Annotated in this window: 48 protein-coding genes and 1 pseudogene (1 of these 49 only partly in view); 26 read left to right on the top strand and 23 right to left on the bottom strand. The window is 75.2% G+C overall.

Annotated features, from left to right (window positions below):
• From ACI79C_RS18515 to ACI79C_RS18500, 4 genes are all read left to right on the top strand, one after another.
• Window positions 1-67 carry the 3' portion of an Nramp family divalent metal transporter gene (locus tag ACI79C_RS18515; protein WP_456947150.1) on the top strand. It extends 1,157 nt beyond the left edge of the window, so 67 of the gene's 1,224 nt are visible here — the last part of the coding sequence; its start codon lies beyond the left edge, outside the window; it ends in the stop codon at window positions 65-67.
• A gap of 94 nt (window positions 68-161) precedes the next feature.
• Window positions 162-1,217, top strand: a complete 1,056-nt coding sequence (locus ACI79C_RS18510; RefSeq protein ID WP_456947149.1) for an LLM class flavin-dependent oxidoreductase — start codon at window positions 162-164, stop codon at window positions 1,215-1,217.
• Between the two features lie 137 nt (window positions 1,218-1,354).
• On the top strand, window positions 1,355-1,816 hold the full coding sequence (locus tag ACI79C_RS18505) for a hypothetical protein (protein ID WP_456947148.1): 462 nt from the start codon (window positions 1,355-1,357) through the stop codon (window positions 1,814-1,816).
• A 431-nt stretch (window positions 1,817-2,247) separates the two neighbouring features.
• Complete coding sequence (locus tag ACI79C_RS18500) at window positions 2,248-4,371, top strand: DEAD/DEAH box helicase (RefSeq protein WP_456947147.1); 2,124 nt, start codon at window positions 2,248-2,250, stop codon at window positions 4,369-4,371.
• A gap of 47 nt (window positions 4,372-4,418) precedes the next feature.
• Here the strand turns inward: ACI79C_RS18500 and ACI79C_RS18495 are convergent, their stop codons facing one another.
• The 4 genes and pseudogenes from ACI79C_RS18495 to ACI79C_RS18480 all read right to left on the bottom strand — a co-directional run bounded on the left by ACI79C_RS18495 (window position 4,419) and on the right by ACI79C_RS18480 (window position 7,185).
• On the bottom strand, window positions 4,419-5,066 hold the full coding sequence (locus ACI79C_RS18495; RefSeq protein ID WP_456947146.1) for a helix-turn-helix domain-containing protein: 648 nt from the start codon (window positions 5,064-5,066) through the stop codon (window positions 4,419-4,421).
• Window positions 5,018-6,430: an amidase gene (locus tag ACI79C_RS18490; RefSeq protein ID WP_456947145.1), complete on the bottom strand. Its 1,413-nt coding sequence runs from the start codon at window positions 6,428-6,430 to the stop codon at window positions 5,018-5,020. The genes ACI79C_RS18495 and ACI79C_RS18490 overlap by 49 nt, the downstream gene beginning before the upstream one ends.
• A gap of 65 nt (window positions 6,431-6,495) precedes the next feature.
• A pseudogene (locus ACI79C_RS18485) lies at window positions 6,496-6,936 on the bottom strand (LLM class flavin-dependent oxidoreductase); the annotation flags it as partial.
• A 78-nt stretch (window positions 6,937-7,014) separates the two neighbouring features.
• The gene (locus ACI79C_RS18480; RefSeq protein WP_456947144.1) at window positions 7,015-7,185 is read right to left on the bottom strand and encodes a hypothetical protein; all 171 of its coding nucleotides are present in this window, start codon (window positions 7,183-7,185) and stop codon (window positions 7,015-7,017) included.
• A 168-nt stretch (window positions 7,186-7,353) separates the two neighbouring features.
• On the opposite strand from ACI79C_RS18480, the gene ACI79C_RS18475 reads away from it, so the two are divergent.
• The 5 genes from ACI79C_RS18475 (at window position 7,354) to ACI79C_RS18455 (ending at window position 17,042) form a co-directional block, all read left to right on the top strand.
• Complete coding sequence (locus ACI79C_RS18475) at window positions 7,354-10,167, top strand: methyl-accepting chemotaxis protein (RefSeq protein ID WP_456947143.1); 2,814 nt, start codon at window positions 7,354-7,356, stop codon at window positions 10,165-10,167.
• A complete protein-coding gene (locus tag ACI79C_RS18470; protein ID WP_456947142.1) occupies window positions 10,164-11,711 on the top strand; it encodes a chemotaxis protein CheW in 1,548 nt (515 codons plus the stop codon). Before ACI79C_RS18475 ends, ACI79C_RS18470 begins: the two co-directional genes overlap by 4 nt.
• A 513-nt stretch (window positions 11,712-12,224) precedes the next feature.
• Entirely contained in the window at window positions 12,225-13,421 is a 1,197-nt protein-coding gene (locus tag ACI79C_RS18465; RefSeq protein WP_456947141.1) for a glycosyltransferase, read from the top strand.
• A 537-nt stretch (window positions 13,422-13,958) separates the two neighbouring features.
• On the top strand, window positions 13,959-14,513 hold the full coding sequence (locus tag ACI79C_RS18460; protein ID WP_456947140.1) for a CPBP family intramembrane glutamic endopeptidase: 555 nt from the start codon (window positions 13,959-13,961) through the stop codon (window positions 14,511-14,513).
• Window positions 14,514-14,708: 195 nt separating this feature from the next.
• Window positions 14,709-17,042, top strand: coding sequence for a glycoside hydrolase family 65 protein (locus tag ACI79C_RS18455; protein WP_456947139.1), 2,334 nt, complete (start codon window positions 14,709-14,711; stop codon window positions 17,040-17,042).
• Between the two features lie 24 nt (window positions 17,043-17,066).
• Here ACI79C_RS18455 and ACI79C_RS18450 read toward each other — a convergent pair whose 3' ends face one another.
• Window positions 17,067-18,287 carry a hypothetical protein gene (locus ACI79C_RS18450; protein ID WP_456947138.1) on the bottom strand — a complete coding sequence of 407 codons (1,221 nt, stop codon included), beginning with the start codon at window positions 18,285-18,287 and terminating at the stop codon, window positions 17,067-17,069.
• 107 nt (window positions 18,288-18,394) lie between these two features.
• Between ACI79C_RS18450 and ACI79C_RS18445 the strand changes: the two genes are divergently transcribed.
• From ACI79C_RS18445 to ACI79C_RS18410, 8 genes are all read left to right on the top strand, one after another.
• Window positions 18,395-19,432 (top strand): site-specific integrase, encoded by a 1,038-nt coding sequence (locus tag ACI79C_RS18445; RefSeq protein ID WP_456947137.1) that lies wholly within the window; start codon window positions 18,395-18,397, stop codon window positions 19,430-19,432.
• 95 nt (window positions 19,433-19,527) lie between these two features.
• Window positions 19,528-20,397: a patatin-like phospholipase family protein gene (locus ACI79C_RS18440; RefSeq protein ID WP_456947136.1), complete on the top strand. Its 870-nt coding sequence runs from the start codon at window positions 19,528-19,530 to the stop codon at window positions 20,395-20,397.
• A gap of 1 nt (window position 20,398) precedes the next feature.
• Window positions 20,399-21,475, top strand: a complete 1,077-nt coding sequence (locus ACI79C_RS18435) for a lysophospholipid acyltransferase family protein (protein ID WP_456947135.1) — start codon at window positions 20,399-20,401, stop codon at window positions 21,473-21,475.
• 287 nt (window positions 21,476-21,762) lie between these two features.
• Window positions 21,763-22,272, top strand: a complete 510-nt coding sequence (locus tag ACI79C_RS18430) for a hypothetical protein (RefSeq protein WP_456947134.1) — start codon at window positions 21,763-21,765, stop codon at window positions 22,270-22,272.
• Window positions 22,273-22,378: 106 nt separating this feature from the next.
• The gene (locus ACI79C_RS18425; protein ID WP_456947133.1) at window positions 22,379-22,912 is read left to right on the top strand and encodes a cupin domain-containing protein; all 534 of its coding nucleotides are present in this window, start codon (window positions 22,379-22,381) and stop codon (window positions 22,910-22,912) included.
• Between the two features lie 74 nt (window positions 22,913-22,986).
• Window positions 22,987-24,171 (top strand): sensor histidine kinase, encoded by a 1,185-nt coding sequence (locus tag ACI79C_RS18420; RefSeq protein ID WP_456947132.1) that lies wholly within the window; start codon window positions 22,987-22,989, stop codon window positions 24,169-24,171.
• Complete coding sequence (locus ACI79C_RS18415) at window positions 24,168-24,827, top strand: response regulator (protein ID WP_456947131.1); 660 nt, start codon at window positions 24,168-24,170, stop codon at window positions 24,825-24,827. Before ACI79C_RS18420 ends, ACI79C_RS18415 begins: the two co-directional genes overlap by 4 nt.
• Window positions 24,828-24,980: 153 nt before the next feature.
• The gene (locus ACI79C_RS18410; RefSeq protein WP_456947130.1) at window positions 24,981-25,433 is read left to right on the top strand and encodes a hypothetical protein; all 453 of its coding nucleotides are present in this window, start codon (window positions 24,981-24,983) and stop codon (window positions 25,431-25,433) included.
• A gap of 438 nt (window positions 25,434-25,871) precedes the next feature.
• On the opposite strand, the gene ACI79C_RS18405 is transcribed toward ACI79C_RS18410, so the two are convergent.
• Genes ACI79C_RS18405 through ACI79C_RS18385 form a run of 5 tightly spaced genes read right to left on the bottom strand, consistent with a single transcriptional unit; the run spans window position 25,872 to window position 30,016 of the window.
• Window positions 25,872-27,272, bottom strand: a complete 1,401-nt coding sequence (locus ACI79C_RS18405; RefSeq protein WP_456947129.1) for a Dyp-type peroxidase — start codon at window positions 27,270-27,272, stop codon at window positions 25,872-25,874.
• A 3-nt stretch (window positions 27,273-27,275) separates the two neighbouring features.
• On the bottom strand, window positions 27,276-27,824 hold the full coding sequence (locus ACI79C_RS18400; RefSeq protein ID WP_456947128.1) for a hypothetical protein: 549 nt from the start codon (window positions 27,822-27,824) through the stop codon (window positions 27,276-27,278).
• The gene (locus ACI79C_RS18395) at window positions 27,821-28,486 is read right to left on the bottom strand and encodes a hypothetical protein (RefSeq protein WP_456947127.1); all 666 of its coding nucleotides are present in this window, start codon (window positions 28,484-28,486) and stop codon (window positions 27,821-27,823) included. Before ACI79C_RS18395 ends, ACI79C_RS18400 begins: the two co-directional genes overlap by 4 nt.
• Complete coding sequence (locus ACI79C_RS18390; protein WP_456947126.1) at window positions 28,483-29,757, bottom strand: cytochrome P450; 1,275 nt, start codon at window positions 29,755-29,757, stop codon at window positions 28,483-28,485. Before ACI79C_RS18390 ends, ACI79C_RS18395 begins: the two co-directional genes overlap by 4 nt.
• A 40-nt stretch (window positions 29,758-29,797) precedes the next feature.
• Window positions 29,798-30,016, bottom strand: coding sequence for a hypothetical protein (locus tag ACI79C_RS18385; protein WP_456947125.1), 219 nt, complete (start codon window positions 30,014-30,016; stop codon window positions 29,798-29,800).
• 244 nt (window positions 30,017-30,260) lie between these two features.
• Here ACI79C_RS18385 and ACI79C_RS18380 point away from each other — a divergent pair, with 244 nt between their 5' ends.
• Complete coding sequence (locus ACI79C_RS18380; protein WP_456947124.1) at window positions 30,261-33,305, top strand: BTAD domain-containing putative transcriptional regulator; 3,045 nt, start codon at window positions 30,261-30,263, stop codon at window positions 33,303-33,305.
• Between the two features lie 150 nt (window positions 33,306-33,455).
• On the top strand, window positions 33,456-34,046 hold the full coding sequence (locus ACI79C_RS18375; protein ID WP_456947123.1) for an RNA polymerase sigma factor: 591 nt from the start codon (window positions 33,456-33,458) through the stop codon (window positions 34,044-34,046).
• A 108-nt stretch (window positions 34,047-34,154) separates the two neighbouring features.
• Here the strand turns inward: ACI79C_RS18375 and katG are convergent, their stop codons facing one another.
• Together katG and ACI79C_RS18365 are read right to left on the bottom strand one after the other, a co-directional pair.
• Window positions 34,155-36,374 carry a catalase/peroxidase HPI gene (gene katG / locus ACI79C_RS18370; protein ID WP_456947122.1) on the bottom strand — a complete coding sequence of 740 codons (2,220 nt, stop codon included), beginning with the start codon at window positions 36,372-36,374 and terminating at the stop codon, window positions 34,155-34,157.
• Window positions 36,371-36,832, bottom strand: coding sequence for a Fur family transcriptional regulator (locus tag ACI79C_RS18365; protein ID WP_456947121.1), 462 nt, complete (start codon window positions 36,830-36,832; stop codon window positions 36,371-36,373). Before ACI79C_RS18365 ends, katG begins: the two co-directional genes overlap by 4 nt.
• Before the next feature lie 232 nt (window positions 36,833-37,064).
• Here ACI79C_RS18365 and ACI79C_RS18360 point away from each other — a divergent pair, with 232 nt between their 5' ends.
• Window positions 37,065-37,271 (top strand): hypothetical protein, encoded by a 207-nt coding sequence (locus ACI79C_RS18360; protein WP_456947120.1) that lies wholly within the window; start codon window positions 37,065-37,067, stop codon window positions 37,269-37,271.
• Window positions 37,272-37,361: 90 nt separating this feature from the next.
• Window positions 37,362-38,120 (top strand): AfsR/SARP family transcriptional regulator, encoded by a 759-nt coding sequence (locus ACI79C_RS18355; RefSeq protein WP_456947119.1) that lies wholly within the window; start codon window positions 37,362-37,364, stop codon window positions 38,118-38,120.
• Between the two features lie 241 nt (window positions 38,121-38,361).
• On the opposite strand, the gene ACI79C_RS18350 is transcribed toward ACI79C_RS18355, so the two are convergent.
• From ACI79C_RS18350 to ACI79C_RS18305, 10 genes are all read right to left on the bottom strand, one after another.
• On the bottom strand, window positions 38,362-38,565 hold the full coding sequence (locus ACI79C_RS18350; RefSeq protein ID WP_456947118.1) for a hypothetical protein: 204 nt from the start codon (window positions 38,563-38,565) through the stop codon (window positions 38,362-38,364).
• 709 nt (window positions 38,566-39,274) lie between these two features.
• Window positions 39,275-40,201, bottom strand: a complete 927-nt coding sequence (locus ACI79C_RS18345) for a hypothetical protein (protein WP_456947117.1) — start codon at window positions 40,199-40,201, stop codon at window positions 39,275-39,277.
• 1 nt (window position 40,202) lies between these two features.
• Window positions 40,203-41,162: a trypsin-like serine peptidase gene (locus tag ACI79C_RS18340; protein ID WP_456947116.1), complete on the bottom strand. Its 960-nt coding sequence runs from the start codon at window positions 41,160-41,162 to the stop codon at window positions 40,203-40,205.
• Between the two features lie 13 nt (window positions 41,163-41,175).
• Window positions 41,176-43,104, bottom strand: a complete 1,929-nt coding sequence (locus ACI79C_RS18335) for a peroxidase family protein (RefSeq protein ID WP_456947115.1) — start codon at window positions 43,102-43,104, stop codon at window positions 41,176-41,178.
• Window positions 43,105-43,152: 48 nt separating this feature from the next.
• On the bottom strand, window positions 43,153-43,485 hold the full coding sequence (locus tag ACI79C_RS18330; protein ID WP_456947114.1) for a hypothetical protein: 333 nt from the start codon (window positions 43,483-43,485) through the stop codon (window positions 43,153-43,155).
• Window positions 43,486-43,533: 48 nt separating this feature from the next.
• Entirely contained in the window at window positions 43,534-43,941 is a 408-nt protein-coding gene (locus ACI79C_RS18325) for a hypothetical protein (protein ID WP_456947113.1), read from the bottom strand.
• A complete protein-coding gene (locus tag ACI79C_RS18320; RefSeq protein ID WP_456947112.1) occupies window positions 43,938-45,452 on the bottom strand; it encodes a Dyp-type peroxidase in 1,515 nt (504 codons plus the stop codon). The genes ACI79C_RS18325 and ACI79C_RS18320 overlap by 4 nt, the downstream gene beginning before the upstream one ends.
• Before the next feature lie 34 nt (window positions 45,453-45,486).
• Window positions 45,487-46,752, bottom strand: a complete 1,266-nt coding sequence (locus ACI79C_RS18315) for a hypothetical protein (RefSeq protein WP_456947111.1) — start codon at window positions 46,750-46,752, stop codon at window positions 45,487-45,489.
• Window positions 46,753-46,765: 13 nt separating this feature from the next.
• Window positions 46,766-48,031 carry a catalase family protein gene (locus tag ACI79C_RS18310; RefSeq protein ID WP_456947110.1) on the bottom strand — a complete coding sequence of 422 codons (1,266 nt, stop codon included), beginning with the start codon at window positions 48,029-48,031 and terminating at the stop codon, window positions 46,766-46,768.
• A 55-nt stretch (window positions 48,032-48,086) separates the two neighbouring features.
• A complete protein-coding gene (locus ACI79C_RS18305) occupies window positions 48,087-48,560 on the bottom strand; it encodes a hypothetical protein (protein WP_456947109.1) in 474 nt (157 codons plus the stop codon).
• Between the two features lie 777 nt (window positions 48,561-49,337).
• Here ACI79C_RS18305 and ACI79C_RS18300 point away from each other — a divergent pair.
• The 5 genes from ACI79C_RS18300 to ACI79C_RS18280 all read left to right on the top strand — a co-directional run bounded on the left by ACI79C_RS18300 (window position 49,338) and on the right by ACI79C_RS18280 (window position 55,987).
• Window positions 49,338-50,078 carry an AfsR/SARP family transcriptional regulator gene (locus ACI79C_RS18300; protein WP_456947108.1) on the top strand — a complete coding sequence of 247 codons (741 nt, stop codon included), beginning with the start codon at window positions 49,338-49,340 and terminating at the stop codon, window positions 50,076-50,078.
• A 198-nt stretch (window positions 50,079-50,276) separates the two neighbouring features.
• Complete coding sequence (locus ACI79C_RS18295; RefSeq protein ID WP_456947107.1) at window positions 50,277-50,930, top strand: VTT domain-containing protein; 654 nt, start codon at window positions 50,277-50,279, stop codon at window positions 50,928-50,930.
• 43 nt (window positions 50,931-50,973) lie between these two features.
• Window positions 50,974-52,182, top strand: a complete 1,209-nt coding sequence (locus ACI79C_RS18290) for a ferritin-like domain-containing protein (protein ID WP_456947106.1) — start codon at window positions 50,974-50,976, stop codon at window positions 52,180-52,182.
• On the top strand, window positions 52,179-53,033 hold the full coding sequence (locus ACI79C_RS18285; protein ID WP_456947105.1) for a hypothetical protein: 855 nt from the start codon (window positions 52,179-52,181) through the stop codon (window positions 53,031-53,033). Before ACI79C_RS18290 ends, ACI79C_RS18285 begins: the two co-directional genes overlap by 4 nt.
• Before the next feature lie 104 nt (window positions 53,034-53,137).
• Window positions 53,138-55,987 carry a discoidin domain-containing protein gene (locus ACI79C_RS18280; protein ID WP_456947104.1) on the top strand — a complete coding sequence of 950 codons (2,850 nt, stop codon included), beginning with the start codon at window positions 53,138-53,140 and terminating at the stop codon, window positions 55,985-55,987.
• A 58-nt stretch (window positions 55,988-56,045) separates the two neighbouring features.
• On the opposite strand, the gene ACI79C_RS18275 is transcribed toward ACI79C_RS18280, so the two are convergent.
• Complete coding sequence (locus ACI79C_RS18275) at window positions 56,046-57,020, bottom strand: zinc-binding dehydrogenase (RefSeq protein ID WP_456947103.1); 975 nt, start codon at window positions 57,018-57,020, stop codon at window positions 56,046-56,048.
• Window positions 57,021-57,444 lie beyond the last annotated feature (424 nt).

The following is a 57,444-nucleotide window of genomic DNA, read 5'->3' as shown; positions in this document are numbered from 1 at the left end:
CGCCGTCGTCGTGACCGGCGTGATCCTCACCCTGAACGCGGTGCTGCTGTCCCTGCTGCTCCGCTGAGGCGCGCCACCGCCGTCGGACACGGGTCGGTGCAGGTCGGAGCCCGGGTCGGGTGGCACACTCGCCGCACCCGACGACGAGTGAGGCAGGCCACATGACGACCCCGGGCTTCGGACTGTTCGACCACATCGAGGGCATCCCGGGCACCCCCACGCACCGCCTGCTCCGCGACCGGCTCGACCTCGTCCGGACGGCCGACCAGGCCGGGTTCGCCAGCGTGCACTTCGCCGAGCACCACGGCACGGACCTGTCGCTGGCCCCGAACCAGGACCTCGTGGTGGCGGCGGCCTCACAGATCACCACGGGCATCCGGATGGGGCCGATGGTGAAGCTGCTGCCGATGCACCACCCGGTCTCGCTGATCGAGGACATGTGCGTCGTCGACCAGCTCACCGAGGGGCGGCTGGAGTACGGGGTCGGGCGGGGCGCGGTGCCGGCGGAGCACGCCTGGCACGGCAGCAGCCACCGCGACGCGAAGGAGCGGTTCGCCGACACCCTCGGGATCATCGCCGACGCGCTGCGCACCGGTGAGATCTCGAGTGAGAACAGCCGCTACCACGACTTCCCGACCATGCCGATGTCGACGACGCCGTTCCAGGAGCACATCCCGTTCTGGTACCCCGGCAACCCTGAGACCGCCGGCCGGTACGGCATGAGCCTCATGTGGCCCGGCCCCATCGACCCGGAGTCCTACGAGCGGTACGTGACCAGCTGGGACGCCCACCGCGGGGAGCGGGTCCGGCTGGACGGGCCCGGCTCGAAGCCCCAGGTCGCCTGCTCGATGCTGCTGGCGCTGGCGGACTCGGAGGAGGAGGCCGTCGCGGTGGCCCGCCGGGGAGCCGACGGGCTGGGACGGCGCACGGTGTCGGCCCACCGCTTCGACTCCGTGGTGATCACCGACGACGAGCGGGACGCGGTGATGGCGCCGCTGAAGGCGATCCTGGCCGGCCTGGAGATGTCCATCGGACTGGGCGCCGGTACCCCGCAGCAGATCACGGAGCGGTTCGCCGGCTTCCTGGCGTCGGGGATGGTGGACCGGGTCGTGCTGATGCTGCCGACCGGGGACATGACCCTCGACGAGGCGCGGCGCTCGCTGGACCTGTTCGTCAGCGAGGTCAAGCCGCAGCTCGAGCAGGTGTCCGTGGGCTGACCCGGGAGTCGCGCCGGCCCCGGCCGGTCGAGGCCGGCGCGCCCGCCGCGCGCGCCGCGATGAGGTCTGGCCCGCGGGTCGGTCCTCCTGGCGTGGCCTCGCGACCGCGCCGGGCCCCGTCAGCGCAGGAGGCCGCCATGAGCACCGACACGAGCACCGCCCAGGTCACCGGCACCGGCCCCGCGGACGTCGCCGATCCCCGGACCGCCGCGCTGCGCAGCCTCGACCGCCTGGTCGGCACCTGGACGGTGTCGGGCACCGACGACCTGACCGGCGAGGTCCGGTACGCGTGGATGGAGGGCGGGGCCTTCCTCGTCCAGCACGTCGACCTGCACGCGGCCGACGGGCCCACCCGCGGTGTGGAGTACATCGGCTACGAGGAGGCCAGTGGCAAGCTGCGCAGCCACTTCTCCGGCGCCGGCGGGGAGGTCCTCGAGTACACCTACCAGCTCGAGGGCGACCTCCTCACCATCTGGTTCGGCGGACCGGACTCCCCGGCGCGCTTCGAGGGCCGCTTCAGCGCCGACGGCAGGGTCAACGACGGGGCGTGGCAGTGGCCGGGTGGTGGCTACGCGTCCACGATGACCCGCGCCGACTGACCTCCGGGCGGCGGGGCCGCCCGGCGCGCGGGCGGGCGTCCACCCCGCGCGGGGTGGGACCGGCGGCCGGGGTGGGGCGGGGGAGGGGTCCGGCCGGCCCGGACGACGACCGACCCCGGCCCGCTGCGTCACCCGCGCGACGGGCCGGGAATGGTGCGCGCGCGGACGCGTTGACACGGGGGAGGTACCGTCCCGGGGACGAGCCCGGCCTCCGACCGTGGTCTCCCCCGTACCGTGGACCAGCCCGTCGACCGGCGGCTCGGGTCCCCGGACGGGAGGCCTGCCGAGACCGGCGGCGTCGATCCGTGCAGATCCGCGCGCCGGCTCCGGGTGCGGAGCACCAGGCTCCGCTCGGGACGTCCGCGCCCGGTCCGCGGGACCGTGCGGCATGCGCCGCGGCACCCGTGCCCGGCATCGAGGAGGAGGAGTCCGTGGCTCGACCAGGCCAGCGCCAGACCGGCGCTCGCCGTGGCGCCCCGCGGGAGCAGCGACGCGTCCGCTCCCGCGGTGACGTCGTCTCGCTGCTCGCCCGCACGGTCCGCGAGGTCGAGGCGGCCGCCCAGCGCGGCCGCGTGACGCCTGCGGTGCGCGCGAAGTTCCAGGCGGTCGCCCTGCTGCTGCGGGAGGAGCGCGCCCGTGTCCGGGCGGCGGCCGGCAGCGACGGTCACCGGGCCGAGTCGCTCAAGCGCCTGGACGGCATCGCGACCATCCTCGCGACGACCGCCGTCCGGGACGCCGGGCTGCTGGCACTGCTCGCCGACGACGCCGTCGTCTCGGACGCGGCCCGGGCGCGCAGGCGGGAGATGCTGCGCGAGGCCGGCATCGAGCCGGCGCCGGACGAGGCCGCGCCGGCGGAGTCCGCGACCGCTCCGGCCGGCACGGAGCGGCGGGTGGTCCCGCAGTCGGTGGTCTCCCGGCAGCTGGCCAACCCGTTCCTCGCCCCCGACTTCTCCGCCGTCCCGCAGCGCACTGCACGGCCGCGGCGCCTGGCCGGCTGGGAGCTGCTCGGGCCGCTGCTGAGCTCCTTCGAGCGTGCCGGTGGGGGAGCCCCGGCGTGCATGGCGCTCCCCGCGCCGACGGCACGGTTCACCCCGGCGGGCCTGGAACTGATGGCGCACCAGGGGCAGCTGGTCGCCGCGGCCGCGGCCGGGCACCGGACGTTCCTGCTCGCCGACGAGCCGGGACTGGGCAAGACCGCCCAGGCACTGCTCGCGGCGGAGGCGGCGAACGCCTATCCGCTGCTGGTCGTCGTGCCCAACGTGGTGAAGACCAACTGGGCCCGTGAGGCAGCGCGCTGGACCCCCCACCGCCAGGCCACCGTGGTGCAGGGCGACGGCGAGACGGTCGACGGCTTCGCCGACGTCGTCGTGGTGAACTACGAGGTGCTCGACCGCCACGTGGGCTGGCTCGGTGACTTCGGCTTCCGCGGCATGGTCGTGGACGAGGCCCACTTCATCAAGAACAAGACCTCGCAGCGCTCCCAGCACGTCCTCGCGCTCTCCGACCGCGTCCGGTCCCGCACCGCGAGGCCGCTCCTGATGGCGCTGACCGGCACCCCGCTGATCAACGACATCGACGACTTCCGGGCGATCTGGCAGTTCCTCGGCTGGATCGACGACAGCACGCCCCTCGGCGAGCTGATGCAGGCGCTGGAGGACACCGGGCTGACGCCCGCCGACCGGGGCTTCTACCCCGCGGCGCGCCAGTGCGTGATCGACCTCGGCATCGTGCGCCGCCGCAAGGTCGACGTGGCCGCTGACATCCCCGCCCGCCGCATCGCCGACCTGCCCGTCGAGCTCGACGGAGCGGTGGGCCGGTCGATCCGGGCGGCCGAGCGGGACCTCGCCCGCCGGATGGTGGCGCGGTACGAGACCGCGCTGGCCAACCGGTCCTCCGACGCCGTGATCGAGGGCATCGACGCCGACCTCGTGCGGCGGGTGGCCCGGTCGGAGCTGAAGGAGGCGATGGCGGCGCAGTCCGGCGACAACGTGTTCGCCATGATGCGGCGCATCGGCCGGGCGAAGGCCGAACTGGCCGCGGACTACGCCGCGCAGCTGGCCCGCAGCGCCGGCAAGGTCGTCTTCTTCGCCAAGCACGTCGACGTGATGGACGCCGCGGAGGAGACCTTCGCGCGCCAGGGGGTGCGCTTCTCGTCGATCCGTGGCGACCAGACGCCCACGGCGCGGCAGGGGAACGTCGACGCGTTCGTGAACGACCCCGACGTCGCCGTCGCGGTGTGCTCGCTGACCGCGGCCGGCGTGGGCCTGAACCTGCAGGTCGCCTCGAACGTCGTGTTGGCCGAGCTGTCCTGGACCGACGCGGAGCAGACCCAGGCCATCGACCGCAGCCACCGCATCGGGCAGACCGAGCCGGTCACCGCGTGGCGGATCATCGCCGCGCAGACCATCGACGCCCGGATCGCCGAGCTGATCGACAGCAAGGCCGGTCTCGCTGCCCGGGCGCTGGACGGGTCCGACGAGGAGCTCGGGTCCTCGACCGACGTGCAGCTGGAGGCGCTGGTCGCGCTGCTGACCGACGCGCTGCGGACGCCGTGAACCCCGGTCCGCGGGGAGGCACCCGGCTGCCGTGAGCCGGCCGTCCCTCACTCGCGGGGGTCCTCCCGGAGGAACGCCATGAGCCCGTCGAGCCCGGGCACCTGGTAGCTCCAGAAGGCCGTGACGAGCGCGCGGGCGTGCTCGCGGTCCCGCGCGGTCCGCAGGATGTGCGCGAGCGCGCGGCGGGTGTTGTCGAAGACGAGCTCGAGCACCTCCCGTCCGGCTCCCGGGGGCGGCTGGTCGAGCGACCGCAGCGCATGGTCGACCAGGCGCCGGACGAACGCGGCGGGATACCCGGCGAACGGCGTGCCCTCGGCCCGGTCGAGCAGGACGACGACCGCCAGGCGGTGGTCGAGCCAGAATTCGAGCAGCTCCGCGGCCGCGGGGGCGCGGTTCCCCCGGCCCTCCGCGAGCGCCGCGACCCGTGTGTCCAGCAGCCGGTCGTGCCGGCTCGGCAGGTCCGCCGGGACGACGGCGGCGAACAGCGCCTCCTTCGAGGGGAAGTACCGGTAGACGTTGGCCGTCGCCGTGGCGGCCGCCGACGCGATCTGCGCCATCGACGTGCCGCCGTACCCCTGGACGGCGAAGCCGCGCAGGGCGGCGTCCTCGATGCGCGCCCGCACCGCCGCCTTGAGGACCTGCGCCATCAGGCCGGTCGCGCCGGCAGGCGAGGCTCGGGCCTGGCGGAGGCCCACGGGGCGGCCTCCTCGAGCTCGTAGGCGAGGGCGAGGAGCAGCCGGTCGGCACCGGACCGGGCGGCGAGGTGGATCCCGACTGGCAGGCCGTCGTCTCGGCCGAGGGGGACCGACATCGCCGGGCAGCCGGCGATGTTGTGGATCGGGGTGTACCCGACCGCCTCCTCGGTGCGCCGGACCAGGGTCTCCCGGCCCGCGGCAGGGGACAGGTGCCCGGCCGGCCACGAGACGCGGGCGAGGGTCGGGCTGAGGACGACGTCCCACCGGTCGAACAGGCGCAGGTACTCGCCGGTCGCCTCCGCGAACACCTGCTCGGTGGTGGCCTGCGCGCCGCGCCCCAGCGTCGCCGCCCAGTCGATCAGCTCGAGCGTGAAGGGCTCGAGCTCGTCGGGACCGGGCGGGCGGCCGAGCGCCGGCGTGAACGCGGCGGCGACCTGCGCCATGGTGAGTGCGGCCGTGGTGAAGAAGCCCCGGCTGAGCGCGTCCCCGTCGACGTGCGGAGGGTCGACCACGTCGACGACGTGGCCCAGGGACCCGCACAGCGCGGCGGCGCGGTCGAGTTCCCGCCGGACGGCCGCGTCGGGGGCCCGGCCGGTCAGCGTGGGGACGAGCACGCCGACGCGGAGGCGGGTGTCGTCAGGACCGGTGACCAGGCCGATCGGCGGGTGCACCGCCCCGGGGCCGGTGCGTTCGGTGGCGGCCAGGAAGGCGGCGCTGTCGCGCACCGTGCGGCTCATGCAGTGCTCGACGACGAGCGCGGGCAGGCCGGGGGTCTCGGGCCCGGCCGGCGCGCCGCGCCGGTTCGACGGCTTGAAGCCGAACAGGCCGGTGAGCGAGGCCGGGACGCGCAGGGAGCCACCGCCGTCGTTGCCGTGGGCCATCGGGACGATGCCGGCGGCGACCAGCGCCGCCGAACCCCCCGACGAGCCGCCGGCCGACAGACCCGCACCCCACGGGTTGGCCGTGACGCCGTGCAGCGCGGTCTCGGTGCTGCCCAGCAACCCGAACTCGGAGCTGGTCGTCGAGCAGACGACGCTCAGCCCGGCGTCCCGGATCCGGGCGGCGTAGGGCGAGAGCCCCGGTGCCGGGGTGCCGGCCATGAGCCGGGACCCCATCGTCCACGGCAGCCCGGGCCAGGCGAGCAGCTCCTTCACGGCGAACGGGACACCGGCCAGCGGGCCCGTCGCAGGGGGCTCGGCCGGCGACGGATCGGCCAGGTGGGCGACCGCGTTGAGGTCCGGCCGGGCGTCGATCAGCGCACGCGCCGTCTCCGCGAGATCGGCGGCGGTCACCTCGCCTCGACGCACCAGCCGGGCCGTCTCGACGGCGTCCCAGGCGCAGTAGTCGTCGAAGGGGATCACCATGACGTAACAATGAACGTCTCGTTCGCGTTTGCCAAGCTCTCGGGACGCCGGTCCGCCGGCCGGCGCTACGGCGACCGCAGCGCGGGCAGCACCTCCGTGGCGACGAGGCGGTCCGAACGCGCCCGCACGCCGGGGTCGATGTCACGGGAGCCGCCCACGACCGTCACGTGGGACAGGCCGAGCCCCACGAGTTCGCGCAGCCGCCGCACGCACTCCTCCGGGCCGCCGATGACGCAGAACCGCCGTAGGAAGTCCTCGGACAGGGTCTCCGCCTGCGTCGCGTGCTCCAGCCCGTGGTGGTAGGTGTCGTAGTGCGCGCTGACGTCGGCGACGACGGTGGCGTCGGCGGCAGACAGGGACGCGCGCGAGCCGCGCTGGAAGTGGGCGGAGATGCTCGCGTTGCCGCGCACGAGCTCGTCCAGTGCGGCCTGGTCGGTCCCGACGCCGACCACGACGAAGGCCCCGACGTCGAGGGTCTGCGGGTCGAGCCCGGCGGCGGTGCGCGCCTCCCGCGCCTGACCCCCGTCGGTCGCGCACCGCTGCCGGCGCCGCGCGGCCGGGCCCGCGCCGCCCTCGTCGCGGGATCAGGCGGGCTCGGGCACGCCTCCCGGGTCGCCACCGGGGTCCTCCGGTGTCGCCTCGACCGGCGGCGGCGGGAGCGGCTGGGGCGCGTCCGGCAGCAGCTCCGCCGGGTCGTCCGGCACGGGCTCGTTCGGGTCGATCTCCGGATCCGGCTCCGGCAGCGGCACGGTCATGCGACGAGTCAACCAGTGCGGCCGCCGGGGACGGACGGCGACGGGTGGGGCTGGTGTGGCGAGCGGACCCCCACTGACGGGTTCTGCTCAACACCGCGGACGTGCGGCCGAAGGTGGCACCGAGAGTCGTGCCCCATCCGGTTGGTCCTCACCCGTCCTGGAGTGTTGATGCCTGCGAGCTCGTCCGCCCCGTCCGCCGGAGAGCTGCTCGAGCTGCAGGCGATCGTCGAGGCCATCCGCAGCTCTCAGGTGGTCGTCGAACTGGGGATGGACGGCACCGTGCTGAGCGCGAGCCAGGGGTTCCTGGACACCATGGGCTACTCCCTGGACGAGGTGCGCGGACGGCACCACCGGTTCTTCTGCGAGCCGGGGCTGGCGGAGAGTGCCGAGTACGCGGAGTTCTGGGAGCGCCTGGCCGGCGGGACGTCGGAGACCGACGTGGTCGTGAAGCGGCTGGCCCGGGGCGGCCGGGAGGTGTGGCTGCGGTCCTCCTACATCCCGATCCCCGACCCGTCCGGCCGGCCGGTGAAGGTGGTCGCGCTGGCCATCGACATCACCGAGGGCAAGGTGGCCGCTCTCGAGCGGGAGAGCCAGGCGGTGGCGATCGACCGGTCGCAGGCGGTGATCGAGTTCGCGCTCGACGGCACCATCCTCACCGCGAACCGCAACTTCCTGGACGCGATGGGCTACACGCTGGCCGAGGTGCGGGGCAAGCACCACCGCGTGTTCTGCGAGCCGGCGCTGGCCGCCAGCGACGAGTACGCCGCCTTCTGGCAGCGGCTGGCCACCGGGCGGTTCGAGGGCGGGGTGTACAAGCGGCTGGCCAAGGGCGGCCGGGAGGTGTGGCTGCAGGCCACCTACAACCCGATCCTCGACGAGGACGGCAACCCGGTGAAGGTCGTCAAGTTCGCCTCCGACATCACCGTCGCCAAGCTCGCCGACGCGGAGTTCCGCGGCAAGGTCGCCGCCATCGACCGCGCGCAGGCGGTCGTCGAGTTCAAGCTGGACGGCACGGTGCTGACCGCCAACCAGAACTTCTGCGACACGATGGGCTACGCCCTGCACGAGATCCAGGGCAGGCACCACGGCATGTTCTGCGAGCCGACGCTGGCCAACAGCGAGGAGTACGCGGAGTTCTGGGCCCGGCTGGGCGCCGGCGGCTACGAGGCCGGCGAGTTCAAGCGGCTGACCAAGGACGGGCGCGAGGTGTGGCTGCAGGCCACCTACAACCCGATCCTCGACGACGCCGGCAAGCCGCTGAAGGTCGTCAAGTTCGCCAGCGACATCACGGACGCGAAGTTCGCCGGCGCCGAGGCCCGCGGCAAGGTCGCCGCCATCGACCGGGCGCAGGCGGTCGTCGAGTACGACCTGGGCGGCCGGGTCCTGACCGCGAACCAGAACTTCTGCGACACGATGGGCTACTCGGTCGCGGAGGTCCGCGGCAAGCACCACCGGGTGTTCTGCGACCCCGCGTCCGCCGCCAGCGAGGAGTACGCGGAGTTCTGGGCCCGGCTGGGCACCGGCCGGTACGAGGCCGGGGAGTACCGGCGGCGCGACAAGGACGGGCGCGAGGTGTGGCTGCAGGCCACCTACAACCCGATCCTCGACGACGCCGGCCGTGTGGTGAAGGTCGTCGAGTACGCCTCCGACATCACCGTGGCCAAGCGGCAGCACAACGAGTTCACGGGCAGGGTGGCCGCGATGGACCGCGCGCAGGCGGTCATCGAGTTCGACCTCGACGGCACCGTGCTCGGCGCGAACAGCAACTTCCTGGACGTGATGGGCTACACGCTCGGCGAGATCACGGGCAAGCACCACCGGCTGTTCTGCGACCCCGCCTACGCCGCCACCGACGAGTACCGGCAGTTCTGGGCCAAGCTCGGCGCCGGCGACTTCCACAGCGGTGAGTACCGGCGGCTGGGCAAGGGCGGCAAGGAGGTCTGGATCCAGGCCACCTACAACCCCATCCTCGACGACGCCGGCAGGCCGTTCAAGGTGGTCAAGTTCGCCGTCGACGTCACCGCGAGCAAGCTGCGGTCGGCCGAGGTCGAAGCGCGGATCGACGCGGTGGACCGGGCCCAGGCGGTCATCGAGTTCGACCTGGAGGGCAACGTCCTGTCGGCCAACGAGAACTTCCTGCGGACGATGGGCTACTCCGTGCGGGAGATCCTCGGCCACCACCACAGCGAGTTCTGCGACGAGGACTACATCCGCTCGCCCGAGTACCGGGACTTCTGGATCCGGCTGGGCAAGGGGGAGGTGCTCGCCGGCCGCTTCCACCGCAAGGGCAAGTACGGCCGCGACGTGCACATCCAGGCCACCTACAACCCGATCTACGACCTGTCCGGCCGGCCGTTCAAGGTGGTGAAGTTCGCCTACGACGTCACCGACGAGGTGGAGCGGGAGAACCGGATCGCCACCGCCACCCGCGCCATGACCGCCTCGGTGAGCGAGCTGGCCGCGTCCATCGAGGACATCGCCCGCAGCTCCTCCACCGCGACCGGGCTGGCGGGTGAGACGCAGGACAACGCCCAGCAGGGCGTCGAGGCGCTGCGCGCGTCGCTGGAGGCCATCGCGCTGATCCAGAAGTCGTCCAACTCCATCACCGAGATCGTCCGGGTGATGGGGGAGATCGCCAACCAGACCAACCTCCTGGCGTTCAACGCCTCGATCGAGGCCGCGCGCGCCGGCGAGCACGGGGTCGGCTTCTCCATCGTCGCCGGCGAGGTGCGCAAGCTCGCCGAGCGGTCGTTCGAGGCATCCCAGCAGATCGGCCGGCTGATCGAGGAGTCGGCCGACCGGGTGGCCCAGGGCTCGGAGGTCTCCAAGCGCGCCGAGGCCGCCTTCGAGCGGATCGTCGACAGCGTCACCCGGACCAACGACACCATCCGCAGCATCTCCGCCTCCACCCAGCAGCAGCAGGCCGCCTCCCGCCAGGTCGACGAGCTCATCGCCCAGCTCGCCTCGGCCGACCGTCCGTGACCGCCACCGGCGGCCGGCCCCCGGAGGCGGCCGCCGGCACCGCCGGCGAGCGCACCGCGGAGGTCGTGTACGGCCTGCTCCGGATGGCCGACATGGACGTCGCCCTGCCGCTGTCGGCCCTCCGCGAGGTGGTGCCCTGCCCTCCGGAGCTGGCCGGCCTGCCCGCCGCCGCTCCCGGGCTGCTCGGGGCCGTGGAGCTGCGCCGGCTGGTCCTGCCGGTGCTGGACCTGGCTGCGGTCCTGGGCCGCCCGGCACCCCGGCGCCCGGGCCAGGTGGTCGTCGTCGCCGCCGTCGGCGGTCAGGTGCTCGGGCTGCTCGCCGACGAGGTCCGCGGCATCTGTCAGGTCCCCCAGGACGCGCTGGTCGCCGCCCGCACCGAGGGCGGCGGCCTGCTGTTCTCCGCCACCTTCCGCCACCCCGAGACCGGCCGGGCGCACAGCGTCCTGGACGCCGCGGCGATCCTGGCCCTGCCCGGCGTCCCCACCGTCACCGACGTCACCCGCGACGCCACCGTCGTCGGCGGGTCGGCGTCCGACGGCACCCGTCGGACGCTGACCGTGTTGCGCTGCGGGCCCTACCGGTTCGCCCTCGACGCCGCGCACGTCCACACCACGCTGCCCACCCCCGACCTCCGGCCGTCGGTGCTGACCAGCCGGACGTGCCGCGGGGTGGTCGACTTCTCCGACCGGGAGGTGCCGGTCGTCGACCCGCTCGTCCTGCTCGGCCTGGGCGAGCTCGCCCCCTCCGAGACCGGCGCCGGCCTGGTGCTCGACCTCGGCCCCGGCTACGTGGTGCTCGCGCTCAGCGAGCTGCTCGACCTGGCGCACGTGTCCGTCGAGGACGTGCTGCCCACGCCCCCGTTCGCCGTCCCCCGGCCGGACCTGGTCACCGGCATGGTCACCGTCGAGGGCCTGGGCGACTGCCTGGTCCTCGACGGCGCGGCGCTGTTGGCCGATGCCGACCTCACCGGGTTCGCCTCCGTGAACACCGCCCTGGAGACCGCGCCGGCCCACCAGGGCGACGTCGCCTCCGTCGCTGCCGCGGTCGCCGGCGGGGCGCCGTCCTACCTGATCTTCTCCGTGGGTCTGGACGTCGCCACCCCGCTGGACCAGGTCACCGAGATCCTGCCCTACCCGCGAAGCTCGACGGCCACCGCCGTGGACGGCCTGCTCGGCCTGATCACCCACCGCCGCTCCGCCGTCCCGGTGCTCTGCCTGGCGACGCTCCTCGGCCGGGGTGAGCGGCCGGTGGGCGCCGCCACCTGCCTGCTGCTGGTCGACGTCGACGGCAGTCCGGTCGCCTTCGCGGTCGACGCCCTGCGGACCATCGCCCCCCGGACGTGGACCGACGGCGAGCAGACGGTCCGCGGACCGGCCACCGACCGCGGCGCCACCCTGCGATCCGCGCCGCTCGTGCGCGTGGGGGAGGACAGCCGGCTGCTCCCCGACCTCGACCTGCGCGCCGTCGCCCGCCGCCTCCAGCAGCACCGCGCGGCCTCGCTGCCCCAGCCCCGCACCCCCGCGCCGGCGCAGCTGACCTCCTGACCGGGCTCAGTCGTCGGCCGGCCGTCTCGCGCGGCCCCGCCTCAAGGGCGCGCCGACGGGTGCCCGCACCTCGGCCCGCGGGCAGCCGACCGACGTCGTGCCCGGCGTCGACCAGAGCGAGGTCCACGGCAGCGCCCATCCGTCCCGGGTGAGGATCCCGACGTGGGTCACGAGGGCATCCTCCGTCCGGAGGCGATCCCGGTCGTCGGCACGTCGCGACGCCGAGGGGCCGGGGACGGGGCAGGTGGGTCTCGCGCACCGGCCCGGCCATGGCGAGCAGGTGCCCCACCACCCAGGCCCCCAGCTCGCCGTGGGTGACGCCGATGTCGTCGTGCGGCCCGACGTGGGTGGGGACGGCGGCTCGACGGTCACCGGGTGCGCCCGGGACCACGGTCGCCTGCCGGCCGGCTGAGGAGCGGCGGAGGGGTTGCCGACGTCCGATCAGGTGGTGATCGTCGTGGCTGACCAGGCAGCTGAGCGGGACCTGGGTCGGGCGCGTCACAGGGAGCCGGGATGCGGATCGTGCTGTTGACGGCCGGGAGTCGCGGAGACGTCGAGCCGTTCCTCGCGCTGGCCCGGCGCGCGCGGGACGACGGCCACGAGGTCCGTCTGGGCGTGACGCGCGACTTCCTCGACGGGGCCCAGGGCGTGGGCGTCGACGTCGCGCCCCTGGACGCGGACTTCACCCGAGTGGTCACCCAGCAGGGGGTCTCGGCGTGGGTCGCGCTCAGGTCCTACCGCTCCGTGGTCCGGCCCATGATGGTCGCGATGCTGCGGTCCGCTGCCGAGGCCGCGGTGGCCTTCCGCCCCGATGTGGTCGTCCACCACCCCAAGGTGCTGTCCGCGCCCGTCGCTGCCGCCCACCTGGGGGTGCCTCACGTGCTGGTGGAGCTCGTCCCGACCCTGACCCCCACCCGAGAGTTCCCCGCGGCTGGGGTCACGACGGCGGACCTGGGACGGTTCAACCCGTTGACCCATCGGGTGCTGGCCGGCGCCTCGCGGGCGTTCGCCGGGGCGCTCCGCGAGATCCGTGGCCGCCTCGGGGTGCCGGTGCGCGGTCCGCTCCCTCCTCCGTCGCTGACCGTCGTGCCGATCAGTGAGGTCCTCCTGCCGCGGCCCCACGACTGGCCGGACACCACCCGGATGACCGGGGTCTGGCAGGGCCCGCCGGCGGGTCCACAGCTCGACGCCGAGCTCGAGGCCTTCCTCGACCCCGGGGACGTCGTGTACGCCGGCTTCGGGTCCATGGCCGCCGGCGACCCCGTCGCTCGCGGGCGGGCGGTGGTCGATGCGGTCCGCGCAGCAGGACGACGGGTCCTCGTGACCACAGGATGGGGAGGCCTGCGGATCCCTGAGGACCTGACCGGCGGTGACGTCCTCGTCCGCTCCGGCGTACCGCATGCCGCGGTCCTGCCCCGCTGCAGCGCCGCCGTGCACCACTGCGGCGCCGGCACGGTGCACGCCGTCGTGCGGGCGGGGGTGGTGTCGGTGCCGGTGCCGTTCCTCGCAGACCAGCCCTTCTGGGGTGCACTGCTGCACCGGCGCGGCCTCGGCGCGGCACCCGTACCCGCGCGGCGGCTCACTGCTGACCGCCTCGGGGCGGCACTGGCCACCCTCCCCGGTCCCGGCGCCGCGGCGGACGCCGCCTGTGCGATGGCCGGTGAGGACGGCTGCCGGACCGCGATCGAGCTCCTCCGACAGCTGGCCTGAGGTCGTGTCCCCGCCGTTGCCCCCGCCGTCCGGCCCGGCCTCGGCGCCGTGAGTCCCTCGCGACCTGCAGTGAGCAGCGCCCGTCGCTGACCGGCGATCCGCCCGGGCAGCACGCAGCTCTCCTGACAGGTGATCGCGGGTCGAGCGAGGACAGCGGCGCTGCCCGAACCCCTCTGGAGGCGGTCATGACCTCGGTGACCGGTGACCGGTCGGCGGGTGTCCGGCGCGATCGACGCGCCCTGGCGTTCGCCTGGGGAGTCACCCTCCTCCTCAGCAGCCTGCCCGGGATCATCGCGGTCGAGGTGGCTGGGGTGCGCCCTGCCGCGGCTCACTGGTGGGGGTTGGCCGCCGCTGTCCCCCTGCTCGGCGTCGCGGGGCCGTGGCGGCCGGCCCGGCCCGTCCAGCGGTACCTGCTCGTGATGCTCGTCGTGTCCTGCGTGGCCCACGTCCTGCCACCGCTGCTCAGCAGCTGGATCGGGGCGGGGGGGGGGGGGGGCGGACCTCAGGCGCATCCTCGTCAGCAGGACCCTCTTCCTCGTGGTCGCAGGGGTCGTGGCCGGCCTCCTCGTCGCCGTCCTGCGGGTGACACCGGCGGAGGCGTTCCTCACGCCCGGGCGGATGGCCGCACCGAGCGGACTGAGCCTGCCCGGGACGTCGCGCACGGTGGGCTGGGCGGTGCTGGGACCCTGCGCCGCGGTCGCCCTCTCCGCTCTCGTGGCGGCCGTGACGTGGTCGGGCACGGGTCTCGACCCGACGGGCCTGGCGGCACTCGTCCTCCTGCTGCCGTGGGTCATCGGCTGCGCGGCCGCCAACGCCCTCGGCGAGGAGGTGGTGTACCGATCCGCCCCCCTGGCCACGCTGGTCGACGTCGTGGGCTCCGGTCAGGCGGTCCTCCTGACCTCGGTCTGGTCCGGGCTCGCCCACTACTCCGGCTCGGTCCCCGAGGGATTCGGGGGAGTGCTGCAGTCCGGCGTCCTGGCGCTCCTCCTCGGCTCGGCGATGGTCGCGACCAAGGGGCTGGGCTGGCCGTTCCTCCTGCACGTCGCCGTCGACCTCGTCGTGTTCGCCTCGATCGCGCTCGTCAGCACCTGAGCGGCGCACCGACCGCCCCCGGCCCGTCCCCGGTCAGCCGGCGCGGTCCTCCCGTGCCACCGACCCGGCGGCCGGATCGCACGGGCGTACCCGGCTGCGGACGCCGTCGGCACAGATCGCGCCGGAGCGTCCCGACCGGTAGGACGGGAGCGGGGCGCCGCGGGCGCCCTGATCGTTCTCCCGAGAGGACCGCGCGTGACCGCCCCCAGACTGGACACCGCCCCGTGGGTGGTCCGCGAGCCGCACGTGGACCTCGAGACGCTCGGTGTCACCGAGTCGGTCTTCAGTCTCTCCAACGGCTACCTCGGCATCCGGGGCACGCTCGACGAGGTCGAGCCGCACGGCATGCGCGGCACCTACCTGTCCGGGGTCCACGAGACCCACCCGCTGTCCTACCCCGAGGGCGGCTACGGGCACCCCGAGGAGGGGCAGGCGATGCTCAGCGTCGCCGACGGCACGCCGCTGCGCCTGCTGGTCGACGGTGTCCCGCTGGACGCGCGCGAGGTCGACCCGCAGGTCCACGAGCGCACCCTGGACCTGCGGACCGGCACGCTCGACCGCCGCGTGCGCTGGACGACGCCGTCGGGCACGTCGGTGGAGGTGTCCTCCCGGCGGCTGGTGTCCCTGGCGGAGCGGTCGGTGTGCGCGGTCCGGTACGAGGTCCGCGTGCTGGACGGGCCCGCGCACGTCGTCGTCCGGTCCGACCTGGCGGCCGGCGAGGTGACGCCGACGGGTGTGGAGAACGACGACCCGCGCGTCGCGGAGTGTCTGGACGAGGCCTTCGAGCCCCGGGCGCAGATCGGCAACGCGACCGGTGGCGCCCTGGTGGAACGGACGCGCCGCTCGGGCATCACCGTCGCCGCCGCGGTCGGTCACCAGGTCGACGGCGGACGGGTGCGCACCCACGTCGACGAGCAGCACGTCGTCACCACGGTCGCCGCCGACCTGCTCCCCGGCGAGGGCATCACGATCGTCAAGGCCGTCGGCTACAGCTGGTCCTACGACGCCGGGTCCGACTCCGTCCTCGGCGAGGCGTCGGCCGCCCTGAGCTCGGCCCTCGACCTCGGGTGGGAGGGGCTGCTCGCCGGCCAGCGGGCCGCGCTCGACGAGCTGTGGGCCAGCGCGGACGTCGAGGTCGACGGCGACCCCGAGCTCCAGCAGGCGCTGCGTTACGCCGTCTTCCAGCTGCACTGCTCCGCCGCCTGCATCTCCCGTGCCCCCGTCGGCGCCAAGGGACTGACCGGCATGGGGTACAGCGGCCACACCTTCTGGGACGTCGAGGGGTTCGTCCTGCCCGCCCTGACGCTGCTGCGCCCGGAGTCGGCGGCACGCCTGCTGCGCTGGCGCTCGGCCACCCTCGACGCCGCCCGGGAGCGCGCCGCGACGCTGGGGCTGGCGGGGGCCGCCTTCGCGTGGCGGACGATCAGCGGGCGCGAGGTCTCCGCGTACTGGCCCGCGAGCACGGCGGCGATGCACGTGAACGCCGACATCTCCCGTGCCTTCTGGCTCTACCAGAACGTCACGGGCAGGGACCTGGTCGACGTCGGCGGCCTGGGGGTGCTCGTCGAGACCGCGCGGCTGTGGATGTCGATCGGCCACGAGGACGCGGCCGGGGGATGGCACCTGTTCGGCATGACCGGGCCGGACGAGTACACCGGGGTGGTCGACGACAACGTCTTCACCAACCTCATGGCGCGGGCCAACCTCCGGCGCGCCGCCGACGCCTGCCAGAGACACCAGGCGCGCGCGGCCGAGCTCGGGGTGGACGCCACCGAGACCTCCGCCTGGCGGGCCGCGGCCGATGCCGTGCACCTGCCGTGGGACGAGGGCCTGCGCGTGCACCCGTCGAACGCCAACTTCACCACCTACCGGGAGTGGCCGTTCGAGGACCAGCGCGACGCCTACCCGGTCCAGGAGCACCAGCACTACGCGACGTTCTACCGGCGGCAGGTGCTCAAGCAGGCCGACCTCGTGCAGGCGCTGTGGTGGTGCCGGGACGAGTTCACCGCCGAGGAGGTGGCGCGCGACCTCGAGTACTACGAGGCGCGCACCGTCCGGGACTCCTCGCTGTCGGCCGCCGTCCAGGCGGTCGTGTGCGCCCAGGCGCAGCACCCCGACCTCGCCCTGCGCTACCTGCGCGAGGCCGCCCTCGTGGACCTGCGCAACGTCACCGGCGGGTCCGCCGACGGGCTGCACATGGCCTCCGTGGCCGGAGCCTGGCTGGCCTTCGTCGCCGGTCTCGGCGGGCTGCGGGAGGACCACGAGGACCTCGAGATCGCCCCGCTGCTGCCGTCCTCGCTCTCGCGCACCGCCTACTCCGTCACCTGGCGCGGCCGGCTGCTCCGCGTCGAGACGACGCGGGAGTCCACCACGGTCACGCTGGTGCGCGGCGAGGGTCCCGTGACCGTCGTCGTGGACGGCACCCCGCGGTCGGTCGAGGCCGGAGCCCCCGTCCGGGTGCCGCTCCGTGCCCCCACCCCCGTGCTCGACGAGCCGCGGCAGCCGGTCGGGCGGGAACCGCGCACCTGAGGGGGGTGCCGCCCGCCGCTCCGCTCACGGGGGGCGACCTCGTCGGCGGGCATCCGGGACGCTGCGCCCACCGGACGTTCCCGGCACCGGGGCGCCGGGGGACTCGTCCTCGTGCGGCAGTTCGCCGGTCCGCGCCGCGTCCCCGCTCGGCTCCTCCGGCGGGTGGGAGGACGCGGCCAGGGAAGCCCGTGCTGCGGCCGCGTCGGCGAGTGCCCGGTCCCGCGCCTCCTCCGCGCGCAGGCGGTCCCGCCGGCTCTCCTCGGCCCGGCGCTCGGCGCGCTCGGCGCGGTCCTCCTGTTCCCTCGCCCGCTGCGCCGCGGCATCGGCTCGCGTCTCCGCCGCCTGGACGCGGCCCTCCGCGGCCGTGGTCTCCAGCTGGGCGGCCGCCTCGGCCTGTTCGGCGCGGCTGACCGCTCGTGCGGCGTCGGCCCGTGCGCGCGCGGTCTCCGCGCGGGCCGCGCGCTCGGCCTCCAGGGCACCGTCCCGCGCCGCCTCCGCGGACGTCGCCCGCTCGTGGGCCGATGCGGCCTCGGCGAGCGCGCGGTCCCGTTCCTGCTCCGCACGGGCCGCCTCGCTGCGGGCGGCCGCGGCGTCGCGCACGGCCTCGTCGCGTCGTCGTTCGGCGTCCCGTCGCCCCGCCTGCGCCTCGTCCGCGGCCGCTCCGGCGGCGGCCGCATCGGCGCGCGCCCGCTGCGCGAGGGCCTGCGCGGCGTCGGCGTCCTCGCGGGCGGTGGCCGCCCGTTCCCGCGCGGCCGTGGCCTCGTCCCGGGCGCCGGCCGCGTCGGCCTCGGCCCGCGCCGCTCCCTCCAGTGCCTCGCGCGTCGCCCCCTCGGCGACCGCGCGCACCCGGTCGGCCAGGGACGCACGCTGTTCGGCCTCGGCGACCTCGCGGCGTGCGTCGGCGCGGACGGCCGCCCGCTCCACCTCCAGCAGCTCCGCGTCGGCGGCCCTGGTCAGCACCTCCCCGGCACGGCCCACCTGGACCTCGAACTCCGCCAGGGTCTGGCGGAGCCGGTCGGCGACCTCGGTCAGCATCTCTGCGGGGCGCGGTCCCGACGGCGGGGCGGCCGGCGTCCCCGGCGCGGCGGGTGCGCGCCCGGCCGCCTCCGCGCGGCGGGCGGCGAAGGCGGTGGTGCGGTTGTGGTCCGGGCGTGAGCAGTACGACGAGCGGCCCCCGGTCGGCGGGGGCGGGGCCACGGGGCGGTCGCAGTCCGGATAGGCGCAGGTGGCCGTGCCGGCGGTCATGGCGTCGAGTCTGCGTCCGTTCGTCCGTTTGCGCGAACGAACGAACGGTCCTTTCCCGGCAGTGGGCCAACGGCACGGGGGGCCGTAGCGCTCCATAATCAACTGTTATGGAGCGTGCCGTGGGCCCGGCCGGGGAAGTCGTGCCGTCGGGTGCCGCAGCCCTGCCGGGCGCGCCCGTGGGCGCGGCGGCGGGTGGCCTGGTGCTCCCCGGCGACGTGGAGTCGGTGGGGCGCTACCTCACCGCGGCGAAGGCCGAGTCGACCCGGAGGGCCTACGACGCGGACTTCCGCGCCTGGACCGCCTGGGCGCAGCAGCGTGGCTTCGTCCCGCTGCCGGCGGCGGACGCCGCGGTGGCGGCCTACCTGGCGGCGCTCAGCGACGCGGGGGCGAGCCCGCGCACGATCGCCCGCCGGCTGTCCGGCATCGCGCACGCGCACCGGGAGGCCGGGCAGCCCAGCCCCTCCGAGCACGCCGGCACGCGTGAGGTGCTCCGCGGCATCCGGCGCACCGCGGCCCGCGACGGCCGTCGCCCGAGGAAGGCCCGGGCGCTGGACACCCAGACGATCCGTGCGCTGGTCGAGGACCTCCCGGACGGGGTGGCCGGCCTGCGCGACCGGGCCCTCATCCTCGTCTCCTTCGCCCTCGGGCTGCGGGCCTCGGACGTCTGCGGACTGGACGTGACCGACCTGTCCCCGGCCGGGCACGGCGGCCTGGACGTCACCATCCGCTGGTCGAAGACCGACCAGGAGGGGGCCGGCGAGGTGCTGGCCCTGGCGCCCGGGGTGCGGGCGCGGACCTGCCCGGTGCGGGCGCTGCACGCGTGGGTCGACGCGGCGGACCTCGGCGGTGCCGGGCCGCTGTTCCGCAGCGTCGGGCGGGGCGCCCGGCCCCGGATCGGGCAGACCCGGATGGCCAGGTCGTCCGTGCGGCTGGTCCTGCGGCGTGCCGCCGAGCGGGCCGGCGTCCCCCTGGAGGGGCTGAGCCCCCACAGCCTGCGCCGGTCCTTCGCGACCGAGGGGTACCGGGCCGGCGTCAGCGAGCGGGAGCTGGCCCGGACGGGCCGGTGGGCCTCGGTGACCACGATGCGGGGGTACGACTCCAGCAGCCGCTGGGCGGACCCGGCGTCCGCGCGCCTCGGTCTCTGAGCGGCCCGGGTCCAGGCGCCAGGACCCGGGGCGGCTCGGCGCGAGGTGCTGCCCGTGGCTGCTGCCGTCCTGCCGTGGGTGACAGGATGCGGCGCATGGCCTCGCCAGGGGTGTCGGCCGGGCCGGACCGCACCGCGTTCGTGCTCGGTGGCGGGGGAGTGCTCGGGGCGGCCGAGGTCGGGATGCTGCAGGCGCTGTTCGAGCACGGCGTCCGGCCCGACCTGGTCGTGGGGACGTCGGTGGGGGCCATCAACGGCGCGCTCGTCGCCGCCGACCCGACGCCGGGCGCGGTGGACCGGCTGCGCGCGGTCTGGGAGGAGCTGGCCTCCCAGCGGGTCTTCGCCGGGTCCGTGCTGGCCCGCGTGGGCACCCTGGTGCGGACCCGCACCCACCTGCACCCGCGCGAGCCGCTGCGCGACCTGCTCCTGGCTCACCTGCCGGTGCAGACCTTCGCCGAGCTGCGGGTGCCCTTCCAGTGCGTCGCGGCCAGCATCGAGCGGGCCGCCGAGCGCTGGTTCACCGACGGCGTCCTGGTCGACGCGGTGCTCGCCTCCTGCGCCGTCCCCGGGCTGCTGCCGCCGGTGGAGGTCGGCGGCGAGCACTACCTGGACGGGGGGCTGGTGCACAGCATCCCGGTCGGCCGGGCGGTCGCGCTCGGCGCCGCCACGGTCTACGTGCTGCACGTCGGGCGGATCGACCGTCCGCTGCGCCCGCCCACCCGGCCGTGGGAGGTCGCCCTGGTGGCCTTCGAGATCGCGCGGCGGCACCGGTTCGCGGCGGACCTGGCGGCGCTGCCACCGGGCGTCACCGTGCACGTCCTGCCCTCGGGGGACCCGGGCCCGCCCGCGACGGGCACCCTGCGCTACCGCGACTTCTCCGGTGTGCCCGCCCGGATCGAGCGCGCGCACGCCGCGGCCCGGGAGCACCTCGAGCAGGTCGACGGGCGCCGGGACGGGGGAGCCTGAGGTGCTGCCCCCACGGCGCGTCCGCCGCGTCACCGGCCCGCTCCTCATCGGCGCGCTGGTGGCCGCGGTCGCCCTCCTGCCCGTGCTCGTGGTCGTGGCCGTGCTCGCCTCGGTGTTCCTGCCGGGGCGCTGGCGCGCGCTGCGGCTGCTGTGCTTCGGCCTGGTCTACCTGGCGCTGGAGGTGGCCGGGCTCGCCGTCGCGGCGGTGCTCTGGGTGCTCAGCGGGCTCGGTCGCCGGTTGTCGGCCCCGGCGTTCCGGGCCGCCCACTACACCGTGCTGCGCCTGCTGCTCGACGTGCTGATGCGGGCGGCGCAGCGGTTGTTCGCGCTGCGCCTGGTCACCGACGGCGAGTCCTGGTCGCCGCTGGACGACGGGGTGCCCGGCTCGACGAACGCCATGGTCGTGCTCTCCCGGCACGCCGGCCCGGGCGACTCCTTCCTGCTCGTGCACACCCTGATGGACCGCGACCACCTGCGCCGGCCGCGGATCGTGCTCAAGGACCTGCTGCAGCTGGACCCGCTGATCGACGTCTACCTCAACCGGCTGCCCAACCACTTCGTCCCGGCCGACCCGGCGGTGGGCCCCGGCCCGGAGGAGGCGATCGCGGACCTCGCCCGCGACCTGGGCGAGGAGGACGCGCTGCTGATCTTCCCGGAGGGCGCCAACTTCACCCCGCGGCGCAAGGTCCGCGCCATCCAGCGGCTCCGCGACCGCGGGCTGCTGTCGGCGGTCCGCCGGGCCGAGGCGATGCGGCACCTGCTGCCCCCGCGTCCGGGCGGGGTGGTCGCGGCGTTGGGTGCGGCTCCGCACGCCGACGTCGTCCTCGTGGCGCACACCGGCCTGGAGCACCTGAGCACGGTGCGGGACCTGTGGCGGAGCCTGCCCATGGACAAGACGCTGCACCTGCGCTGGTGGTTCATCCCGGCCGCCGAGGTGCCCCGGGACGAGGCCGAGCTGACCGACTGGCTCTACCGGTGGTGGGAGGCGATCGACGCCTGGATCGCCGCCACCTCGGCGGCAGCGCAGCTCGAGCGGGGCGGACGGCGTACCGATGCGCCGGCGCCCGACCCGACCTGAGCTCACGAGCCCGGGCGGCAGCGGGTGGCGCCGCCGGCCCGACGTCCGCACGACCACGGGAGGCCCCGGGGGCCGCCGCCGGCGACGCGGGCCGGGTCCGTGGTGTCGTCGGAGGGCGTCCCGGGTGCGTGGTGCCCTACGTCGAGGAGCGACACCGGTCGCCGTCGTCAGGCGGCAGACCCCGGGCACCGGCGCCACCTAGCGTCGCGGGGCGACGGCGACCCGCCGGGGCGCCGAGACGACCAGCGAGAGGACGCACGGAGATGTCGCGCACGAGACTCACTACGGTGGCGCTCGTCGCCGTCGTGTGGACCGCGATGCTGTCCTTCGGCGGTGTCGCCGCCGAGACCGTGATGCTCTACCCGAACATCTTCGGCGACCCCCCGGCGTCGCTGGACCGGGCCCGGGCGTTCCTGGTCGCGGGAGGTCCCAGCGACTACTTCCCGCCCCTGGGCGCCGCAGTGGTGGTCAGCGGCCTGGCCGCGACGGTGTTGACGTGGCGGGAGCCGCGCCTGCGGTGGTGGGTCCTCGGCGCGGCCGCGGTGTTCGTCGCCTGCGACTTCGTGTTCTCGGTGCTCTTCTCCTGGCCGCGCAACGAGATCATGTTCGTCGACCCGGCCGGCACGCACCCGCCGGAGTACCTGCGCCAGGTCGCCGGCGAGTTCGTCGCCGGCCACCGGGTGCGCCTGGCCGGCGGCGCGCTGACCGCCGCGCTGACCTTCACCGCGCTGCTGCGCTGGGTCCGGATCACCGCCCGGGTCCCGGCTGCGGCCGAGCCGGTCGGTGCCGGCCGGTGACCGCTGTCGTGGCCGTGCCGCTGTGCCGCACCGGGCCCGCGGTCGGCCGTCGCGGGGCCGGACGCAGCCCGTCCCGGTCGTCGCCCGGCAGCGAGGAGCCCACAGCATGACCGCGACCCCGTCCGGCCCCGACCTGCGGGTGCTGCACCTGCCGACCGGCGAGACGATCCGGGTCCTCGCCTCCGGTCAGGACAACGGCGGCGCCGCACTCGAGGTCGACGCGCTCCTCCCGCCGGGTCTGGCCGGCCCGCCGCGGCACCGCCACCGCACGCAGACCGAGACCTTCACCGTGCGCGAGGGACGGCTGCGGGTGGTCGTCGGCCGGGACACCCGTGTGCTCACCGCGGGGGAGACGGTGACGGTCCCTCCCGGGGTGACCCACGGCTTCGCCAACCCCTTCGACGAGCCGGCGCGGATCCGCATGCGGGAGACCCCCGCCGGGCCCCTCGAGGAACAGTTCCGTGCGCTCGCCGGCAGCGGCCGGTTCCCACCGATCGGTCTGCTGGCCACGATCAACGTGCGCCACGGCCTGCCCTTCGCCGTCCACGGCGTCCCGGACCTGGTGCAGGAACCGGTGTGGCGACTGCTGGCGCGCGCCCACCGGCTCCGCCTCCGGCTGTGGGCGCCCGCGCGACGGTGAGGGTCCCCTCGGGCGGTCGCCGCGCCGACGCGCGAGGACGTCCGCCGACCCGTCGGGCTTCCTACCCTGACGTCGTGCCCGATCCCAGGGACGTCTCCGCGCACGGCGACGAGGTGGACCCACGCCGGGCCGACCTGCTGCTCGCCGCGGCGCAGACCCTCGCCGTGGCGCTGGTCATCGCGGCCGACCTGGAGGGGACCGGCCGGGCGACCCTCGGCGCCCACGTGTTCGCCGTCGGGTTCGGCGCCCTGGCCCTGGCGGGTCGCCGCGCTCCTCGCCTGGTCCTGGTGCTGACCGTCTCCTGCGTCTTCGCCTACTACGCCCTCGGCTTCCCTCCCATCGGCATCGTCCTGCCGGCCGTCGCCGCCCTCTACCGCGCGGCCGACGTCGGTGCCCTCCGCTGGGCGGTCGCAGCGGGGACGGTCCTGGTCGCCGTGGCCGCCTGGGCCCGGGTCGCCGAGGGGCTGCCCACCAGGTACCTGCTCAGCTACGAGTTCCTCACCAACGTGGCGCTCGCCGCCGCGGCGATCGCACTCGGCGTGAGTGTCCGTGCCCGCCGGGAGGCCCGGCTCTCCCAGCAGCGGCTGCGGGCGCTGGCGGCCGCCGAGCAGGCTCGCGAGGCCGAGGGCCGGCTGCAGGCCGAGCGCGTGCGCATCGCCCAGGACCTGCACGACTCCGTCGGCCACGCCATGTCGGTGATCGCCCTGCACGGCAACGTCGCCGCCGAGGCCATCGGCCGCGACGACGAGGTGGCCCGGCGGGCGGTCGAGCAGATCGGGCTGGCGACCTCCGCCCAGCTGCGGGAGCTGCGGGCCACGGTGAAGCTCCTCCGGTCCCCCCGGGGTGACGTCGAACGCGGAGCGGTGGGCCTCGCCGGGCTCGGGCGGCTGGCCGACGCCGCCCGGGAGGCCGGGGTCGTGGTGGACCTCGACGTCAGCGTCGGCGAGGTCCACCTGGACCGGGCCGTCGAGGCGGCCGCCTACCGGATCGTGCAGGAGTCGCTGACCAACGTCATCCGGCACTCGGGAGCCACCCACGCGGCGGCCACCGCCACCGTGCGGGGGGACCGGTTGGAGCTGGTGGTCGCCGACGACGGTCCCGGAGGTCGCCCGGCCGGGCCGTCGTCCGCGGGGAGTGGTCAGGGGCTGGCCGGCATGCGGGAGCGGGCCGAGGTGCTCGGCGGGCAGCTCACCACCGGGCGCAGCGCGACCGGCGGATTCGAGGTGCGCGCGGTGCTGCCGGTGAGGTTGGACCCGTGATCCGGGTCGTGCTCGTCGACGACCAGGAGCTCGTGCGCACGGGTCTGCGGACCCTCGCCGAGCACGACGGCGACATCACCGTCGTCGGCGAGGCCGGCACCGGTCGCGCGGGCCTGGCCCGCATCCGCGAACTGCGCCCCGACGTCGTCCTCATGGACGTCCGCATGCCGGAGATGGACGGCCTCCAGGCGACCCGCGAGGTCGTCGCGGACCCGCAGCTGCGCGACGTCCGCGTGCTGGTGCTCACCACCTTCGACGAGGACGAGCACGTGTTCGAGGCCATCCGCGCCGGCGCGGCCGGCTACCTGCTCAAGGACGTCTCGCCGACGGACCTGCGCCAGGGGATCCGCGTCGTGGCCGCGGGCGAGTCGCTGCTGTCGCCCTCGGTCACCCGGACGGTGCTGCGGTCCCTGGCCGACCGGCTGCAGGCCACGGTGGACGACACGCCGCTGCAGGCGCTCACCGGGCGGGAGACGGAGGTCCTCGCCCTCGTGGGCCGGGGCCTGTCCAACGAGGAGATCGGCCGGGAGCTGTTCCTCTCCCCGGCCACGGCGCGCACCTACGTCTCCCGGCTGCTGACCAAACTCGGTGCCCGCGACCGCGCCCGGCTGGTGGTGCTGGCCTACGAGACCGGGCTCGTCGTCCCGGGGACGTGAGCCCGCCCTCCGAGGGGGACCGACCGGCCGCGCGTGTATCAGCGGGCCCCGCCCGGCACTCCGTCCGGTGCAGGCGCGGACCGGCCACCGGCTCGGGGGAGTGGCCGGTCCCCGCCGCAGGCTCTCCACCCGAACCGCACCCGGGAGTGGCCCATGTCGGCGCAGGAGCTCGGTCGCGAGGGCCCGCAGGTGCCCTACGAGGCACTGCTCACCGGTCTCCGCCGGTTCATCCGGACCGAGGGGGAGTGCTACCTCGACGATCCGAACGTCTGCTCCATCGGCCTCGGCCACAAGGTGGCCGACGGCCGGGAGACGCCGGAGCTGGCGGTGCAGTTCACCGTGGAGGAGAAGTGCGCCGAGCCGGAGGCCCTCACCGCGCTGGGCACCACCCCGGTCCCGGAGTCGATCACGGTCGCGGGCGTCCGGATCCCGACCGACGTGCTGGAGCGCCGCTCCCTGCCGGCGTTCACCGGGGAGGACGACGGCCCCCCACCCCGCGGCTTCGTGCGTCTGGAGGACCTCCTCCTGGAGCTCGAGGTCGCGGGACTGCGGGTGGGCGCCGCCGACGTCGACCGGCGACCCCGGGAGGGAGCCCTCCGCCGGTAGCGGCCGCCGAGGGGCAGGGCCCGGCGCTCAGGCGTGCCGCTGTCGCCGGACGCGCCCGCGACGACGGCCGGAGGCGGTGCGGCCGGCCGGTCCACGGGCGCGGTGCCCCTGACGCCGGCCGAGCGGTGCGCGTGGGGGAGCGGGAACGGGACGTTGCCGGGCGTCGGTATCAGCGGCGCCCTCCCGTCGGTCCGATCCACGGGCGGCCGGTTCGGCGCCCGGGTCGACTCCCCGACCAGCCGGCGCGGACCCCGCGTCCCGCGCCGCAGGCGACTCCGACAAGGCGAACCGATGAAGATCTACGACCCCGCGGACGGCGTCGTCTACGTCCACCTCGGCCGCGACGAGGACCGGTGCCCGCCTCTCCCGGCCGGCGCTCGTCCCTGCACCTCGCTGCCCGCCGGATACGCCAACACGTCGATGCGCGCCCGCCTCCGGCTAACCGAAGACGCCCTCGGCCAGGGAGTGCAGCGCGCGCATGCCGGGGGCGAACAGGTACTCGGTGCCGCGGGTCACCACGAGGTCGGGTCGCACCGGGACGAACCGGGGGCGCCCCTCGGGCATCGGGATGGTCATCTTGTCGCTCCCCCCGGCGCCCCCGGCGAACCAGTCACGGTCGTCGCCGAGCCCGAAGCTGTCGCCGTCGTTGCACCAGTGCACCTGGATGGTCTCGAACTGGCGGGCGATGTCGGCGTTGAAGCAGAGGAACAGCAGCCCGCGGCGCCCGGGATCGCCGTCGGCCTCCGGGTCGTAGGGGTCCCCGTAGGGCATCCCCCGGCGGATGATCCGGTGCCGGGCGGTCAGCCGGCCGCTGTCCCGGAGCGCCCCGCCGAAGTCGAGCGCGTCCCGGGGGTTGACCCGGCGCACGTGGGCCCCCAGCGGGCACCGGTGACCGTCGCGGTCGTCGGGCAGGTACCGGAAGTCGTTGGCCGGCTGGTCGACCGCCACGTCGCTGAGGTCGCCCGGAGCGCGGTACGGCTGGCTCTCCAGCGGCGTGCCGTCGCGCCAGCGACCCATGACCTTCGCCGCGACGAGCTCCGGGGGCAGCCCCGTGCGGCGCGCCGCCTCGGCGAGCAGGGCCCGGAAGGCGGGCACGTCCTGCTCGAGCTTGCGGTAGACGACGTAGGTGCCGTTGCGGACCAGGTCCGGGTGTGGCTCGGTCTCCACCTGACCGTCCTCGTCGCGGTGGCCGAGGAGGAACTCGCCGAGCCGTACCGGCCGCCACCCGCCACCCGGCAGGGGGACGCCGACGCCGCTGTCCCAGGGCGCCCGGTGGCTGCTCGGCCGGTCGACGCCCTCGATGTCGGGCTGGGAGAACCCGTCGGCGTAGCCGAAGTGCTCCCGCCGGTGGGCCAGCTCGTGCGTCTCCTGCACGTCGGCGACCGTCAGGCCGGGGACGGCCTCGACCTCGCCGCGCCACCGGTCCCGTTCCCGCGCCAGCGCGTCCCGCTCCCGCGTGCAGGCGGTCAGCACCAGGTGCACGTGGCCGGTGCCCAGGTGGCGGTCCCACCCCCGCGGGTCACTGGGCCCGACGTCGCCCAGCGCGGCGGCCCGGTCGCGGGTCGACGCGCGGAACGCCTCCGGGAACCGGGCCAAGAGCGCCGGCCGGAGCCCCAGCCGCTCGAACCCGCGGTAGGTGACCGCGACGTTGAGGGTGGCGTCGGGCCGCTCCTCCTGCGGCCAGCGGGCCGCGGTCGTCACCCGCCCCTCGACCCGGCGGAGGCACTGCCGGGCCGCCTCGGCGGTGTCGGCGTGCACGAGCAGGTGGACGGCGTGGCCGAAGCCGTAGCCGTTGAGGATGTTGCCCTGGACGTCGTCCAGGGGGAGCGCGCTGTCCATGGCTCAGGTCCCGCCGTCCGCGAACTCGGTGAGGAAGGCCTCCTGCAGGTCCACGTCGTCGCAGCCCTGGGTCTGCGCCGCGAACCGCGCGTGCCGGCGGCGGAGGTCGAGGGCGTCGCCGACCTCCCGCACCGTGGCGTCGTACGCGGCGAACCACCGGTGCACCGGCAGCCGGTTGTGCAGCAGGTAGCGGCAGAACTCGGCGGCCCGGTCGTGTCCGGGATAGCCGACGCAGTGGCCCCACACCGCGTCGGCGTCGCGCCCCAGCCCGGTGCGGAGGTCCTCCACGTGCCGCTCGGGCGGGCGGTTGGCGGTGCTGGTGAACAGCAGGTACTGCATCCGCAGCGGCCGCGTCCGGCGGGGGAGGCCGCGGTACCGCCAGGGCGTCCCGGAGAGCACGACCACGCGCGCGAAGTGCGTCTCGGCCACCCGGCTGAAGGGGCTGTCCCCGGCCACGGGCAGCCGCGCCAGGGACTCCCGGAGCGCGCGCTCCTCGCCGGGGACCACCGGCGTCAGCACGGTGAGCGGGGTGGCCGGCCAGGTGCGGTTCACAGGTCCCCCTCCCGTCGGGCGAGGAAGCCGCGGTAGAGCACGGCGAACTCCTCGGCGGTGGTGGTCCGGGCGGCGCGGGCGAGGTACCGGTGCTCCTTCGCCACCTCCAGCGCCGAGAGGACGGTGCGGACGGTGGCCTCGGGGTGGGCCGCCCAGCAGTGGGCCCCGGGCACGGCCAGCTCGCCGATGTAGCCCGCCAGCGCGGTGACCGACCGGGTGCCCGGGAACCCCCACGAGGTGCGCCAGATGTTCCGGACCTTCGAGCCGACCGCGTGCACGAACGTCTCGACGTAGGGCTCCGTCGGCGCGCTGTAGACGGTCTCCCAGAGCAGGACCCCGTGCGGCAGCCGTTCGGCGACCTGTGGTCGGCCGTTGGAGGGCGGACGGGGGAGGACGGTCCACCGGATGAAGTGCACCGACTTCAGCGGACCGAGGCCGGTGAGCGCCGGGATCCGGCCGGTCAGCGCGAACAGCAGCCGCAGGCGCACGCCCCCGAAGGGCCGGAGCGCCGTGAGCACGGTGATCATGCCCGCCCGGCCGGCGGTGTCGGGTCGCAGCGCGGCCGCCCGGGGGGTCACGGACGCCGCCGGCGCGGGTGCGTCCGCCTGGGCCCGGGCGACGACCGCGGTCCGGCCCGGCGTCGGGAAGGAGCGGTACCTCATGGCCGGCTCCGCTCGCCGAGCTCGACCTCGAGGCGACCGGGGAACAACCCGTCCCAGCGGGTGCGCCCGGCGGGACCGGGCGCGCGCCGCAGCTCCTCCGAGCGCAGCAGGGGGGCCAGGAGCGCCGGGACCTGGATGCCCATCGCGTGCTCCCCGGGGCACCGGTGCGGACCGCCTCCGAAGACCTGGTACTGCGCCGCGGCCCGCGTGGCGTCGAAGTCCTCCGGGTTCGGGACGGCGGTCTCGTCCCACATCGCCGAGTGCGTGCCGACGAAGACCACGGTGCCCGGGGTCACGGGCCGGGCCCGCGGGGTGCCCGCGGCCAGCGTCGTCGCCGCGGTGCACCGGCGCGGCAGCCGCGGCTGGACCGGCCGGAACCGGTAGACCTCCCACAGCAGGCGGCGCAGCTCGCCCAGGTCGCCGCCCCGCGCGGCGCGCCGGGCCAGCTCCAGGGCGGGGGGACGGTCCAGCAGCTCGTCGATCCCGAGCAGCGCCGCCCGCGCGCCGTGCCACAGCCAGCCGATGGCCATCCCGATGACGTTGCCGCGGATCTCCGCGTCGTCCAGCGCGGTGCCGGGAGCCGACTCCTGCCGCTCCACCAGTCGCCGCACCAGCGTGTCGGGCCCTCCGGGGGTCCGCCGGACCTCCTCGACCAGGGAGGTCAGGTGCGCCTCCCACCGCCGCCACGCGACCTCGGCCCGCTGCGCCACGGACGGGATCTCCCCGCGGTTGAGGAAGATGTGCTCGAACAGGTCACGGCCCCACTGCAGGCGGGTCTCCCGGTCCGGGCCGGGGATCCCGACGTACTCGTCGAGGACGTCGTCGAACACCGGCTGCACCAGCTCGGCGACGACCTCCAGGCGTCCGGTGCCGCAGGCGTGCGCCACCCGGGCCTCCGCACCCGCCGTCGTCCGTCGCCGGAGGCGGTCGGCGTCCGTACAGCGCAGCACGGCGTCGATCTCGGCGCGCTGCCGACGGTGCTCGGCGGGCTCGGACCCGAGGAGGAACGCCCCGGGCAGGTGGTGCGCGTACGGCCAGGCGAAGGCCTCGGTGCGGTCGAGCACCTCGTCGACGTCCGCGCGACGCGTCACCACGACCAGCGACCGCCCGACGCGGGACAGGGGCCAGTGCCGGCGCACCGGCCCGAGGCGGGCCACCCGGTTGGTGCTGAGCACCTGCGCCAGCCGGCCCGACAGCCACCGCCGGAACTCGTCGACGAGCAGCGGGGGCGGGGCGTCGGCGCGCTCCTGGGACACCTGCACGGCGATCACCGCCCCTGGGTCGCGGGGATCCGGTCGGGGAGCGGCCAAGCTAGTGACCCGGCTCACGATCGGTCGATACTCCGGCGGCCCACCTCGGGTGTCGGGTGACGGACCGCAACCAGACGACCACGTCGAGCCAGCAGTAGGCGGCTCGTCCCGACGCGACGACGTCGTCCACCGACAGCTCGGCCGGGGGGACCTCCGCGGGGGACCGCGGGACCGCCTCGTCCCGGACCTGCTCGTCCGACACCCGGAGCGCGAGGTCCATCAGCTGTCCGTCGTCCCACCGGGGGCGACTCGTCCGTCTCACCGGCCCACCTCCCTCCAGGTACCCGCCCTCGCACCGGGACCGAGGGGGACGGCGGTGGGTCCCGACCACGTCGGTGTGGGACAGAGGGACCGATCCCCGCGGCTGATACACCGGGCGCGGGATCAGCAGGCCCCGGGCAGCGGGGCGTCAGCGGCGACGGATCCGGGTGTGCCGACGGTCGCCCGGTCCCTACAGTCGGCTCATGAGCCGGGCGCTCAGGTACACCCCGCCCCTCGCCAGCCGGCACCTGATCGTGCGGCCCCGGCTCCTGGCGCCGCTGCGCAGCCGGTTCGAGCGCCCGCTCACCGCGGTCGTGGCGCCCGCCGGCTTCGGCAAGACCACGCTGCTGGCGCAGGCCGTGAGCGAGAACGCGCTCTCCCCGTCGGGAGAGGACCGCTGGCTGACCTGCCAGCGGGACGACACGACGCTGTCGGTCCTGGCGTCGGGCGCCTTCGCCGCGGTGGGGCTCTCCGCTCCCGTGCCGGAGGACCCGCGGCAGGCTGCCGTCGCGGTGGCCGAGGCCCTGTGGAGCGCGGCGCCGCGCCAGGTCGCGCTGGTCCTCGACGACGTCCACCTGGTGACCCCGGGGTCGCCGGCGGCCCGGTTCCTCGGCCACCTGGTCGAGGAGCTGCCGGGCAACGGGCACCTCGTCCTCGCCTCCCGCCCGCCGCTGCCGCTGTCGGTCTCCCGCCTCGTCGCCAGCGGTGGGGCGGTGGTGCTCCGGGAGGCCGACCTGCAGTTCCGCGAGGACGAGGTGGCCGAGTTCGCCGAGACCCGCGGGGTGTCGCCGGAGCTGCTCAGCGACGTCGGCGGCTGGCCGGCCCTGGCCGAGCTGACCGCCACGGCGGGCCCCTTCGCGGTCAGCGGGTACGTCTGGGAGGAGCTGCTCACCCAGCTGTCCCCGGAGCGCCGCTCCGCCCTGGCGCTGCTCGTCGCCGTGGGCGGCGCGGACGAGGAGCTCGCCGCGGAGCTGCTCGGCCGGGACGTGGACCTCCGGGCCCTCCTCGAGGGGCTGCCGCTGGTCGTGCGGTCGCGCTCGGGGTGGTGGTCGCTGCACGGGTTGTGGGCCGCGGCCCTGCAGCACCGCCTCGATGCCGGCCAGGTGGCCGACGCACGGCGGACCGCGGCCGCCGTCCTGCGCAGCCGCGGCCAGTACCACGAGGCGATGGGGCTGCTGCTCGACGCCCGCGCGTGGGACGACGTCCGCGGGCTGGTCGTCGAGGTCTGCGAGTGCTGCACCGCGCTGGTGCCGACCGACGTCCTCGAGTCGTGGCTGCACCGGTTGCCGCGCGAGGTGCGAGGGACCCCCGAGGGTCTGCTGCTCGCCGCCATGGTGGCCGAGCCGACCAGCCCGGCCGCGGCCGAGGAGCTCCTCGGCCAGGCGCTCACCGACGCCCAGGCCGCTCCCGGTGTGCGCTACGCCTGCGTGAACGCGCTGGTCCAGCTGGCGTTCTGGCGCAACGACCGGGGACGGATGGAGTTCCTGCTGCAGCAGCTGGAGGAGCTGGCGCGCGAGGGGCACCCGGGGGCGCCGGCGTTCGTCGCGCTCCTGCGGGGCGTGCTGGCGCGCGCCACCGACGAGGTCCGGACGGCGCTCGCGGCCCCGGGTCTGGTGTCCGGGACGACGCTCAACCCGGTGCAGGACTGGCTGCACGCCCAGCTCGTGCTGCTGAGACTGGGGGACGCCGCGACCGGCGAGGTCCTCGCCCGGCGGTCGCTGTCCCACACGGCGACGACGATGCACGGCGTCTCCCGGTGTCTGCTGCTGGAGTCCTTCCGCCTCCGGGGGCGCCTGGACGAGGCGGAGCGACTGCTGCCGTACCTGCTCGCCGACATGCAGCCGGCCAAGGTGCTGACCTCACCGGAGCTCGCGACCTGCGCGGTCTCCCTGCTCGACGTCCTCGGCCGGCGGGAGGAGGCGGGGAGGCTCCTCGCGACGTCGCGGTCGATCCTCGGCGCCTCCCCGGTCGCGTGGGCCCCCCTCGCGGGGGCGCTCGCGGAGGCCTTCCACGCGCTCTCGACGGGGGAGGAAGCACAGGCGGCCGCCATGCTGCGGTCGGTCCCGGCGCGCGGAGGCGCGCGCCACTCGGCCGCCGTGCGGGCCTCCCCGGTCGCGCTGCCCCTGCTCTACGTGCTGACCCCCGAGGTCCGGGAACGCTGGGACGCCGAGCCGCCACCGGGTGCCCTCGCCGACCTGCACGCCGGGGCCCGCGCCCTCGTCGAGCTGCGCGAGCGCGGGACGACGGCGGCGGTCGCGGCCATCCCCGCCGGCGCCTGGCCGGCGCTGCGCGCCCTCCTCCCGGTGCCGTGGGTGACCGAGCTGGCCCTGGGGCTCGTGGCGGCCGGTCAGGACGCCGGGCGGGCACTGGTCGAGGAGCTCGGCCCCGCGGCCCGGGCGTCCCTGCGGGCCCAGGCCGCGACGGCGCGCCGGGACCTCGCGGCCACCGCCCGCTCCCTGCTGCGGACGATCCCGGCGGTGCCGGCCGCACGGCTGCACCTGCGGGTCCTCGGTCCGCTGGAGCTGCGCCGCGACGGGGTGGCCGTGACCGCGCCGGAGCTGCGCAGGGAGCGCGTGCGTCAGCTCCTGGGCTACCTGCTCACCCACGACCGGCCGACCCGCACCGCCATCACGGCGGAGCTGTGGCCCGACCTCGACGACGTGGCGGCCGGCCGGAACCTGCGGGTCACCCTCGCCTACCTGCAGAACGTCCTCGAGCCCGACCGGGGGGACCTGGACCCGCCGTACTTCCTCCGGAGTGCCGGGCCCGTGCTGCACCTGGTGACCGATGAGGCGCTGGAGATCGACCTGCTGCAGTTCGAGCGCGCGCTGGACGAGGCCACCCGCCTGGAGCGGCAGGGCGTGCCCTCGGCCGCCCTGGCGGCCTACCGCCGGGCGGCGGACCTCTGGGGCGGCGACCTCCTCGCCGACGTGGTCGGCGGGGCCTGGCTGGAGTGGGAGCGCGACCGGCTGCGCAGCAGGTTCGTCGCCGCCGCCGTCCGTGCCGGGGACCTGCTGCTCGCACGGGGGGACGCCGAGACGGCCAGGACCCTCGCCGAGCGCGCCCTGCGCGCCGACGACTGCGCGGAGGACGCCTACCAGCTCCTCGTCGCCGTCCACCTGGCCGACGGCGACCTCGTCGACGCCTCCCGCGCGCTCCGGCGCTGCCAGCAGATGCTGGCCGAGCTCGGGGTGCCACCCCAGCGGCGGACCCGCGCGCTCGCGCAGCAGCTGGCCGCCCGCCGCTGACGCCTCCGCGTGCACCCGGTCCGGGGCGCGCGCCGTGCGCCTGACCAGCGATCCTGCCCGCCCGCCGTCCCGCTGGCGCTCCGCTAGCGCGGCCCCCGGAACCTCCGTCCAGCCGGCGTGGTGCGCCGGGCGGACGAGAGGGGTCGGGACATGGAGCCTGCAGGGGTCACCATGCTGGTCACGCGGGCCGCCGAGGGGGACCAGGAGGCCTGGAACGCGATCGTCGACGAGTACGCCGGCCTGCTGCGGTCGGTCGTCCGCGGGTTCCGCCTCAACGAGGCGCAGGCCGCGGACGCGGTGCAGACGACGTGGCTGCGGCTCGTCGAGCACGTCGCCGACCTCCGGGAGCCCGAGCACGTGGCGGGATGGCTGAAGACGACCGCCCGGCGGGTGTGCCTCGAGATCATCCGGCAGAACGGCCGGGAGCGGCTCGTGGACGGCGACGAGGACCGGACCTGGGGCAGCGGCCGCCCGCCGGGCGACCTCGAGCCGGACGGCCCGGAGGCGTCCGCGCTGCGGCACGAGCAGGTGTTGCTCGTCCGTGCCGCGCTGGCCGACCTGCCCGACCGGCACCGCCGGCTGCTGGACCTGCTGCTCCTGTGCCCTCCGGTGAGCTACCGGGAGATCAGTGCCCGCCTCGGCATGCCGGTCGGCAGCATCGGCCCGACCCGTGCCCGGATCCTCGCGCACCTGCGGGAGGCACTCGCCGAGGCCGGGGTGCACGACCTCGTGCTGAGCTGAGCACCTCGTCGGGGGCTCCGCGCGGCCGGCACGTCGGTCGCGCGGGACCCGGACGCGCGGACGCCCCGGACCGCGGGGAGCGGGCCGGGGCGTCCGGACAGGTGGTGCCTACCGCAGGTCGAAGCGGTCGAGCTCCATGACCTTGACCCACGCCGCGACGAAGTCCTGCACGAACTTCTCCTGCGCGTCGTCGGAGGAGTACACCTCGACGATGCCCCGCAGGACCGAGTTCGAGTTGAAGACCAGGTCGGCCGCGGTGGCCGTGCGGACGACGTTGCCGTCCGCGTCCCGGCCCTCGTAGACGCCCTCGCTCTCGGCCGAGGTGCCCCACGAGACGCCCAGGTCGAGCAGGTTGCGGAAGAAGTCCTGCGACAGCACGCCCGGCCGGTCGGTGAACACGCCGTGCTGCACGCCACCGGTGTTGGCGCCGAGCACCCGCAGGCCGCCGACGAGGAGGGTCATCTCCTTCGCGGTCAGGCCGAGCATGTAGGCGCGGTCGACCAGGAGCGTCTCCGGCTGGAGCTTGGTCCCCGGCGAGATCCAGTTCCGGAAGCCGTCGGCCTTCGGCTCGAGCCAGCCGAAGTTCTCGACGTCGGTCTGCTCCTGGGACGCGTCGGTCCGCCCCGGGGAGAAGGGCACGGTGACCTGGACGCCGGCGTCGGCGGCGGCCTTCTCGACCGCCGCGCTGCCGCCGAGCACGATGAGGTCGGCGAGCGAGACCTTCGTCCCCGTCTGCTGCTCGAACTCGGCCTTCACCCGCTCGAGCACCGGCAGGACGTCGCGGACGCCCTCGTTGACCGCCCAGCCGATCTGCGGCTCGAGGCGCAGCCGCCCGCCGTTGGCGCCACCGCGGTTGTCGGTGCTGCGGAACGACGCCGCCGACGACCAGGCCGTGTGCACCAGCTGCGACACGGTCAGCCCGGAGGAGAGCAGCCGCTGCTTGAGGTCGGCGATCTGCGCCTCACCGACGAGCTCGTGGTCGACCGCCGGCACCGGGTCCTGCCAGATGAGGTCCTCGCCGGGCACGTCGGGGCCGAGGTAGCGGGACTTCGGGCCCATGTCGCGGTGCAGCAGCTTGAACCAGGCCCGGGCGTACTGGTCGGCGAAGTACTCGGGGTCGTTGCGGAACCGCTCGGCGTACCGGCGCAGCTCGGGGTCGACCTTGAGCGCCATGTCGGCCGTCGACATCATCGGCGGGTTCTTCTTGCCCTCGATGTGTGCGTCGGGCACGAGCTCCTGCGCCTCGGGGTTGGTCGGCTTCCACTGCTTGGCGCCCGCCGGGCTCTCGGTCAGCTCCCAGTCGAAGTCGAACAGCGTCTCCCAGTAGGAGTTGTCCCACTGGGTCGGCGTCGGGGTCCAGGCACCCTCGAGGCCGCTGGTGATCGTGTCGGCGCCCTTGCCCGTGCCGAACTGGTTGTGCCAGCCGAGGCCGTTGCCGTGCACCGGGCAGCCCTCGGGCTCCGGGCCGACCAGCGACGGGTCGCCCGCCCCGTGCGCCTTGCCGAAGGTGTGGCCGCCACCGATCAGCGCGACGGTCTCCTCGTCGGTCATGCCCATCCGGCGGAAGGTGACCTTGATGTCGTGCGCCGAGGCGAGCGGGTCGGGCTGGCCCTTCGGGCCCTCGGGGTTGACGTAGATGAGCCCCATGGTGACGTTCGCCAGCGGGCCCTCGTCGAGGTCGAGCGGGTCCTCGCCGACGTAGCGCTCGTCGCCGAGCCAGGTGTCCTCCGGACCCCAGAAGACCTCCTCGGGCTGCCAGGTGTCCTCGCGGCCGAAGGCGAAGCCGAAGGTGGGCAGGCCCATGTCGTCGTGGGCGACGTTGCCGGCGAGCACCAGTAGGTCGGCCCACGACAGCTTGCGTCCGTACTTCTGCTTGATCGGCAGCAGCAGGCGGCGGGCCTTGTCCAGGCTCGCGTTGTCGGGCCAGCTGTTGAGAGGGGCGAACCGCTGTGCGCCCTGGCCGCCGCCGCCGCGACCGTCGGCGATGCGGTAGGTGCCGGCCGCGTGCCACGACATGCGGATGAACAGCGGGCCGTAGTGGCCCCAGTCGGCCGGCCACCAGTCCACCGACGTGCGCATGAGCTGGCGCAGGTCGCGCTTGAGCTCCTCGACGTCGAGCTTCGCGAACTCGGCCTTGTAGTCGAAGTCCTCGCCCAGCGGGTCGGAGTCCCTGGAGGGCTTGTTCAGCACCGACAGGTCGACCTGGTTGGGCCACCAGTCCCGGTTCGTGCGCGGGCGCCCCCCGGTGTGCGCCTCCGGCGACGGGATCGCCGGGTTCTCGCTCTCGCTGGTGCTCTCGGTCTGGACCTTGTTGGTCTCGTCCTTCACGGTGTGCCTCTCTGTGTGGTGCGGAGGGTGGGGGCAGTGCCGGCCGCGCAGGACGGGCAGCGTCCCCAGAACAGGACCTCGGCCTCGTCGATCACGAAGCCGGCGTCGGTGGGAGGGGTGAGGCACGGGGCGGCGCCGGTGGTGCAGTCGACGTCGGCGATGGCCCCGCAGTCGCGGCAGACCACGTGGTGGTGGTTGTCGCCGACACGGGCCTCGTAGCGGGCGTCGGAGCCCTCCGGCTGGATGCGCCGCACGAGGCCCGCGTCCACGAGCGCGTGCAGCACGTCGTACACCGCCTGGTGCGACACCGCACCGAGGCGGGCGCGCGCCGCGCCGATCAGGGACTTGGTGTCGAGGTGCGGCTGCGCACGGACGGCGTCCAGCACCGCGACGCGTGGCCGGGTGACCCGCAGACCGGCCGCGCGCAGGACGCGCTCGAGGTCTGCGGTGTCCGCCACAGCGGCATCGTGACGGCCCTTCCTTGACCAAGTCAAGAAACAGCGCCGGGCGGCCGTCCGGTCCGTGTGGGAGCCGGCGCGGTGGGCGTCGAGGTCGACGTCATCCGGCCGGGGGAGTGCACTCACGCGCGGTCACGGGGAAGGATGTGTCCCTCCTCGGTGGGCGGTCGTGATCTGCCCGTTCACCGTCCGCAGCCTCACGCTGCGGAGTCGAGACGAGCGAAGGGTGGCCGTGGCTGACGACCGGAGCGCAGCGCTCGTCGTGCGGGCGTGGCGGGAGGAGGGGGTCGACGGGTTCCGCGCCCGGGTGGTCGCGGTGGGCCTCGGCGCGTCGGAGCAGGACCGCACGATCGCCGTCGCCTCGTCCCCGGGTGAGGTCCTCGATGCGGTCGGTCACTGGCTCGACGAGTTCGTGGGTGACCAGACCGATACGGATTGACACCGTTTCGCACGGCTCCGAGCATCTCGGCTGCGAGGCACCTGACGTCTCCCGCACCTCGTCCCGGAGGTGCGCGAGGAGGTGTGGCACGTGACTGTCGCCCCGGCCCCATGGGTCACGCTGCTGGACGGGTTCTCCCTGTGCCTCGGTGAGGGCACGTCACGCAGGTCGCTGGAGGACCTGCCGCGGGGTGTACAGCGACTGGTGGCGCACATCTGCCTCTCCGGACGACCACCCCGGACGGCCATCGCCGGGCGCCTGTGGCCGGACGTCCCGGAGGACCACGCCCATGGCAGCCTGCGGTCGGCCCTGTGGCGCCTGCACAAGGTGGCGCCCGGCCTGGTGGAGGTCAGCGGGAGCACGCTCACGCTGGCGGACGGTGTCCGGGTCGACGTGTGGGAGCTGGGGGACTGGGCCCGGCGGGTGCGCGACCCGAGGGCCTGCCTGGCCGACGTCGAGGTCCCCGACGTCGGCCTGGCCGGCGAGCTGCTGCCCGGGTGGTACGACGACTGGGTCCTGCTCGAGCGGGAGCGGCTGCGGCAGCTGCGCATGCACGCGCTCGAAGCGGCCGCCGACCGCCTGGCCGCAGCCGGGCGCCACGGCGACGCGCTGCAGGCCGCCTACGCCGCCGTGCGTGCCGAGCCGCTCCGGGAGTCCGCGCACCGGACGGTCATCCGCGTCCACCTCGCCGAGGGCAACGTCGTCGAGGCGCTGCGGGCCTACGACCGGTTCCGGGAGATGATCGCCGACGAGCTCGGCGTACAGCCCGGCGAGCACATGGCCCTCCTGGTCCGCGGTCTCCTCGGATCCCGCCACGACTCCTGCCGGGTGGGCGTCCGCGCGTCGTGACGTGCCCGTGGCGGCCCGGCCGGGACCTCGGGGTGATGGCCTGCGATCAGCGCGTGGCGGTGACCCGGGCGGCGGTGACCAGGCGGACGACGTCCACCACGGACCCGGTGTCGATCCGGTCGTCGGCGGGTGTGTGGTAGCGGGGGCTCATCTCGGCCGGTGGCGCGCTGGTCCGGGGCCCGGTGAACAGGTCCTCCGAGACCAGGCGAGCGGGAAGCCGTTGTGCTGGAAGCTGTAGTGGTCAGTGCGGGCCTCGGGCGGGGTCCCGCTCGCCGTCGTGCGGGTACGGCTGGAGCGCCGGCAGTGCGGGGGAGACCTGCGCGACGAGCGCGGCGACCGTCCGTGCCAGCGCCAGGGACCGGTCCTCGAGCGTGGGCGAGGGGCTGGACCCGGCGTGCAGCTCGAAGGTGCGCCCGGCCAGCACGTCCCAGCCGATCACGTCCATCTGGAAGACGGCGGTGATCGGGGTGACGAGGAGGTCCTGGTCCCTGCGTGGGCCGGGCTCCTCACCAGCTCGTGCTCTCCGGCGTCAGATGGGAGGAACCGCACGGCCCGGCCGGGCAGGCGGAGCCGAGCGTCGCGGCGTGCGCCGCAGGGCCGGTCGCGAAGACGTCCGCGGAGTCGCCGTCCGGACGTGCAGCAGCGCCAGCGGCAGGTCCCGCAGCGCAGCGCGCCAGTCCCCGTCCGCGCGCTCAGGGGGGACCGTGACGCGCAGGGAGCGCGGGGGGCTCCGCCGTCCAGTACGGCCGCCACCAGCGCCGGGTGCGGCACGACCAGCGGCACGGCCCGGAGGGCCTGGGGCGCTCGCCGGCGTCCTCGCCGACAGAGACGACCCGCTTGGCTCCGCCGGCACGCTCCTCGGCCTGCTCGAAGACGCGCGGGGTCTCCTCGGGGCCGTGGAGCACCAGGGAGGGCTCCAGGAGGCTCCGGAGGGCGGTGGCCGCGAGTGCCCGGTCGAGGGCGTCGGGAGGCGCCGGACCGGGATCGGAGACGACCCCCAGGCGCGCACCGCGGTCTCGCAGTGCCCCGAGCACCTCCGGCACGTGGGGGAGCGCCGGTCTGCAGCATGCGGGGACACCGTCACGCGGTCGTCACCGTCCACCCGGGGGCGCACGGGCGACGGCGCGTCCTCGGGGCGCGCGGGCGGGCCGGGGTCAGGCGGAGCCGGCGGCCGCGGTCCCGACGGGGCCGGCGACCTCCGCGTGGCCCAGGTAGCGCGCGATCGCGTGCGGATCGGTGTCGTTCTCGACCTCGACGTCGGTCAACGGGGCACCCCAGGACTTCGCCAGCGGGTGGCCGAGGGCGACGACGTCGTTGACGTCGTACGCGGTCAGCCACTCCGTCCCCGGGTGCCGGCGGCCGCGGTCGAGGAGGTTGTTCTGGACGGCCTCGAGGCCCAGCGGCGACCCGAGCGTCACCCACAGGGTGGTGCGCCGGCGCACGTCGGCGTCGTGCAGCAGGTCCCGGGCCACGACGGTGCCCAGGCTGTGCGAGACCAGCACCAGCGGGGCGTCGTCCGGGACGGCCCGCCGGACGGTCCGCAGGACCTCGTCCCGGCCGGAGCTGAGGTAGATGGCGACGTCGCGCAGCTGCGAGGCGATGACCAGCTGGTCGACCCGTGAGCGCTTGGCCAGCGAGACGAGCAGCTCCCGCGCCACGCCCCAGGACAGGATGCGGTCGCGCAGCCCCTCCTCGCGCAGCCGCCCGCGCCCGGGCGCCCGTCCCACTGCCGGGGGTGGCTCGTCCGGCGGGGGCACGGCCATCCCGGCCTGGTGCGCCAGGTCGAGGAGCAGCTCGCGCTCCACGGCCCCGACGTCGGCGGGGGTGGCGGGGTGGAACGGCCCGGGCTCGTCGGGGTCCCGCGTCCTCTCCAGCCGGAGCGCCTTGCCCGCCGACTCCTCGGTGATCTTGTACAGCACGTTGCCGTAGAAGGGGAGCACCGCACGCCCGGCGTCCAGCGGGGGAGCGCCGGCCGCGGTCAGCCCCGCGTTCAAGGCGGCCAGCCACTTCCGCCGCAGCGTCGCGGGGTCCTTGAACTCCTGGCCCCGGCCGTGGAGGAACACCAGTGTGGGGGCGACCACCTCACTGCCCCCCGTCCAGGATCGGGGCGAGCAGCGCGCCGTGCTCCGGGAGCACGTCGGCCGCGCGGAGGCTGCGCACGATCCGGCTGACCCGGGCCCCCTCGTTGCCGACGTAGGCCAGCGCGTCCTCGCCCAGGTCCTCGGTCCATCGCCGTCCGTCCCGGGTCAGCTCGAAGCCCTCCTCGTCGGTCGCCGAGATCCCGCCGTGGTGCAGTGCGACCATCTCCCACTGGTCGTTGAACACCGGCGCGCCCGAGGAGCCCTCCCGGGTGTCGCTCTCGTACCGGAGCCAGAGGTCGTCCTCCGCGACCATCCGGTTGAACCGGAGGCTGACCCGCTTGCGCTCGCCGGCCGGGTGGTGGATCACGTTGAGCACCTCGCCGATCACGGCCTTGCCCGTCTGCCCGATGAGCGGGATGGAACCGTACGTCGCGCCGGGCGGCCGGCCGTCCCGCAGGACGACCGCGACGACGGTGTAGTCCAGGTCGGGGTCGGTGACGAAGCAGTCGTCGGGCGCCAGCGGCCACCGGTCCTCGGCCCGCGGGCCGCCGTCCTCGTCGTACTCGTAGGCGAACTCGACGGCCATCCCGGCGGCCTCCTCGGGCGTCCGGATGACGTGGTGGTTGGTCAGCAGGAGGCGGTCGGTGACCAGCGAGCCCGTCCCGATGGGGCGGACCGGCCGGCGGACGGGCGCCTCGACGACCCGCCCGACCGAGCGGGCGGCCTTCAGCCCGCAGTCGAAGAAGCTCAGCCAGACCGAGTCGTCCTGGTCGACGATGCCCTCCAGCCTCAGGTGCCGGCGCCGCAGCCGTTCCCGGCGCTCCTCCAGGTCCGCGGGGCTGTTGACCAGGCGCAGGTCGCGCCGGTCGACCGCCTCCCGGACGGCGTCGCGCTGCTCCCCGCCGGCCTCCCACCGCTCCCGGATCGCACGGAGCCGGTCGTCCACCCCGATCGTCACCATGGTCGTGTCCTCCTCAGGTGCCGACGCCGGGACGCTGCCACGGCAGGAACGCGTTGGGCGCCGACCGCATCGCCGCCCGCAGCTCCGGGTAGTGGCGCAGGATCACCGAGGCCATGGTGTTGTCCGCCAGCCACGCCATGCCGGGCACCGTGTAGACCGCCGGGGTGAAGTCCCGCGTCAGGAACCGGTCGCTGTTGAGCCGGCGCGACGCCATGAGGATGAAGATGCGGAACGCGGTGTCGCTGAACGCGAACCCCTCGGGCAGGCGCTCGGCGAACAGCCCGACCATGAGGTCGACCTGCTCGACGTCCCCGCCGTAGAGCCGCGACACCTGCCGGGCGAGGTCGCGGTCGCCGGTGAGCTCCTCGAAGGTCGCCGGCGCCGGCATCCGCAGCAGCCGCCGGAACTCGCAGTATCGGGGGACGCCGAGCTCCCGGTGGCGCAGGATGTCGACGGCGGCGAGGTCCATGACCCTCCCGTCCGGTCGGTGGAACTCCTGCAGGGCCCTCGGGAAGTTGTGCAGGGTCACCACCCCGGGGTGCTCCGTGCCGAGGGAGTACAGCAGGTCGGCGATCGGCACGGTGTCCAGCACGGCCAGGGACCCCGGGCCGGCCAGCTCCTGCAGGCTGTAGGGCTCGGCGCGGTGCCGCCGGTCGTCCTCGTGCGAGCGCAGGTCGAACAGGTCGGGCATGAGTGGGTGCATGCGGTAGACGGCGGTGAACTCCTCGGTCAGGGAGTAGGGGACGCCGTAGTCCCGGGTCGGCGACCCCGGGATGCCGCTGACCAGCTCGCTGTCGCTGAGCCGGCCGAACACGGTGCTCAGCCGCTCCCCGGCCAGGCCCCACCAGTTCGCCCGCAGCGCGGCGACCGTGGTGGGGTGGCTGATGACGGCGGGCGTCCACTCGACGGTGTGGATCTTGGCGGTCAGCGCGGACACCACGAGCCGGGCGCGCTGGAAGAGCTCCTCGTCGCCCCACCGGGGGAACTCGCCGGCCAGCATGTCGCACACGGCGTTGTGCTCGCGCGTGAAGAGGGTCTGCAGCGGCACCAGGCCGAGCCAGAACCCCGGCTCCTCGAGCGTCGGGTGGTCGCTCCTGGGCGTCGGCAGCATCCCGTTGGCCTCGACGCGCAGCTTGCCGCCCTCGAACGCCCGGGCCTCGCGCTGCTGCTCGGCGGTGACGCCGTAGATCTGCGAGGCGTCCCACCAGTGGGTGCAGGTGTTGACCGACGTCCGCGGTGAGGAGGTGTCGGGGCGGGTGGGGTCCTCGGGCGTCCGCATGATGAGCATCGGCCGCTCGGGCCACGGGTCGTCGTCGGCCAGCTCCACCCGCCACGGGTCCTCGGTCGGGCTCTTCCCGTGGCTGAACCAGTCCCGGATCATCCACTGCAGCCACGGGGCGACGAGCGCGTTGACCGATGTCGCGGGGATGAGCTCGTCCCGGGTCATCAGCTGCCGGCTGACCTCGCGCGGGCTGGGCTCGACGACCTCGGCCGGCGCCGGGCGGCGGGCCGCGGTGAGGGGGACGTTGCGCCCGAAGCGGGAGCCGGCCATCCCCGCGGCCGGGACCGCGAGGTCGTTGTAGCTGCCGTCCACCGTCCGCGCGGTCAGGACCTGCGGGTCGAACGGGGGGACGGCCGGGGCGTGCGTGGTCGGCAGCGCCCCGGTGTCGTGCAGGTTGTGCCGGCGCAGCGCCTCACGGAGCCCGGCGATCACCGCGAGCCCCAGGGGCACGGGCAGCCGGTCCCAGCCGAACGCGCGGTCCAGTGCCCGGGCCGCCGCGCGGAGGGCCCGCCACGGCAGACCCGGCCGGTAGCCGTGCGGGACCGGGGCGGCGGCCGGCGGCACGGCCGTCCGGGGTGCCCGAGGCCGGAGCTGCCCGGTCCTCGGGAAGGCCCTGGAGTGCCTGGTCCGGGGTGCCGTGGTCGTGGGCGCCTTGGTCATGGGTGCCTCCTCGGGAGTGGGTGTCGGCCATGTGCTGCCGCGGGTGCCTCACGGGTCCAGCGGCCCGAGCCGGGCCAGCTCTTCGGAGGGCTGGGCGGCCAGCTCTCCGATACCGGTCAGGGCGCCCTGGTCGTCGGGGGTCCCTGCGCCGTTCCGGGCGGGCCTCGCGCGCCGCGGCAGCGTCATGGACCCGGTCGACGGCGAGCTCCGGCCCACGCAGACCCGCAGGTCAGGCAACAGGGCCTGACCCGACCGGACGGCGACGCGGGCGTCGTACCCCGAAGCCGTCCCACGACGAGGTCGCCCCATCGACACCTGACCGACGTCGACCCGGCCGACGTCCACTCGTGCGATGACGGCCTGCTGGACCTGCGCTTCCACGTGCGCCTCCTGGGTCTGTCTCGGGCCGTCCGCGGGCCGGCGGGCGGGTCAGCGGGAACGGAAGAGGCGGCGCGGCGGGGGGCGGCGCCGCCCGCCCAGGTTCGCCAGCGCCAGCACCAGGTTGACCGCGGAGATGGCGGTCGCCATCGCCCCGGCACGCCGGGGCAGGTCGCCCCGGCGCCAGGCCAGGAACGCCGAGACGGTGTCGCTGCCGTGGACGACGGGCGCCAGCTGCTCGGCGTGCCACCGCCGGCGGGCGTCGCGGTCGAGCAGCTCGGCGCCGATGAGCACCGTCCGGATCCCGAACATCCGCAGCGGGTAGCGCATCCCGGGCTGGACGGCGGGGTCGATGTCCAGCCGGCGGATGACCAGGCCGGGGGCGAGCAGGCCCGCCGTCCCCATCGTCAGGCGGACGCCGGCGAGCAGCACCCGGGCGAGGTCGGTCCCCGACGTCATGACGCGGCCCTCCCGTCGGCCACGGGTCCGGAGGCGACGTAGTGCAGGGCGCGCAGACCGGGCAGGAAGAAGTAGCCGCCGCCGCGGACCCGCACGAACCGGGGCAGGTCGAGCAGCCGGTGGCGGACGGGGGTGGCCGGGACGACGAACACCCCGCCGTCGTCGGGCGGGTGGTGGCCGGTGATCGGGTCCGGGCTGTCCTGGAGGCCGGCGAACGCCGGGTTGTTCAGCCAGGTGTGCTGCACGAACTCGAACTGCCGGCCGAGGTTGGCGTTCAGGCAGAGGAAGTGCAGCCCGCGTTCGACGTCCGCCCCCGCCGGGTCACCGCCGTCGCCGGCCGCCGGCGCGGGGCCGTACTGCCGGCCGCGGCGGATCAGCCGGTGCCGGTCGTTCACCCGGACGGCGGCCTCGGACCCGGGACGCGGGTCGAGCGAGTCCCGGGGGTTGGCGCGGCGGACGTGGGCGCCGATCGGGCAGCCGAGGCCGAGCGCGTCACCGTCGCGGTGGTAGCGGAAGCCGTTGTCCCCCGCACGGGTCTCGTCGTCGTGGTCGGGACTGACCGTCAGGGACGTCCCGCTGGGCCACCGTCCCACCATCTTCGCGGCGACCTGCTCGGTGGGCAGCCCGGTCCGGGCCGCCCACCGCCGCGCGTGGTCCCAGAAGGCGGGGGCGTCGACGGCCAGGGTCCTGGCCACCAGGTACGTGCCGTTGCGGCCGAGGTCGACGCTGCCCGGCGTCTCGGCGTCGGGCGCGGGAGGCAGCAGCCGGAGGGGGTCGGCCGCTGCCGGCAGCAGGGGGCGGCCGGTGCGCCGGCCGTAGGCGTTCGGGTACCCGAGGAGGAACTCGCCCAGGGCCACGCCGCCGTCGGCGCCGCTGCCGTGCAGGCCGGCCACCGCGGGCTGGGAGATCCCGTCGGCGAAGCCGAGGTGGTCGTGCCGGGTGAGGGTCGTGGTCGGGAGCGTGGCGGCCTCCTCCAACCCGTCGGCCGGGAGGAGTCGGTGGACCTCCTCGGTGTGCGCCCGGAGCTCCGGGGCCGACGCCGCGTAGAGGAGCAGCAGGACGTCGACGCGGCGGGTGGCGGGGCCGCCCCACGTCCAGGTCGAGGGGGCGTGCTCGCCCTCGTCGCCCAGGAAGGCGCTGCGGGTGGGGGTGGTCATCCCGCCGGCGAACTCGAGCGAGAACTGGTCCAGCGCCGCCTGCGGCAGGCCCAGCCGGGCGAGGCCGCCGTGGCTGAGGGCGACGTTGAGGGCCCGGCTGCCGTGCTCGGCGGCCATGCTGGTCACCCGGGGGAGGAGGTCCGCGAGGAACGCGCGACCCGCTGCGCCGTCGTCCACCCGCAGACCGAGGAACACCGCCTCGGGGAGCCGCCCGTACCCGCTGCCCACGATCCCCTGGACGTCGGCGAGGTCGACGTCGCCCCCGCTGCGGGGAGCGGGGCGCGGTGCCGGCGCGGCCGGCCTGCGGGCGCCGCGGTCGACCCCGGGAGGCGCCGCGCTGCGGGTCGGTGCCATGTCCGTACCTCCGGCTGTGCGGGTGCGGCGGTGGTCAGAGCAGGGTGAGCCAGTCGCGGGCCTCGTCGTCCGACAGCGTCCGGCGGGCCAGTCCCCGGCGGATCGCGGCGTTGGAGCCGGCGTTGAGCGCGGTGAGGTCCTCGTAGGCCGACCACCAGACGTGGTTGAGGGCCTGGTGGTTGCGCAGGTGGTCCTTGAACCGCTCCTCGTCCCGGGCGCCGCGCCACAGCAGCAGGACGGTCCGGGGGTAGCCCAGGCCGTTGCTGAAGATGGCGTTGAGACCCCAGGCGACCTTGTCGATGAAGTCGTCCATGTAGCTCTCGAGGCTGCCGTCGTAGGTGCTGAGGAAGACCATGCGCTCGGGGGAGAGGTAGACCCACCGGGCGAAGTGGATGGTCGTGACCCCGGCGAGGCTGCCCCGGTTGAGCACGTGCCGGACGGCGTAGCTGATGGCGAACAGGACGGTGCGGGTCAGCGCGGCCCGGAAGGTCCCGGGCTTGAGGAACCCGACGGCGGCGAACGGGTTGTGGGCGACGTGGTCCTCGCTGGCCCGGAGGCGCTCCACCACGGCGGGGTCGGGGCGCTGCCGGTCGGGCACGTCGAGCGCCTCGTGGAGGAGGAGCAGCACGGCCACGACGGGCAGGGCCAGGAGGACGACCGGGAGCAGCGGCAGGAGGAGCGCCGGGACCGCCACCAGGTGGGCGAGCTCCCGAGCCCGCCACCACGCGGGTGGACGCCGTGCGGGCACCACCCCCGCGCGCAGCTCCGGGTCGGTGAGGGCGTGCCGGCGCAGGACCGCGTGGATCTGCGCCGGCGGGAGGTCGACGAGGCCGTCCCGGTGCTCGTCGAGGTAGGCCTCCAGGCCCCTCCGCAGCCGGGCCTCGGTGCGCACCTGCGACACCCCGCGTCCCACGGTGTTCACGTAGAACGCGGCCTCGGGGATGCGGTGTGCCCGCAGCCACGCCGTCCGGCTCGCCGGGTCCGGCCGGGTCGGGTAGTCGGGGCAGCAGGCGAACGCGCGGTCCAGGCCCGCCCCGGAGACGTCGGCCAGCGCCTGGAGGTGGGCGTCGGCCGCGCCGTCGAGGTCGGCCGAGTAGAGCAGGCTGGGCCCGACCTGCGCCCCCGAGGGGCTCCGCCCGCCCTCCAGCAGCACCAGCCGGGCGAAGTGCAGGCCGGCGAGCCGGTCGAAGGCCAGGGCCGCCCGGCCGGGGCCGGCCAGGTCCGCCAGCGCCGCCGCGGCACGTTCGTGGTGCTCGGGCGGCAGCGGGGCGAGGACCGTCACCGCGGACTGCTCGGGCATGGGGGACCTCCGATCAGCCGCCGGAGCCGGCGCGCGGACCGACGGCGGGAACCCGGCGCGCCGGCTCCGGCGGCCGGTCCTCGTCGGCGAACACCTCGCTGCCGTCGGGTTCGACGTGGGGGACGGCGTTCATCGACTGGCGCAGCTCGGCCAGCTCCGCGTACATCCGGCGCCGCGCCCGGTTGGAGTTCCCGAGGGGACGGTGCTCGGGCAGGCTGTGCCAGGGGTTGAAGCGCAGCACGTCGGCGAAGGCCAGCTGCGCGTCGCTGTCGAAGCGCTGCGCCGGGAGCCGCAGCCGGGCCACCGGCACGTACGGGGAGAGCCGCTCCGGCCACTTCACGGTGGCGTCCTCGATCGGCATCCGGTGCGGGTCGGTCTGCACCTGCACCATGAAGTCCATCTCCCAGTCGCCCCGGGCCAGCGTGGCGACCATGGCCTCCCGCAGGTGGTTCTCGGCCGGGTGGGCGGGGATCCTCGTCCGCCCCCGCTGCCGGGGCTTGAGGGAGTACTCGACCGCGCGGCCCTCCCCGAGGAGGAACGGCACGTTGCTGTAGTACTGGACCTCCAGCGGGTTGGCGTGCATCGGGCTGTAGAGCAGCTGCATCGCCAGGTGGAGCAGGTGCCGGCCCGGTGGGTCGACCAGGTAGCCCAGGTAGGCCTTGGCGCGCACCCACCGCTGCATGCGCGCGTTCTCCCGGATGTCGGGGGTCACGAAGCTGGCCGGGGAGACCAGGATCAGGTCCTGGGTGCGCTGCTCGTCCGGGAGGAGCTTCGGGCCGTCCACGCCCATGACCTTGATCGCGACCGAGCACTGGCCGAGGTCCTCGAGGTCGGGCGGAGCGTAGGGCCCCGGTCCGGAGAAGCGGATCCAGGCGGGGAGGGTGCGGGGGGAGCCGAACAGCCCGTGCCGCAGCTCCTCCGGCACGTCGGGCAGGACGGTGAACTCGCCCCGGAGGACCCCGAAGGTCTTGGTGTTGCCGAACCGCTGCGCCGCGCCCGGCAGCCAGTTCTCGCGGGTGAAGGCGCGCAGCTCGTCGATGATCTGCTGGGTGTACCGCTCCTCGTCCGGCAGCGGCTTCTCCTCCGCCAAGGCGAGGTGCTCGTCCCTGCGCAGCAGGTTCTGCAGGCCCTGCAGCAGGGCGAACAGCGGGGGACGCAGCCACCGGTCGAAGGGCTGGCGGTAGAGGAACTCGATACGACGCTCGAGGCGCCACGCCCAGACGAACAGGTCGCTGAGCGGGCGGAGGACGAAGAACGTGAACGGACCGTCGGGGTTCATGGCGAGGGCCTCGGGTCGGGAGGGAGGGGTCCGTCGGCGGGGCGACCGCGAGCCGTCAGGGCTGCTGCTGGCGCAGCGTGAACCAGCCGACCCGGCGCCTCCACAGCCAGACGACGCCGAGGTACAGGTCGGGGGCCACGAGCCGGATCTCGTCGCGCACCATGCGCGCCACGACCGACGTCCGCGAGTAGTCGATGAGGACGCACGGCTCGCCGTCGACCCAGCTGCGGTCGGAGGACAGCAGGGCCCGGATCGCCCTTGTCCCCAGCGGCCCCACCAGGTTCTGCAGGGACCCGCCCGAGGCCTCGGTCTCCTTGCCCTTCCACACGAGGAGGCCGATCAGCCGGGCCAGGGGGCCGCAGGCCGGGGTGCCCGGGAACACCAGCCCCGTCCCGGGCAGGCGTCCCCGCGGGACCTCCCCGGCGGGGCTGGACCGGAACAGCAGGTCCAGCTCCCGGTCGTCCATCCGCTGCAGGGCCCGCTCGTCGAGGACGTCGTCCCGGACGGCGCGGGTGGTTCGGAGCGTCACGGGGGCCTCCGGCGGGGAGAGGGGGGTGCAGGACGGGCGCCGGGCCGCGGGCGTGACCGGTCCGGGCGACGACCCGGACGGTCCCGACGGGCGCACCGGGCACCGCGAGCTGGTCGCGTCGCGGTGAGGAGCACGGGTGCACGGTCACCCCCCGGGCGGGCTCGGCCGACGTCCGGGCCCAGCATCTCGGTCCCACGTCACCGCGGCGTCACCGCCAGAGGCGCGGGGGACCGGGCGACCACGGGTGCCGCTGGGCCGGCAGGCTCGCCGGCCCGGGCTCGGCACCGCCGCCGAGGTGGCGGCGATGCCCTGCTGCCAGGCGCAGGCCACTGCCGGCTCTCCGGAGGGTGCGTTGGGTGCTCGCTGATCGCGGCCTGGGGAAGGGGGTCTCGACGAGAGGTCGGGCGGGGGGCGTCCGGCTTGGTGATCATGTCCTCTCCCCCTCGCCCGGGGAGGGACGTCTCGGCGCAGCGCGAGCACGCCGTCGGGCTGTGGAGGTGGTTGAGAGCTTCGTCGAGGCGCCCCACGTCTCTGCGTCGGGGCCCGGCCATCGTCGGCGCCAGGCCGTCCCGGTGACGAAGCCCTGGCATCACCGCTGCCGGAGCGACCCGGATCGGGACTGTGACTCGATGGGACCTGACGGACACCAGGGCCGGCGTCCGGACGTGGGCCCTTCTGCTCTCGGTCCCGGTGACGGTGCGGTGTATCTGTGGCGTCCGCACGCGCTCTCTCAAAGAGACACGGACGAATCCGAAGGCGAGCACGGAGGTGTCCCGCGTGGCTACCGGATCACCGGCACGGATCGGCCTCCTCGACGGGTTCTCGCTGGAGGGGAGGACCGGGCCGGCCTCCGGGAGCGGCCGCGCCCTCACCCCGGGCCTCCAGCGGCTGGTCGCCCACGTCTGCCTGTCGGGGAGGGCCGTCCGCCCCGCGGTCGCCGGCCTGCTGTGGCCCGACGTCCCCGAGGAGCAGGCGCAGGCCAGCCTGCGCTCGGGGCTGTGGCGGGTGCACAAGGCCGTGCCGGGCCTCGTCGAGGTCTCCGGCGAGGTCCTGTCCCTGGCCGCCGGGGTCCGCCTGGACGTCCGGGAGCTGCGGGAGTGGGCCCGGCGCGTCGCCGACCCCCGCGCCGGGATCGCCGACGTCGCGGTGCCCGACGTCGCCCTGCGGGGCGACCTCCTCCCCGGCTGGTACGACGACTGGGTCCTGCTGGAGCGGGAACGGCTCCGCCAGCTGCGCCTGCACGCCCTGGAGGCGGCCGCCGACCGGCTCGCGGCGGCGCGGCGGCACGGCGAGGCGCTGCAGGCCGCCCACGCCGCGGTCCGCGCCGAGCCGCTGCGGGAGAGCGCCCACCGCACGCTGGTCCGGGTGCACCTCGCCGAGGGCAACGCGGGCGAGGCCCTCCGGGCGTACCGGTTGTTCGCCCACCTGCTCGGGCAGGAGCTCGGCGTCGCGCCGTCCGAGCAGATGACCCGGCTCGTCCGGGGCCTGCCGGCCGACCGGCCGCGCCGTGTGGCGTGACCGCCGTCCCCGGATCGCGGCAGCGGCGGCGGCTCGGGTGGCGACGGCCGGCGGGGGGCCGGACCGTCCGGGCCGGCCGGGAGGCGGCCCGGAGGGCCAGGGGACGACGACCCTGGCCGCTCGGAGTCCGCGGTCGGATGATCCTCGCGGCTCCCGTCGGCTCCGATGCCGACGCCCGCGTCCGACGGGAGGGACGACGTGAGGGGCTACGTGCTGGTCGCCGCCGTGGTCGCGGGCAGCGTCCTCCTCCTGTTCGGACTGGGGGAGTGGACCGACTGGCCACTGCTGACCGATCCCTCGCCGGTCATGGACGGCGCCGGCGTCGCTGCGGCTCTCCTCGGCCTCGGGCTGCTGACCTCGGACGTGGTCCTGCCGGTGCCGTCGAGCGTGGTGATGGCGGTGCACGGAGCCCTGTTCGGCGTCGTGCCCGGCGCTGCGCTGTCCCTGGTCGGCGGGGTCTCGGCCACCGTGGTCGGCTTCGGGGTGGGACGTCGCGGTCGGCGCGTCCTCGAGCGCCTGACGACGTCCGACCAGCGGATCCGCGCCGATCGGCTGCTCACGCGCTGGGGACCGTGGGCGGTCGTCGTCAGCAGGGCCGTCCCCGTGCTGGCGGAGACGGTGGCCGTCCTCGCGGGGACGTCGTCCATGCGCTGGCCGGTCCTGGTCCTGGCCGGTGCGGCAGGGACCGCCCTCCCGGCGTGCCTGTACGCAGCCACGGGGGCCGGCGCGGGCACCGCGGCGGGCACGGCGCTCGCGGCCGGCCTCGGGCTGGCTCTCGCGGCGGCGCTGGCCGCCGCCGGCGGCCGACTCGACCGGTCGTCCCCGCCCGCGCGCCGCTCGGAGGTCCGGTGACCGCGCCCGCCGGTGTCCACCCCTCGCCCGCGGAGGTCCCGACGTGATCGACACCCGCGAGGAGCTCACGGTGGCGCTGCACGAGGCCGCCGAGCTCGAGCACGGCCTCATGATCCAGTACCTGTTCCCGGCGTTCTCGATGAAGAAGAGGCTGGACGAGGGGCTGACCGCACCCCAGCAACGGGCCACCCGCTCGTGGGCGGGCACCATCCTGCGGGTCGCGGTCGAGGAGATGGGTCACCTCGGCACGGTGTGCAACCTGCTCGCCGCGATCGGCGAGGGCCCGCACTTCGACCGCCCGAACTTCCCGCAGCCGTCGGGGTACTACCCGTTCGACTTCGCCCTGGTGCCCTTCTCCGACGAGGCGCTGTACCGGATGCTCGTCTTCGAGCTGCCACAGGGGGAACCACCGCCACCTCCGCCCCACGCGCCGGGAGCGGGTGACCTCCTCCAGGGGTCCGCGGAGGCGTTCGCGGCGGCGCCGGAGCCGTTGGTCTACGAGTACGTCGGGGAGCTGTACCGGCAGATCGCCGAGGGCTTCGGGCGGATCGACGAGCGCGAGCTGTTCATCGGTCCCCGTGCCGCCCAGGTGGACGACTCCTGGTCGACCGGCCTGGACATGCGCCAGGTCGTGGACCGGGCCTCGGCGCTGGCCGCCATCGACGACATCGTCGTGGACGGGGAGGGGACGCCCACCGGCCGGAGCGACTCCCACCACGGGCGGTTCTCCCGGATCCGGCGGGAGTACGCCGACAGCGGCTTCTTCGCGGCGGCGCGTCCCGTCGTCGTCAACCCCCGGACGCGACGCCAGCGGGATGCCCCCTCCGGTGCGACCCTGATCGGCGACGAGGTCACCCGCCGCGTCGCGGAGCTGTTCAACGGCGCCTACGGGGCGGTGCTGCTGATGCTCGAGCAGTTCTTCGGCTCGCCGTCGGCGACCCCGGAGCAGCGGGCGGTCCTGCGCGCGTCGACGAGCCGGATGATGAGCGTGGCGATCCGGCCGCTCGGCGAGGTGCTCACCGAGCGGCCCGCCTTCGGGCCCGGGGACCCCGCGACCGCCGGCGCCCCGTTCGAGATCTACGACCGGGAGTCGGTGTCGCCCTTCCCGTCCGCCCGGTGGACGATCCTGCTCGAACGGCTGCAGGCGGTCGTCGACGACGCCCGGTGCCTGGGCGAGGTCACCCCCCGGGTCGCCGCGATCGGGGACACGGTCCGGTACGTCCGTCGCGGCCTCGCGGAGGTGGCCGGGTGATCGACCTCGTCTTCCACGGCTGGTTCCAGTGCCGGCTGGCCACCGACCCCGATCCCTACGACGAGCCGCGCGGGGTCTCCGGCTACGTGCACGCCTACGCCGGCGAGCCCGACCTCGACCGGGTCCTGCGGATGCGCACGCCCCCCTTCGTGCGGGCGTACGGGCCCTCGGTGGGCGTGACCGTCGAGCAGGTCTGGGAGAGGGGACGACGGCAGCCCGGCCACCCGCTGGAGGGAGCCGTCGTCGACCTGCTCGACGGGCCGCGGTTCGAGGGACGCAACGGAGCGATCGCCGACGACGGCTTCGAGCCCATCTGGCCCTTCGCCCTGCGGGTCACGCAGGGGCCGTTCGCGCTCACCCGCCGCGCCGTCGCCGCGGATCCCGACGAGCCGTTCGCGGGCCTGTTCGGCGGCGGTCCGGAGCGGGCCCCGCTCGACATCCGGGAGGCGACCGGGATCGGGGACCTGGCGAGCCTGTGGCGGGACAGGGTGTCCCGGCTGCGCACCGACGTCGGGACGGCGGCGGAGCCGGAGCGGACGGCCATCGAGGAACGCCTGGAGTTCCTGGAGCGGAACCTCGCGGCCCTGGGGGGAGGCGCGTCCCGGTTCTTCGGCGCGCGGGTCAGGTACGCCGTCGCGCTCACCTCCGCGCCCGTCCTCGAGGACCCCGACCGGTGGCTCGCCCCGTCGGTCGACCCCACGAGCGCCTGGTCGGTGGAGTTCTGGCTCGGTGGCTGGGACGCCGACGTGCTCTGCGGCTTCTGCCGCGGGCAGCTGCGGCTGCCCACGGCGCAGGACGGTGCCGACCACCGGGCCGGTGCGTCGCTGCGGGTCACCGACCGCCGCCCGTGAGCGGACCCGGCACCGGCTCCCGTCACGACCACCCGTGACGCCGCCGTGACGAGGTGGTGACGCGATGCCAGCACACTCGTCCCGGTCTCTGCGAGGAGGCCAGGATGGCAGTCGCTCCCGGTCCGGCCGGCCGGCCACCACCGGCACACGAGGGTCACGGGGGCCACATGAGCCTCATGGTGGCGACCGCGCCGGAGTCGTTCAGCGCGCAGTCCGAGCCACTGGCGCCGACCGGGTGGACGGCGACGGCCTGCGACGCCTCCCGCGCCCACCCGGTGGGCAACCTCCTCGACGGCGACCCGGGCACGATGTGGCACTCCCGGTTCGAGGGCACGCCGGCACCGCTGCCGCACACCGTCACCATCGACATGACCGCACCCCGGGACGTCTCCGGCCTGCGGTACCTGCCGCGCCAGGACGGCACGCCGAACGGGAACATCGGCCGGTTCAGCGTCTCCACCAGCCTCGACGGCGCGGCCTACACCCTCGTGTCCGCCGGGACGTGGGCGGACACGGCAGCCGAGAAGGCCGTCGCCTTCCCACCGCACTCGGCCCGGTACGTCCGCCTGACGGCGCAGACGGAGGCCGGCGGTCGCGGGCCGTGGTCCTCGGCCGCGGGGATCGTCGTGCTGCGCGGCCAGGTCGCCCCGCCCGAACTGCCGCGGGTCGGCTGGACCGCGACGGCCAGTGACGCCTCACCCGGCTTCCCGGCGGGCAACGTGCTGGACGGGGACGCCGCCACGATGTGGCACTCCCGGTTCGAGGGCACGCCGGCGCCGCTGCCGCACTCGATCACGATCGACATGCAGTCGGTCCAGGACATCGCGGGGCTGCGCTGTCTGCCGCGCCAGGACGGCGACCCGAACGGCGCCATCGGGCGGTACTCGGTCGCCGTCAGCCGGGACGGGGCGACCTTCAGCGCCCCCGTCGCCACGGGTACGTGGGCCGACAGCGCCCTGGAGAAGACCGTCCTGTTCCCCGCCGTCTCCGCCCGGTACGTCCGGCTGACCGCCGAGACGGAGGCCGGCAATCGGGGGCCGTGGTCGTCGGCGGCGGAGGTCGCCGTGCTCGGCGCGGTCGCGCCTCCGGTCCTGCCACGGACCGGCTGGTCGGTCTCGGCCAGCGACGCGAGCCCCGGGCACCCCGCCGGGAACGTGCTGGACGGGGACCCCGGCTCCTTCTGGCACTCCCGGTTCGAGGGCACGCCGGCACCGCTCCCGCACACCGTGACCATCGACATGACGGTCCACCGGGACGTCTCCGGTCTGCGGTACCTGCCGCGCCAGGACGGCACCCCGAACGGGAACATCGGCGAGTACACGGTCACGGTGAGCGCGGACGGCGCGACCTTCTCGGCACCGGTCGCCACCGGCACGTTCACCGACTCGGTCACCATGAAGCCGGTGCGGTTCCCCGCGGTCCCCGCGCGGCACGTCCGCCTGACCGCGATCACCGAGGCCGGCGGCCGCGGTCCCTGGTCGTCGGCAGCCGAACTCCAGGTCCTCGGCGGGGACCGGCGGGCCACCTACGCCGGCAGGTGGGGCCCGACCATCTCCTTCCCGATCGTCCCCGTGTCCGCCGTCGTCCTCCCCGACTCCAAGCTGCTGACCTTCTCCGCGTACGCGCCGATGGCCTTCGACATGACCAGCACGGTCACCCAGGTCGCCGTCTACGACCTGGCGACCGGCGAGGTCGGCCAGTCCTCGCACATCGACGTCGGTCACCAGATGTTCTGCACCGGCCTGACGCTGCTCCCCGACGGGAGGGTGCTGATCAACGGCGGGAGCAGCAGTGGCGCCACCACCATCTACGACCCGTTCGCCGACACCTGGACGCGCGGCCCGCTGATGACCATCCCGCGCGCCTACCAGGGCAACACCCTGCTGTCGGACGGCCGGGTCTTCACCATCGGAGGGTCCTGGCACGACCGCGCGGGATCCAAGCACGCGGAGGTCTGGAGCCCGAACGGCGCGACCGGCTCGTGGCGGCGGCTGGGCGACGTGCACGTGGACGGCATCCTGACCGACGACCCCGACGGCGTGTACCGCGCCGACAACCACGCGTGGGTGTTCGGCGTCTCGAACGGCGACGTCTTCCACGCCGGTCCCAGCCGGCGGATGAACTGGATCACCACCAGCGGGAACGGCTCCATCCGCAGCGCCGGGACCCGGGCCGATGCGCCGGACATGATGAACGGCAACGCGGTCATGTACGACGTCGGCCGGATCCTGGCCGTCGGCGGAGCGCCCGGCTATGACGACAGCGCCGCGACCAGCCGGGCGTACACCATCGACATCACCGGCGGCCCCTCCGCGCCGGTGAGGACGGCGCGGGTGCCGGACATGGCCCACCCGCGGTCGTTCATCAACAGCGTCGTGCTGCCGGACGGCTCGGTCGTCGTCCTCGGTGGGCAGGCACACGCCAAGGCGTTCACCGACACCGGCGCCGCCCGCGCGCCGGAGCTCTGGGACCCCGCGACCGGCGAGTTCACGATCCTGGCACCCGAAGCGGTGCCGCGGACCTACCACAGCGTCGCCGTGCTGCTGCCGGACGGGCGGGTGTTCTCGGGCGGCGGTGGGCTCTGCGGCACCTGCACCACCAACCACCCCGACGGCCAGGTCCTGACGCCGCCCTACCTCCTCGACGAGGACGGCTCCGAGCGGGCCCGCCCGGTGATCGTCACCGCGCCGGCGAGTGCGCGTCACGGCTCCACCATCACGGTGCGGACCAGCGGCTCGACACCGCGGTTCTCCCTCGTCCGCACCTCCGCCGTCACCCACTCGGTCAACACCGACCAGCGCCGCGTCCCGCTGGCCGCCTCCACCGCCGACGGGGTCACCTACACGATGCGGATACCCGGTGACCGCGGCGTCGTCCTGCCCGGGTACCACCTGCTCTTCGCCATGACGGCCGACGGCACTCCCAGCGTCGCGAGGTTCGTCCTCATCGCCTGAACCGGGCCTGGTTGCGCGTCGACGGCACCTCGTCAACGGGTGGTGGGCACGACCGCGGTCAGGTCATGTCGACGGCGATCTTCAACTGCCCCGGCCGGGGGGCGATGGCGGCGCTGAAGGCGGCCTGCACCTCGGTGACGGGGTGGACGTGGCTGACGAAGCAGTCCTGCAGACCCGGGTGTGCCGCCAGGTGGGTGCCGGCGTCGGCCAGCACCCGGCGCCGCTCCCAGGTCACCCCCGAGCGCAGGGTCAGGTTCTTGCGCAGGAGGCTCATCATGTCGATCGGGTAGACCGGGTCGTCCGGGACGCCGAAGTAGTAGACCTGACCGCCGGGGGCCACGGCGTCCAGTGCCGGCTGCAGCGTCGAGATCTGGTGGCCCACCGCCTCCACGACCACCGAGGGACGGTCGGCGTCGGACAGGGAGCCCGCCCACCGCTCGGCGCGGGCGGTGACGACCTCGTCGACGCCGAAGGCGGGTGCGACGTCGGTGCGGTCGACCGGGTCCACGCCGGTCACCCGGCCCGCGCCGCGGGCCTTGAGGACGTGGCTGAACAACAGGCCGATCGGGCCCTGGCCGATCACCGCGACCGACTGCCCCGAGACGTCACCGAGCTGCTCGACGGCGTAGAGCACGCAGGCCAGGGGTTGCAGCATGACCGCGGTGGGGGGCGGCAGGGCGGTGTCGTACCGGGCCAGGCCGTCGCCGTCGCTGACCACGAGCTCGGCGATGCCGTCGAACATGGAGGCCCAGCCCACGACGAGGTCGCCGGGGGAGTGGTCGGGGTGCCGGCTGGCGACCACCTCGCCGACGATCTCGTGCATCGGGAAGCCCGGCGCCCGCGTGGCGCCCCAGCCGTCCTCGGCGGCCGGGTGCGGCCACACGGCACCGCGGAAGTTGGGCAGGTCGCTGCCGCAGATGCCACCGGCACGAGTGGCCAGCAGGACGTGCCCGGGGGGCAGGGCAGCAGGGTCCGGGGCCGCCACCTCGACCTGCTCGAAGCGGAAGGGACCGCTGAGTGTCTGTGCCCACATGGCTGGTCTCCGTCCTGCGGTGCGTGCTCGTGGCCGGGGGCTGCCGGCGACGGTCCGGTCGACGTGGGTCCGGGTGACGGCTCCGCCGGGCGACGTCCCCCAGCCTGGCAGCATCGCGGCGGTCGAGCGCCGTGGCCAGTCGTGGACGTACGGCCCTCGCTGCGCCTCTCCCGGCCGAACGCCACGGAGACGGCCAGGGCGAGACGGGTCCGGTCCGCCAGCTCGAGCCGAGTCGCGCCTCGACCGGCCGCCGGGTCGGCAGTCGCCGGGACCCCGCACCGGTTCGATCCGGTCCCGGCTCACTGGAGCACCCTCGACGGGCCGGTGACTGACTGACAGGGTCGCTGGCGCACCCCGGGTCCCCACCGGATCACTGCCATGCCGGCTTGCTGGAGGTCACAGCCAGACTGAGTTCTGCAGGATC

This window comes from Geodermatophilus sp. SYSU D00697 (genome assembly GCF_054050175.1).
This window is presented reverse-complemented; position numbering and strand designations above follow the sequence as displayed.

Excerpts from the sequence above, each read along its gene's own strand:
- ACI79C_RS18510 (WP_456947149.1), top strand. The coding sequence starts at position 162 with ATGACGACCCCGGGCTTCGGACTGTTCGACCACATCGAGGGCATCCCG.
- ACI79C_RS18505 (WP_456947148.1), top strand. The coding sequence starts at position 1,355 with ATGAGCACCGACACGAGCACCGCCCAGGTCACCGGCACCGGCCCCGCG.
- ACI79C_RS18490 (WP_456947145.1), bottom strand. The coding sequence starts at position 6,430 with ATGGTGATCCCCTTCGACGACTACTGCGCCTGGGACGCCGTCGAGACG.
- ACI79C_RS18480 (WP_456947144.1), bottom strand. The coding sequence starts at position 7,185 with ATGACCGTGCCGCTGCCGGAGCCGGATCCGGAGATCGACCCGAACGAG.
- ACI79C_RS18475 (WP_456947143.1), top strand. The coding sequence starts at position 7,354 with ATGCCTGCGAGCTCGTCCGCCCCGTCCGCCGGAGAGCTGCTCGAGCTG.
- ACI79C_RS18465 (WP_456947141.1), top strand. The coding sequence starts at position 12,225 with ATGCGGATCGTGCTGTTGACGGCCGGGAGTCGCGGAGACGTCGAGCCG.
- ACI79C_RS18450 (WP_456947138.1), bottom strand. The coding sequence starts at position 18,287 with ATGACCGCCGGCACGGCCACCTGCGCCTATCCGGACTGCGACCGCCCC.
- ACI79C_RS18445 (WP_456947137.1), top strand. The coding sequence starts at position 18,395 with ATGGAGCGTGCCGTGGGCCCGGCCGGGGAAGTCGTGCCGTCGGGTGCC.
- ACI79C_RS18440 (WP_456947136.1), top strand. The coding sequence starts at position 19,528 with ATGGCCTCGCCAGGGGTGTCGGCCGGGCCGGACCGCACCGCGTTCGTG.
- ACI79C_RS18425 (WP_456947133.1), top strand. The coding sequence starts at position 22,379 with ATGACCGCGACCCCGTCCGGCCCCGACCTGCGGGTGCTGCACCTGCCG.
- ACI79C_RS18410 (WP_456947130.1), top strand. The coding sequence starts at position 24,981 with ATGTCGGCGCAGGAGCTCGGTCGCGAGGGCCCGCAGGTGCCCTACGAG.
- ACI79C_RS18405 (WP_456947129.1), bottom strand. The coding sequence starts at position 27,272 with ATGGACAGCGCGCTCCCCCTGGACGACGTCCAGGGCAACATCCTCAAC.
- ACI79C_RS18395 (WP_456947127.1), bottom strand. The coding sequence starts at position 28,486 with ATGAGGTACCGCTCCTTCCCGACGCCGGGCCGGACCGCGGTCGTCGCC.
- ACI79C_RS18385 (WP_456947125.1), bottom strand. The coding sequence starts at position 30,016 with ATGGACCTCGCGCTCCGGGTGTCGGACGAGCAGGTCCGGGACGAGGCG.
- ACI79C_RS18380 (WP_456947124.1), top strand. The coding sequence starts at position 30,261 with ATGAGCCGGGCGCTCAGGTACACCCCGCCCCTCGCCAGCCGGCACCTG.
- ACI79C_RS18375 (WP_456947123.1), top strand. The coding sequence starts at position 33,456 with ATGGAGCCTGCAGGGGTCACCATGCTGGTCACGCGGGCCGCCGAGGGG.
- ACI79C_RS18350 (WP_456947118.1), bottom strand. The coding sequence starts at position 38,565 with ATGGACGTGATCGGCTGGGACGTGCTGGCCGGGCGCACCTTCGAGCTG.
- ACI79C_RS18340 (WP_456947116.1), bottom strand. The coding sequence starts at position 41,162 with ATGGTGACGATCGGGGTGGACGACCGGCTCCGTGCGATCCGGGAGCGG.
- ACI79C_RS18335 (WP_456947115.1), bottom strand. The coding sequence starts at position 43,104 with ATGACCAAGGCGCCCACGACCACGGCACCCCGGACCAGGCACTCCAGG.
- ACI79C_RS18325 (WP_456947113.1), bottom strand. The coding sequence starts at position 43,941 with ATGACGTCGGGGACCGACCTCGCCCGGGTGCTGCTCGCCGGCGTCCGC.
- ACI79C_RS18320 (WP_456947112.1), bottom strand. The coding sequence starts at position 45,452 with ATGGCACCGACCCGCAGCGCGGCGCCTCCCGGGGTCGACCGCGGCGCC.
- ACI79C_RS18315 (WP_456947111.1), bottom strand. The coding sequence starts at position 46,752 with ATGCCCGAGCAGTCCGCGGTGACGGTCCTCGCCCCGCTGCCGCCCGAG.
- ACI79C_RS18310 (WP_456947110.1), bottom strand. The coding sequence starts at position 48,031 with ATGAACCCCGACGGTCCGTTCACGTTCTTCGTCCTCCGCCCGCTCAGC.
- ACI79C_RS18280 (WP_456947104.1), top strand. The coding sequence starts at position 53,138 with ATGGCAGTCGCTCCCGGTCCGGCCGGCCGGCCACCACCGGCACACGAG.
- ACI79C_RS18275 (WP_456947103.1), bottom strand. The coding sequence starts at position 57,020 with ATGTGGGCACAGACACTCAGCGGTCCCTTCCGCTTCGAGCAGGTCGAG.